This is a genomic window from Qipengyuania sp. SS22 (assembly GCF_025736935.1).
Classification (GTDB): Bacteria; Pseudomonadota; Alphaproteobacteria; order Sphingomonadales; family Sphingomonadaceae; genus Qipengyuania.
On the sequence record NZ_CP107048.1, the window covers coordinates 1,463,698 to 1,519,420 of the forward strand.

Annotated in this window: 54 protein-coding genes and 1 other RNA gene (2 of these 55 running past the window's edge); 29 read left to right on the top strand and 26 right to left on the bottom strand. The window is 64.9% G+C overall.

Going from position 1 to position 55,723, the window contains the following annotated elements:
* Positions 1–574, top strand: partial view of an SDR family NAD(P)-dependent oxidoreductase gene (locus N6L26_RS07175; protein WP_263604935.1) — the 3' portion only. The gene continues 356 nt to the left of window position 1, outside the view; the window shows 574 of its 930 coding nt (coding positions 357–930); its start codon lies off the left edge, out of view; the stop codon is at positions 572–574.
* A gap of 67 nt (positions 575–641) precedes the next feature.
* Here N6L26_RS07175 and N6L26_RS07180 read toward each other — a convergent pair whose 3' ends face one another.
* From N6L26_RS07180 to N6L26_RS07195, 4 genes are read right to left on the bottom strand one after another with little or no spacing between them, the layout of a single operon-like run.
* On the bottom strand, positions 642–992 hold the full coding sequence (locus N6L26_RS07180) for a DUF2794 domain-containing protein (protein WP_263604936.1): 351 nt from the start codon (positions 990–992) through the stop codon (positions 642–644).
* Positions 992–1,681, bottom strand: coding sequence for a serine O-acetyltransferase EpsC (gene epsC, locus N6L26_RS07185; RefSeq protein ID WP_263604937.1), 690 nt, complete (start codon positions 1,679–1,681; stop codon positions 992–994). The genes N6L26_RS07180 and epsC overlap by 1 nt, the downstream gene beginning before the upstream one ends.
* A gap of 27 nt (positions 1,682–1,708) precedes the next feature.
* Positions 1,709–2,323, bottom strand: a complete 615-nt coding sequence (locus N6L26_RS07190) for an ATPase (RefSeq protein ID WP_263604938.1) — start codon at positions 2,321–2,323, stop codon at positions 1,709–1,711.
* 10 nt (positions 2,324–2,333) lie between these two features.
* Entirely contained in the window at positions 2,334–3,608 is a 1,275-nt protein-coding gene (locus N6L26_RS07195) for a heavy-metal-associated domain-containing protein (RefSeq protein ID WP_263604939.1), read from the bottom strand.
* Positions 3,609–3,677: 69 nt separating this feature from the next.
* On the opposite strand from N6L26_RS07195, the gene purM reads away from it, so the two are divergent.
* Genes purM through N6L26_RS07210 form a run of 3 tightly spaced genes read left to right on the top strand, consistent with a single transcriptional unit; the run spans position 3,678 to position 6,947 of the window.
* Positions 3,678–4,787 (top strand): phosphoribosylformylglycinamidine cyclo-ligase, encoded by a 1,110-nt coding sequence (gene purM / locus N6L26_RS07200; RefSeq protein ID WP_263604940.1) that lies wholly within the window; start codon positions 3,678–3,680, stop codon positions 4,785–4,787.
* The gene (gene purN, locus N6L26_RS07205; protein ID WP_263604941.1) at positions 4,780–5,745 is read left to right on the top strand and encodes a phosphoribosylglycinamide formyltransferase; all 966 of its coding nucleotides are present in this window, start codon (positions 4,780–4,782) and stop codon (positions 5,743–5,745) included. Before purM ends, purN begins: the two co-directional genes overlap by 8 nt.
* Positions 5,746–5,750: 5 nt before the next feature.
* The gene (locus N6L26_RS07210) at positions 5,751–6,947 is read left to right on the top strand and encodes a sulfotransferase family protein (RefSeq protein ID WP_263604942.1); all 1,197 of its coding nucleotides are present in this window, start codon (positions 5,751–5,753) and stop codon (positions 6,945–6,947) included.
* 6 nt (positions 6,948–6,953) lie between these two features.
* On the opposite strand, the gene N6L26_RS07215 is transcribed toward N6L26_RS07210, so the two are convergent.
* From N6L26_RS07215 to N6L26_RS07240, 6 genes are all read right to left on the bottom strand, one after another.
* Positions 6,954–7,379, bottom strand: a complete 426-nt coding sequence (locus N6L26_RS07215) for a nuclear transport factor 2 family protein (protein ID WP_263604943.1) — start codon at positions 7,377–7,379, stop codon at positions 6,954–6,956.
* Between the two features lie 83 nt (positions 7,380–7,462).
* Positions 7,463–7,885 carry a nucleoside-diphosphate kinase gene (ndk, locus tag N6L26_RS07220; RefSeq protein ID WP_253523298.1) on the bottom strand — a complete coding sequence of 141 codons (423 nt, stop codon included), beginning with the start codon at positions 7,883–7,885 and terminating at the stop codon, positions 7,463–7,465.
* An 83-nt stretch (positions 7,886–7,968) separates the two neighbouring features.
* Positions 7,969–8,499 (bottom strand): hypothetical protein, encoded by a 531-nt coding sequence (locus N6L26_RS07225; RefSeq protein ID WP_263604944.1) that lies wholly within the window; start codon positions 8,497–8,499, stop codon positions 7,969–7,971.
* Between the two features lie 34 nt (positions 8,500–8,533).
* Positions 8,534–8,983: a DNA polymerase III subunit chi gene (locus tag N6L26_RS07230; RefSeq protein ID WP_263604945.1), complete on the bottom strand. Its 450-nt coding sequence runs from the start codon at positions 8,981–8,983 to the stop codon at positions 8,534–8,536.
* On the bottom strand, positions 8,980–9,171 hold the full coding sequence (locus tag N6L26_RS07235; RefSeq protein ID WP_412071316.1) for a DUF2256 domain-containing protein: 192 nt from the start codon (positions 9,169–9,171) through the stop codon (positions 8,980–8,982). Before N6L26_RS07235 ends, N6L26_RS07230 begins: the two co-directional genes overlap by 4 nt.
* 8 nt (positions 9,172–9,179) lie before the next feature.
* Positions 9,180–10,640, bottom strand: a complete 1,461-nt coding sequence (locus tag N6L26_RS07240; protein WP_263604946.1) for a leucyl aminopeptidase — start codon at positions 10,638–10,640, stop codon at positions 9,180–9,182.
* A gap of 99 nt (positions 10,641–10,739) precedes the next feature.
* Here N6L26_RS07240 and N6L26_RS07245 point away from each other — a divergent pair, with 99 nt between their 5' ends.
* From N6L26_RS07245 to rsmA, 4 genes are all read left to right on the top strand, one after another.
* Entirely contained in the window at positions 10,740–13,136 is a 2,397-nt protein-coding gene (locus N6L26_RS07245) for an LPS-assembly protein LptD (RefSeq protein WP_263604947.1), read from the top strand.
* Between the two features lie 142 nt (positions 13,137–13,278).
* Positions 13,279–14,613, top strand: coding sequence for a peptidylprolyl isomerase (locus N6L26_RS07250; RefSeq protein WP_263604948.1), 1,335 nt, complete (start codon positions 13,279–13,281; stop codon positions 14,611–14,613).
* An 8-nt stretch (positions 14,614–14,621) separates the two neighbouring features.
* Positions 14,622–15,620 (top strand): 4-hydroxythreonine-4-phosphate dehydrogenase PdxA, encoded by a 999-nt coding sequence (gene pdxA, locus N6L26_RS07255; protein ID WP_263604949.1) that lies wholly within the window; start codon positions 14,622–14,624, stop codon positions 15,618–15,620.
* A gap of 61 nt (positions 15,621–15,681) precedes the next feature.
* Positions 15,682–16,509, top strand: a complete 828-nt coding sequence (gene rsmA / locus N6L26_RS07260) for a 16S rRNA (adenine(1518)-N(6)/adenine(1519)-N(6))-dimethyltransferase RsmA (RefSeq protein ID WP_263604950.1) — start codon at positions 15,682–15,684, stop codon at positions 16,507–16,509.
* Between the two features lie 76 nt (positions 16,510–16,585).
* Here rsmA and N6L26_RS07265 read toward each other — a convergent pair whose 3' ends face one another.
* Positions 16,586–18,691: a malate synthase G gene (locus N6L26_RS07265; RefSeq protein ID WP_263604951.1), complete on the bottom strand. Its 2,106-nt coding sequence runs from the start codon at positions 18,689–18,691 to the stop codon at positions 16,586–16,588.
* A gap of 144 nt (positions 18,692–18,835) precedes the next feature.
* On the opposite strand from N6L26_RS07265, the gene N6L26_RS07270 reads away from it, so the two are divergent.
* The 4 genes from N6L26_RS07270 to N6L26_RS07285 all read left to right on the top strand — a co-directional run bounded on the left by N6L26_RS07270 (position 18,836) and on the right by N6L26_RS07285 (position 22,691).
* Positions 18,836–20,032, top strand: coding sequence for a hydrolase (locus N6L26_RS07270; RefSeq protein ID WP_412071317.1), 1,197 nt, complete (start codon positions 18,836–18,838; stop codon positions 20,030–20,032).
* Positions 20,029–21,045, top strand: a complete 1,017-nt coding sequence (locus N6L26_RS07275) for an arginine N-succinyltransferase (protein ID WP_263604953.1) — start codon at positions 20,029–20,031, stop codon at positions 21,043–21,045. The genes N6L26_RS07270 and N6L26_RS07275 overlap by 4 nt, the downstream gene beginning before the upstream one ends.
* A complete protein-coding gene (locus N6L26_RS07280) occupies positions 21,042–22,295 on the top strand; it encodes an N-succinylarginine dihydrolase (RefSeq protein ID WP_263604954.1) in 1,254 nt (417 codons plus the stop codon). The genes N6L26_RS07275 and N6L26_RS07280 overlap by 4 nt, the downstream gene beginning before the upstream one ends.
* A 144-nt stretch (positions 22,296–22,439) precedes the next feature.
* On the top strand, positions 22,440–22,691 hold the full coding sequence (locus N6L26_RS07285; RefSeq protein WP_263607270.1) for a hypothetical protein: 252 nt from the start codon (positions 22,440–22,442) through the stop codon (positions 22,689–22,691).
* Positions 22,692–22,756: 65 nt separating this feature from the next.
* Here the strand turns inward: N6L26_RS07285 and ssrA are convergent.
* Positions 22,757–23,100: a transfer-messenger RNA gene (gene ssrA, locus N6L26_RS07290) on the bottom strand.
* Between the two features lie 75 nt (positions 23,101–23,175).
* On the bottom strand, positions 23,176–23,604 hold the full coding sequence (mscL, locus tag N6L26_RS07295) for a large conductance mechanosensitive channel protein MscL (protein ID WP_263604955.1): 429 nt from the start codon (positions 23,602–23,604) through the stop codon (positions 23,176–23,178).
* 138 nt (positions 23,605–23,742) lie between these two features.
* Here mscL and N6L26_RS07300 point away from each other — a divergent pair, with 138 nt between their 5' ends.
* From N6L26_RS07300 to N6L26_RS07320, 5 genes are read left to right on the top strand one after another with little or no spacing between them, the layout of a single operon-like run.
* A complete protein-coding gene (locus N6L26_RS07300; protein WP_263604956.1) occupies positions 23,743–24,366 on the top strand; it encodes a LemA family protein in 624 nt (207 codons plus the stop codon).
* A gap of 11 nt (positions 24,367–24,377) precedes the next feature.
* Entirely contained in the window at positions 24,378–25,229 is an 852-nt protein-coding gene (locus tag N6L26_RS07305; protein WP_263604957.1) for a TPM domain-containing protein, read from the top strand.
* Positions 25,229–25,903, top strand: coding sequence for a TPM domain-containing protein (locus N6L26_RS07310; protein WP_263604958.1), 675 nt, complete (start codon positions 25,229–25,231; stop codon positions 25,901–25,903). The genes N6L26_RS07305 and N6L26_RS07310 overlap by 1 nt, the downstream gene beginning before the upstream one ends.
* A 2-nt stretch (positions 25,904–25,905) precedes the next feature.
* A complete protein-coding gene (locus N6L26_RS07315; protein ID WP_263604959.1) occupies positions 25,906–26,451 on the top strand; it encodes an NUDIX hydrolase in 546 nt (181 codons plus the stop codon).
* Positions 26,452–26,454: 3 nt separating this feature from the next.
* Positions 26,455–27,249, top strand: a complete 795-nt coding sequence (locus tag N6L26_RS07320) for an SDR family oxidoreductase (protein WP_263604960.1) — start codon at positions 26,455–26,457, stop codon at positions 27,247–27,249.
* 120 nt (positions 27,250–27,369) lie between these two features.
* Here N6L26_RS07320 and N6L26_RS07325 read toward each other — a convergent pair whose 3' ends face one another.
* From N6L26_RS07325 to N6L26_RS07335, 3 genes are read right to left on the bottom strand one after another with little or no spacing between them, the layout of a single operon-like run.
* A complete protein-coding gene (locus N6L26_RS07325; protein WP_263604961.1) occupies positions 27,370–27,591 on the bottom strand; it encodes a PspC domain-containing protein in 222 nt (73 codons plus the stop codon).
* Positions 27,588–27,704: an enoyl-CoA hydratase gene (locus tag N6L26_RS07330; protein ID WP_253523250.1), complete on the bottom strand. Its 117-nt coding sequence runs from the start codon at positions 27,702–27,704 to the stop codon at positions 27,588–27,590. Before N6L26_RS07330 ends, N6L26_RS07325 begins: the two co-directional genes overlap by 4 nt.
* Positions 27,705–27,745: 41 nt before the next feature.
* Complete coding sequence (locus N6L26_RS07335; RefSeq protein ID WP_253523248.1) at positions 27,746–27,865, bottom strand: recombination protein F; 120 nt, start codon at positions 27,863–27,865, stop codon at positions 27,746–27,748.
* Between the two features lie 229 nt (positions 27,866–28,094).
* On the opposite strand from N6L26_RS07335, the gene recF reads away from it, so the two are divergent.
* Positions 28,095–29,174 carry a DNA replication/repair protein RecF gene (gene recF / locus N6L26_RS07340; protein ID WP_263604962.1) on the top strand — a complete coding sequence of 360 codons (1,080 nt, stop codon included), beginning with the start codon at positions 28,095–28,097 and terminating at the stop codon, positions 29,172–29,174.
* Here recF and N6L26_RS07345 read toward each other — a convergent pair.
* Positions 29,171–29,875 carry an arylesterase gene (locus N6L26_RS07345; protein WP_263604963.1) on the bottom strand — a complete coding sequence of 235 codons (705 nt, stop codon included), beginning with the start codon at positions 29,873–29,875 and terminating at the stop codon, positions 29,171–29,173. The genes recF and N6L26_RS07345 overlap by 4 nt on opposite strands.
* A 47-nt stretch (positions 29,876–29,922) precedes the next feature.
* Between N6L26_RS07345 and N6L26_RS07350 the strand changes: the two genes are divergently transcribed.
* Positions 29,923–30,612, top strand: coding sequence for an ABC transporter ATP-binding protein (locus N6L26_RS07350; protein WP_263604964.1), 690 nt, complete (start codon positions 29,923–29,925; stop codon positions 30,610–30,612).
* On the top strand, positions 30,609–33,116 hold the full coding sequence (locus tag N6L26_RS07355; protein ID WP_263604965.1) for an ABC transporter permease: 2,508 nt from the start codon (positions 30,609–30,611) through the stop codon (positions 33,114–33,116). The genes N6L26_RS07350 and N6L26_RS07355 overlap by 4 nt, the downstream gene beginning before the upstream one ends.
* A 255-nt stretch (positions 33,117–33,371) precedes the next feature.
* On the opposite strand, the gene N6L26_RS07360 is transcribed toward N6L26_RS07355, so the two are convergent.
* Positions 33,372–36,059, bottom strand: coding sequence for a TonB-dependent receptor (locus N6L26_RS07360; RefSeq protein WP_263604966.1), 2,688 nt, complete (start codon positions 36,057–36,059; stop codon positions 33,372–33,374).
* A 258-nt stretch (positions 36,060–36,317) separates the two neighbouring features.
* Here N6L26_RS07360 and typA point away from each other — a divergent pair, with 258 nt between their 5' ends.
* From typA to N6L26_RS07375, 3 genes are all read left to right on the top strand, one after another.
* Positions 36,318–38,135, top strand: coding sequence for a translational GTPase TypA (gene typA / locus N6L26_RS07365; protein ID WP_263604967.1), 1,818 nt, complete (start codon positions 36,318–36,320; stop codon positions 38,133–38,135).
* Positions 38,136–38,411: 276 nt separating this feature from the next.
* Complete coding sequence (locus N6L26_RS07370) at positions 38,412–39,599, top strand: hypothetical protein (RefSeq protein ID WP_263604968.1); 1,188 nt, start codon at positions 38,412–38,414, stop codon at positions 39,597–39,599.
* The gene (locus N6L26_RS07375) at positions 39,596–41,104 is read left to right on the top strand and encodes an N-acetylmuramoyl-L-alanine amidase (RefSeq protein ID WP_263604969.1); all 1,509 of its coding nucleotides are present in this window, start codon (positions 39,596–39,598) and stop codon (positions 41,102–41,104) included. Before N6L26_RS07370 ends, N6L26_RS07375 begins: the two co-directional genes overlap by 4 nt.
* Positions 41,105–41,214: 110 nt before the next feature.
* Here the strand turns inward: N6L26_RS07375 and N6L26_RS07380 are convergent, their stop codons facing one another.
* The gene (locus N6L26_RS07380) at positions 41,215–42,060 is read right to left on the bottom strand and encodes an outer membrane protein (protein WP_263604970.1); all 846 of its coding nucleotides are present in this window, start codon (positions 42,058–42,060) and stop codon (positions 41,215–41,217) included.
* Between the two features lie 202 nt (positions 42,061–42,262).
* Here N6L26_RS07380 and putP point away from each other — a divergent pair, with 202 nt between their 5' ends.
* From putP to N6L26_RS07400, 4 genes are all read left to right on the top strand, one after another.
* The gene (gene putP, locus N6L26_RS07385) at positions 42,263–43,744 is read left to right on the top strand and encodes a sodium/proline symporter PutP (RefSeq protein ID WP_263604971.1); all 1,482 of its coding nucleotides are present in this window, start codon (positions 42,263–42,265) and stop codon (positions 43,742–43,744) included.
* A 40-nt stretch (positions 43,745–43,784) separates the two neighbouring features.
* On the top strand, positions 43,785–45,581 hold the full coding sequence (gene ggt, locus N6L26_RS07390) for a gamma-glutamyltransferase (protein ID WP_263604972.1): 1,797 nt from the start codon (positions 43,785–43,787) through the stop codon (positions 45,579–45,581).
* Positions 45,582–45,591: 10 nt separating this feature from the next.
* Positions 45,592–45,963: a VOC family protein gene (locus tag N6L26_RS07395; RefSeq protein WP_263604973.1), complete on the top strand. Its 372-nt coding sequence runs from the start codon at positions 45,592–45,594 to the stop codon at positions 45,961–45,963.
* Between the two features lie 81 nt (positions 45,964–46,044).
* A complete protein-coding gene (locus N6L26_RS07400) occupies positions 46,045–46,713 on the top strand; it encodes an extensin family protein (RefSeq protein WP_263604974.1) in 669 nt (222 codons plus the stop codon).
* 12 nt (positions 46,714–46,725) lie between these two features.
* Here N6L26_RS07400 and N6L26_RS07405 read toward each other — a convergent pair whose 3' ends face one another.
* The 7 genes from N6L26_RS07405 to N6L26_RS07435 form a co-directional block, all read right to left on the bottom strand.
* Complete coding sequence (locus N6L26_RS07405) at positions 46,726–47,232, bottom strand: response regulator transcription factor (protein WP_263604975.1); 507 nt, start codon at positions 47,230–47,232, stop codon at positions 46,726–46,728.
* A 246-nt stretch (positions 47,233–47,478) separates the two neighbouring features.
* Positions 47,479–48,228 carry a proteasome-type protease gene (locus tag N6L26_RS07410; protein WP_263604976.1) on the bottom strand — a complete coding sequence of 250 codons (750 nt, stop codon included), beginning with the start codon at positions 48,226–48,228 and terminating at the stop codon, positions 47,479–47,481.
* A gap of 22 nt (positions 48,229–48,250) precedes the next feature.
* Positions 48,251–49,066, bottom strand: coding sequence for a transglutaminase family protein (locus N6L26_RS07415; protein ID WP_263604977.1), 816 nt, complete (start codon positions 49,064–49,066; stop codon positions 48,251–48,253).
* Positions 49,066–50,010 carry an alpha-E domain-containing protein gene (locus tag N6L26_RS07420; protein ID WP_263604978.1) on the bottom strand — a complete coding sequence of 315 codons (945 nt, stop codon included), beginning with the start codon at positions 50,008–50,010 and terminating at the stop codon, positions 49,066–49,068. Before N6L26_RS07420 ends, N6L26_RS07415 begins: the two co-directional genes overlap by 1 nt.
* Entirely contained in the window at positions 50,010–51,437 is a 1,428-nt protein-coding gene (locus N6L26_RS07425; RefSeq protein ID WP_263604979.1) for a circularly permuted type 2 ATP-grasp protein, read from the bottom strand. The genes N6L26_RS07420 and N6L26_RS07425 overlap by 1 nt, the downstream gene beginning before the upstream one ends.
* 57 nt (positions 51,438–51,494) lie before the next feature.
* Entirely contained in the window at positions 51,495–52,262 is a 768-nt protein-coding gene (locus tag N6L26_RS07430) for an alpha/beta hydrolase (protein WP_263604980.1), read from the bottom strand.
* A gap of 55 nt (positions 52,263–52,317) precedes the next feature.
* Positions 52,318–52,860: a DUF3617 domain-containing protein gene (locus N6L26_RS07435; RefSeq protein WP_263604981.1), complete on the bottom strand. Its 543-nt coding sequence runs from the start codon at positions 52,858–52,860 to the stop codon at positions 52,318–52,320.
* A gap of 97 nt (positions 52,861–52,957) precedes the next feature.
* Here N6L26_RS07435 and uvrB point away from each other — a divergent pair, with 97 nt between their 5' ends.
* A complete protein-coding gene (uvrB, locus tag N6L26_RS07440) occupies positions 52,958–55,153 on the top strand; it encodes an excinuclease ABC subunit UvrB (RefSeq protein WP_263604982.1) in 2,196 nt (731 codons plus the stop codon).
* A gap of 69 nt (positions 55,154–55,222) precedes the next feature.
* A protein-coding gene (locus N6L26_RS07445; protein ID WP_263604983.1) for a S10 family peptidase crosses the window boundary here: on the top strand, positions 55,223–55,723 show its beginning. It continues 1,008 nt past the right edge of the window; 501 of the gene's 1,509 nt are visible here — the first part of the coding sequence; the start codon lies at positions 55,223–55,225; its stop codon lies off the right edge, out of view.

Genomic DNA, 55,723 nt, shown 5'->3' on the forward strand with positions numbered 1-55,723 from the left:
CGTCGACGTGCACCTCAACGGCTCGGCCAACGTCAGCAAGGCCGTGTGGGAAACCATGCGCGAGCAGGCCTATGGCCGCATCCTGATGACTGCCAGCTCGACCGGCCTGTTCGGCAATTTCGGCCAGGCCAATTACGGCGCGGCCAAGCTCGGCCTCGCCGGCCTGACCAAGACGCTCCAGCTCGAAGGCGCGAAGTACAACATCAAGGTCAACACGATCTCGCCGGTGGCGGGCACGCGCATGACCGAAGACCTCTTCCCCGAAGAAGCCTTCAAGCTGTTCGATCCGGTGAACGTGGTTCCGGCCGCGCTGTTCCTCGTCAGCGAAGACGCCCCGACCAATGCCATCGTCGGCGCGGGCGCCGGCGGCTTCCACTCGGCCTGGACCGTCATGAACGATGCAGTCTGGCTGAAGGACGAAGACCGCACGGTCGAAGGCTTTGCCGCCAACTGGGACAAGATCAGCGACTTCTCCAACCTCAAGGCCCCGCAGTCGGGCAGCGAGCAGTCGGGCGCAATCCTGACCGCGATGCAGAAGGTTACCGGCACCGGCCCGGGCAGCGCGCGCGGCTGATCTTTCCGGTCAAGTTAAAGAGAAGGGCTCGTGCTGCGGCACGGGCCCTTTTTCGTACCCGGGGGTCTTAGTTGTCGATCGCCTTGAGCAACCGTCGTTCGACGGGGGCGATGACGCCCGGCAGTTCGTGCCCGCGCTTGAGCACTTGGCCGTGTTCGCCGACCAGAGTCCACATGCCCTGCTTGTTGCGCAGTGCGGGGCGTTTCTCGATCCGGGCCTGCGGGCGTTCGGCGGCGCGGCGGAAAGCGGCGAAAACCGCGGCGTCGCGCGTGAAATCCATCGCGTAATCGCGCCATTGCCCCGCTGCGACCATCCGCCCGTAAAGGTCGAGGATGCGGGTCAGTTCCTCGCGGGTAAAGCCGATCTGCTGGGGTTGCCGCCCGGGAAACGCGACCACCGTGTCGCCAAGGAAGTTCATCAATCCTCGGTACCGCTGCGGCGGGCAGGTTCAGCGTGGGCGCGCAGCGCGTCGATCTCGGCGCGCAGCGCCCTCATCTCGGTCTCGAGCTTCTCGATGCAATCGCGGCGCGGCTCGCATGGATCGTCGCAGGGCGTGCCATAGGGGATGAATTCCTTCACCCATTCCTCTGCCGGCACCAGTGTGCTGCGCGCCTTGAGACCGATCATCGTGGCGCCCTCGGGCACTTCGTCGGTGACCACCGCATTGGCGCCGATGCGCGCGCGGCGGCCGACAGTGATCGGACCGATCACCTGCGCGCCCGAGCCGATGATCACCTCGTCCGAAATCGTCGGGTGACGCTTGCCGCCCTTGCCATTGGTCGGATTGGTCCCGCCCAGCGTGACACATTGGTAGATGGTGACATTGTCGCCGATCTCGGCGGTTTCACCGATCACCGAAAAGCCGTGATCGATAAACAGATGCTTGCCGATCGACGCGCCCGGATGGATGTCGATCGCGGTAACCATCCGGCTCCAGTGATTGACCAGCCGGGCAAGGAAAAACAGCTCGGCTTCGAACAGCCAATGCGCAACGCGGTGGTAGAATACCGCCCAGACGCCGGGATAGGTGAGCACTTCCCACCGGCTGCGGGGGGCAGGATCGCGTGCCTTCACGCTGTCGAGATAGGCGACAAGCCGTTCGAACATGGACACTATTCTCCCACCGGGTGGCGATTAAAGCAAGCGGCCCTGGTCCGGACCCTGCACCGCCTCCAACGCGTCACGCCATACAGATAGGGTTGCCGGAACCTGCCGTTCAAGGCTCAGTCGGTCGATTTCGGCGACGATTTTCTCTATCGCCGCGTAGCTGCGCTCCATCCGCGGGACCAGATAGGCAGGTGCGCCCTCGCCCAGCACGAGCCCCCGCTGCCCGGCATGCGAGAGCATGAGGTCGGTCGCCAGCGCATCGTCGGGCGGGCCGATTTCGAGCTGCAGGGCGGCGCCCATGCGGCTGCGCAAGTCGGGCAGCCCGATCTCCCACGTCTCGCCATCGACGACCAGCAACAGCGGGAAGCCGTCCTCCTGCGCGCGGTTCCAGCGGTGGAAAATCTCGGTTTCGGCAAGCCTCTGAACGCCGTCGATTACGCCCGCGGAATGACGCGCCGCGAACCAGCGCGCGAATAGCGACTTGCCCGAACGCGGCGGCCCGTGAAGGATCGCGGTGCGAAACGGCCAGTTGGCGGGCGTGCCAAGCGCTTCGGCAACCGCGCGGTTGCCCGATCCGATCACGATAGAGGACGGCTCACCTGCACCGGCGGGAATCAACGGGAGAGCGATCTGCGACGTCACCGCGCGCGGCTCAGCGACTGATGGCGAGCGCGTTGCTGCCCTGGCGAACGGTAAAGCCGCGTGCGCGCAGCGCCTCGGCCAACTGCGCGATCGACCCGGCATAGCTCACCGTCATCACCGAGGTTCCGCCGATCGCCGTGCTGCGGATGCCCGTGCTGCGCACCCCCGGGGTGCCGCGCACGGCGGACACCGCACCATCGAAGGCGGCGGCATCGGGAGTGGCCACCTGTACGGTGTAGAGCGCGACCGATCCTTCGGGCGGCGGGGTCTCGATCGGCGCGGCGGTGATCGCATCGCCGCTTTCGGTGGTCGGCTGCGAGGCGGCGGCAGCCGCGGCCTGGTCGCGCGCGCGCATCGCCCGGCCCAGTTCGAGCAGGCGCTGGAGCGCGGGGTCGAGCTCGGGCGTGCCGATATCGAGCGTGGGATCGGGCCGCAGCTTGCCATCGGCGAGCGCCAGTTCGAAAATGCGGTCGAAACGCACTACTGCGCGTTCGAGCATGGCGGGCAGTTCGGCCGGCGAAGCGGCGGTCATGTCGAACCCGTCGAGATATTCGTTGTCGGGCCCGAACCGTGCGGTGAAGGTGCCTTCGACCGGGCCGCCGGGATAGGTGTAGCGCAGGTTTGCGATCGGCACGATGACATCGGCCGCGCCGAACTGGTCGAGCGCATTGCGCCACCAGGTGCGGCTGCGGCGGCCGGTCTGTCCATAGGTCAGCAGCAGCGAATCGCCGCCCGCGCCCGCCGGGCGGACATAGTCGATCCGGCTCTGTCCCGCCTGGTATTCAGCCCAGGCGCGCTGCCATGGATTGCGCCGTTCATAGACCAACTGCGTGCCCGCAGAGACCGTCACCGGCAGCAGCAGCATGGGGGCCGAGCGCCGCGCTTCGCCTTCGGAGCCGAGATAGCGCGAGGCACGCTGGCGATCGAACACTACGCCGAGCGTGGCGATATAGCGTTTCGGTCCCAGCTGCTCGCGTTCGATGACGATGGCGGACACGAGGCCCGCGATCTGCGAATCGCTCAACTGCGGCCCGTCGAGTCGCTCCCACGCTTTGCGCTGCGCCTCTTCCCACGCCTGCGCGCGCGCTGCCGAACCGTTGTCGGCGCGGACATCGACCTCGATCCCCGAGACCTGGATGTCACTGCTCGAGGCAACCGGGGCGATCCCGCGTTCGCCGCCGACCTGCGCCCACACCGCCGCGCCCAGCGCGCATAGCGCGGCGAGGGCCAACGCCAGGATGGCAGAGCGGCGCAAGGCGGGTTGGAGGGGGATGGTTTGGCTCATGGGGAAAACAGGGCGCCTTTTGCCGAAAGGATTATGGAAATCCAAGCGCGAATGCGTAAGGCGGGTAGGATGAGTGACGAACCGCGCAGCAACAGGCCTTCCTACACCTACGAACAGGCGGGTGTTTCGATCGAAGCGGGCAATGCGCTCGTCAAGGCGATCGGTCCGCTGGTGAAGGCGACGCTGCGCCCGGGCGCCGATGGCGAAATCGGCGGCTTCGGCGGATTTTTCGATCCCAAGGCGGCGGGCTACAAGGATCCGCTGCTGGTGGCGGGCAATGATGGCGTGGGCACCAAGCTCAAGCTGGCAATCGACAGCGACCGCCATGACACAGTGGGCGTCGACCTGGTCGCCATGTGCGTCAACGACCTGATCGTCCAGGGCGCCGAACCGCTGTTCTTCCTCGACTATTTCGCCACCGGCAAGCTGGAGAACGGCGTTGCCGAACGCGTAATCGCGGGCATCGCCGAGGGCTGCAAACAGGCCGGCTGCGCGCTGATCGGCGGCGAGACGGCCGAAATGCCGGGCATGTATGCCGCGGGCGATTACGATCTGGCGGGCTTTTGCGTCGGGGCGGTCGAACGCGGCGAGCAATTGACCGGCGAACGCGTCGCGCCGGGGCATGTGCTGCTCGGCCTCGCCAGTTCGGGCGTCCATTCGAACGGCTATTCGCTTGTCCGCCGACTGGCTGCCGACAAATGCTGGAACCTCGACCGCCCCGCGATGTTCGACCGCGATCGCCTGCTGATCGACGCGCTGATCGAACCGACGCGAATCTATGTGAAGAGCCTGCTGCCGGTCGTCCGCGACGGGTTGGTGGACGCGTTGGCACATATCACCGGCGGCGGCCTGCTCGAGAATATCCCGCGTGTGCTGCCCGATGGCGCGCATGCCGAAGTCGACGCCGATGGGTGGGAACAGCCCGGCCTGATGGCGTTCCTACAGGCGCAGGGCAATATCGAGCCCGCCGAAATGGCGCGGACCTTCAATTGCGGCGTCGGCATGGTGCTGGCGGTCGAGCCCGCCAATGCCGAACTGGTCCGCAGCCGGCTGGAAGATGCGGGCGAGACGGTGCTCGCGGTGGGCCGGATCGAGGCGGGCGACAAGGGCTGCACCGTGCGCGGATCGGCCGGAACCTGGGCCGCGCGCGAGGAATGGTCGGCGACGCATAATGCCTGACGCGACCAAGGTCGCGGTCTTCGTGTCCGGCAAGGGCACCAATATGGCCGCGCTGCTCTATGCCAGCCGCCTGCCCCACGCTGCCTACGAGATTGTGCTGGTCGCGGCCAACGATCCGCAGGCCGAGGGGCTGCAACTGGCCGCAGCCGAGAGCGTGGCAACGTTTGCGCTTTCACACCGGGGCATGGCACGCGACGACCATGACGCGGCGATGGAACAGGCGGCGCGCGATGCCGGGGCCGACTATATCGTGCTGGCTGGATATATGCGAATCCTGACGCCCGGCTTCGTCGCGCGGTGGGAGGGGCGCATGCTCAACATCCATCCCTCGCTGCTGCCCAGATATCCCGGGCTCGACACGCATGCCAAGGCCATCGCGGCAGGCGATAGTCACGCCGGGGCGAGCGTCCATCTGGTGAGTGACGAGCTCGATGCCGGCGAGTTGCTTGGACAGCTGGCGGTCGCGATCTGGCCGGGCGATACGCCCGAGAAGCTCGCCAACCGCGTGCGTGTGGCCGAACACCAGCTCTATCCTCAAGTCCTCAGCGAGTACGTTTCGCGCGGGAATGATCCGCAATGGCTGCTCGAGCGCGTGCGCGAACGCGCGCTGGCGCTGCCGCAAACGCATGAGCGCGAGAGCCATGGCGCGCCGGGTTTCCGCGTGGGGACGGAGAAATCGGGCAAGTTCTTCGCCTATTTCTCCGACCAGCATCACGGCACGCCGCATATCTCGCTGCTGGTCAAATGCTCGGGGCTGGATGAGCTGGAGAACTTGGTCGAGGCGCAGCCGCAGGCCTATCACAAGCCCGCCTATTACGGCGCGAGCGGGTGGATCGGCGTGATCCTCAACCGTCCGGGAGTCGATTGGGACACTGTCGCCGACTGGTTGCAGCGCAGTTGGCGGGCGGTCGCGCCGAAAGGCGCCACCCGCCTGATCGACGCGGCGGACGAGTTTTAGCTGCGGTGGGCATCCCGCCCCGCCCGCATCCGCTGGCCCGCGCGAAAGCAGCCGATTGGGCCGGGCGCGCGGTGCAGGCGCTGTGGGACAAGGGCCTGACCCCCAAACCGCCGCTGGAACCGGACTTCCTGTGGGAGGTCGGCAGCCGCGGGTTCGATCCGCAAGACGAAACGTCGCTGCGCAGCGCTGCAGAGGTCGAGGATTTCCGCGCGCGGCTGGACCAGTTGTGTGCCAGCCTGCGCGAGGACGCCGCGCTCAATGCGATGGGTCATGCGATGGCCTATGGCCAGCTGACCTCGGCCATCCGCAAGCGCCACGCGCTGGGGCGCGTCTGGCGCGAAGCCCCGCAGTTGGCGCAGACGCCCATCGCGCCGCCGATCATCGTGGTCGGCCAGATGCGCGCGGGCACCACCCGGATGCACCGCCTGCTGGCGGCCGATCCGCGGCATGCGGGCACGCGGTTCTGTAACAGCCATAACCCGGTGCCGGTCACTCCCGACTGGCGCCCTCTCAAGGCCGGTGCGGCCTTGGCGATCGCGCGCCGCATCAATCCATGGCTCGACGCGCTGCACCCCTTCGGCGCAACGCGGATCGACGAAGAAATCGGCTGGCTGGCGGGCGCGCTGTCACCCGCGACGTTCGAAGCACAGTGGCATATTCCCCGCTTCGTCGGCTGGAGCGAAGCGCGCGACCCCGCGCCCGTCTATGCCGAGTTCGCGCGTATCCTGCGGATGGACGCGGCGACGATGGACGATGCGGACCAGCCGCGCGTGCTCAAATGTCCGCAATTTTCGGAAGACCTGCCCGCGCTGCTGGCGCAATTCCCCGAGGCGCGGCTGGTGGTGACCCGGCGCGACAGCGCGGAGGTGCTCGACAGCTCTGTGTCGCTCGTCGCCAGCCAGATGGCAGTCCAGTCCGACCATGGCGATCTAGCGCGGATCGAGCGCGAATGGCAGCGCAAGCTGCGGCTGCGCGAACAACGGCTGGAGACCGCGCTGGCGGATTTTCAGGGCGCGGTCGCATGGGTCGATTTCGAGCGACTCAATGCCGATTGGCCGGGCGAGATTGCCCAGACCTATGCCGCGCTCGACCTGCCGCTGACCGATGCTGCGCTGGCCGCGATGCACCGCGAACAAAGCCGCGCGGAACACGGCAGCCATACTGCGCACAAGACCCAGCTCGCCCAGTTCGCGGCGAGTTGAAGCAGCTTAGCTGGCGCGGCGTCCCTGGCGCTGGGCAGCGAACAGCGGTCCGGTCATGCGGTCAGGCGGCCGCGTAATCTCGACCCGCGTAATCTGCGCTCCGTCGAAATATATCCGCCACATCACCGGCCCGTCGATTTCGGGCATCGAGCTGTCGATATGGCCGCGCACCAGCACTTCGTCGCCCGAATGGTCAAGCGTATCGACCTGGATCTGCGGACGGTCGGCCTGTTCGCGAAAAGCGCGGTCGGCATCGATGATCGCGGGAAGGCCTTGCAGCTTCAATCCATTGCCATCGACCAGCACCGCATCCGGGGCCAGAACCCGCGAAACAGCCTCGTAGTCGAGCGAATTCAGCCCGGCGATCACATCGCATACGGCATTCGCCCGAGCCTTGCGGTTGAGGCGTTTCTTGAACAGGAAGTGCAGCATAACGGGGACAATCCTATAACGGATTGCCCCCGCTTCAACTATCAAAAGTTATGCCCGCGGAATTAACCGCTTAAGGCAGGAATTCAGCCTACGAGCTCGGCTTCGTCGAAGAAGAAGTCGATTTCGATCTTGGCATTTTCGTCGCTGTCCGAACCGTGGACCGAATTGGCTTCGATCGATTCCGCATAGGTCTTGCGGATCGTGCCTTCGTCGGCATCGGCCGGGTTGGTCGCGCCCATCACGTCGCGGTTGCGCTTCACGGCGTCTTCGCCTTCGAGCACCTGCACGACGACCGGGCCCGAGATCATGAAATCGACCAGTTCACCGAAGAAGGGGCGTTCCTTGTGGACCGCGTAAAAGCCTTCGGCCTGTTCGCGGGTCATCTGGATGCGCTTCGAAGCGACGACGCGCAGGCCGGCTTCTTCCAGCATCTTGGTGACTGCACCGGTCAGGTTGCGGCGGGTGGCATCGGGCTTGATGATCGAAAAGGTGCGGGTAACCGCCATGGTGATTTCCTTGCGTGGATTTTTATACGGGGAGAGGAGGTCTCGCGCGCGCCCCTAGCGCCGCGCGCCCGCACGGGCAAGATTCATTCGAGGCCGTGCCCGATCGACAGCTGGGCTTCGGTGACCTCGTCCTGACGCGTGGCGGTGAAGGAAAAACTGGTCCCATCTGCGCCCTCGCCGCCGATCATCGTTACCGGGCCGCTTTCCAGCGAGGTGGCCACATCGATCCCCACTGCTTCGGCCTGCGTGCGGTAATAGGACACCATTTCCTGCGGCGTGGCATCGCTTTCCAGATTAAGCAGCACCAGCAGCCCATCGGCCTGTTCCACCCGCGTGTTGTTGGTGACGCTGGCGCCGGGATAGACTGCAAAGCCTGCGGGAAGCGCGACCGGCACCTTTTCGCCCGAGCGCATCGTCGTGGTGGTGCCATCGCCATCGGTATGGCGCGCGCTGGTTTCACCGGTCCGGGCATCGATATCGTAGGAGCCGCGCGGCTGGGCGCCGTCACCCGCCGACGCGCCCTCGGGGTCATCCGCATCGCCGCCACAACCGCCTAGCGCGAGCGCGGCAGCACTGAAAGCGGCAAGGCGGGCGGCATGCGGGCTGCGGGTCATACCCAATCGACCCACGAAGCGCCGAAGGGTTCCGTCAGCGCCCTTCGCGCCAGGCACCGTTTTCGTCCTGCTTGTTGATGCGGTTGTCGATCTGATCGTCTTGCGCGAAGCGCCGCCACAGTTCGGCAGCGGCATCGCGCTGCGTGCCGTCGAACAAGAGCAGCACGCGGTCGAACCCCAGCGCGTCGTCGCGCCACTGGCCATCGGCGATCAGCGCCATGCGCGCATCATTGGGTGCGGCGCAATCCGCCGACAGCAGGATCGGCTGGTGTGCCTCATGCGGTCCGCCGGCCATGCCATTGGCGAGGAAAGTCCCCCCGCCCTGCTCCCAAAGCAGCTTGCCGAGCTGGCCACGCTGCGCCTCGTCGCCGCTTACTACCAACAGGCGCTCGCCCGCCTGCAACACCTTGCGCGCCAGCTTGGCGGTGGTGACATCGACCGGATCGCGGCTGAGCTGGTAGAAATCGACGCGGGTGGCGGTCATTCCTGGCCTGCCGCTTCGCTGCCTGCCGCCGGCTTGTTCCGGCGGCATTTGTCCGAGCAGTATTTCACCCCGTCCCAGTCACGCGCCCATTTCTTGCGCCAGGTGAAATCGAAGCCGCAGGTCAGGCAGGTCTTGCTGGGCAGATCGCCCATCCGCCGCATCTTGCCACTGCCCTTGCCCTTGGCCACGACTGCCGTCAGCCCTCCAGCGTGTCGCGGACGAAGCGATCGATCAGGCGTACGCCATAGCCGGTTGCGCCCTTGCCCCAGGTGCGGCCGGGTTTGTCCGACCAGACCATTCCCGCAACATCGACATGCGCCCACGGCGTACCGTTGACGATGAAGCGCTGGAGGAACTGTGCTGCGGTGATCGAACCTGCGCCCTTGCCGCCGATGTTCTTCATGTCGGCGATCGGCGAATTGATCAGCTTGTCGTATGCGGGGCCGATCGGCATCCGCCAGTTGCGGTCGCCCGTGCTTTCGCCCGCGGCGTGGAGGTCCTGCGCAAGCTGGTCGTCATTGGAAAAGACGCCGGCGAATTCGTTACCCAGCGCAACGATGATCGCGCCGGTCAGCGTGGCGAAATCGATGATCCGCGCGGGCTGGAACTCTTCCTGCGTCCAGTGCAGTGCATCGGCCAGCACCAGCCGTCCTTCGGCATCGGTGTTGAGCACTTCGATGGTCTGACCGCTCATGCTGGTGACCACGTCGCCCGGACGCTGCGCCTTGCCGTCGGGCATGTTCTCGACGAGGCCCATCACGCCGACGACATTGACCTTGGCCTTGCGGCTGGCGAGCGTGAGCATTGCCCCGGCGACCGCACCGGCGCCGCCCATGTCCCATTTCATGTCTTCCATGCCCGGTCCCGGCTTGATCGAGATGCCGCCGGTATCGAAGGTCACGCCCTTGCCGACAAAGGCCGTCGGTGCCGCATCCGCCGCGCCGCCGTTCCAGCGGATCGCGAGGATGCGCGATTCGCGTTCGGAACCCAGACCGACGCCGAGCAGCGAGCCCATGCCGAGCCGTTCCATTTCGGCTTCATCGAGCACGACCAGTTCCACGCCGGTCCCGGCGAAGCGATTCTGGCACCGCGTCACGAAGCTTTCGGGGTAGAGGATATTGGCCGGTTCGGTGATGAGTTCGCGGGTGAATTCGACGCCGGTCGCGACATGCGCCATGTCGTCCCAGGCCGCCTTGGCGCCCTCGGGCGCGCCAACCACGATAATTTTGCCGAGCGTGATCTTCTGCTCGTCCTTCAGCTTGGTGCGGTAGATATCGTAGCGCCAGTTGCGCAGCCGCAGGCCGAGCAGGACGCACGCGGCCTCGTCACCCGACAGCCCGCTGTCGGTCAGGTCCAGCACCAGTTCCACCGCACCGCTCGCCTGGTATTTCGCTGCCAGCGCCGCGCCGGCCTTCTCGAGATTGGCGAGGCGTGCTTCGTCGTTCCGGTCACCGGCACCCGCCAGCGCCAGTTGCAGCACCTGACCATCGCGTTCGACGAAGCCTTCGAAGACCTGCCCAGCAGTGCCCTTGAAGCGCGCAGAGGCCATGCCTTCGACCAGCGATTTTTCGAGGCCGGCGGGAACCTTGCCCTTGTCGGTGACTTGCGCAACAAGGCGCACATCCTGCGGACGGGACTGGCTGAACTGAATTTGCATGCGATCTCCGGAATCTTTTCTGGTCGGGACGGCGCGGCCCGCGCGCGTCCTGCAAGGATGGCGATTGCGATTAGGCGTGGCCGGTGCGATAGGCAAGCCATGCTCCCGCCTGCCGAGCCAGCCCCGCACTTCTGCCGGGAGGCCCTCCGACCCGTGACTTTGACCGCAACCGCGCTGGTGCTGCTGGCGGCCACCCCGCTTGCCGCGCAGGATGCTGCCGACACCGTGGGCACGGTGGTCGATCCGCAAGGCGAGCCCGGCACGGCGCTGCCCGCCCAGCCGACTGTCGATACGGCCGAGGATGCCGATGCGCTGCTGACCGTGCCGGATCCCAATGTCGGGCTCGACGCTCCGCCTGCACCGACCGGCGACGATGGTGTGAACGCCGCAGGCAATCGCGAGATCGCGTTCGAATCCGATATTATCGAATATGGCGCCGACAGCCAGCAGGTCACCGCCAGCGGCAATGTTGTGCTGCGCAGCGGCGACCGCTCGCTCCGCGCCGATTCGGTGACCTGGAACCAGCAGACCGGAGTGATCACTGCCAGCGGGCGCGTGCGCTTCGTCGACGAGAACGGCAACCAGCTGTTTTCCGAACGCATCGAACTGACCGACGAGTTTGAAGCCGGCGCGATGGAGAACCTCCTGCTCGCGCTGCGGCAGGGTGGCCGTCTCGCCGCCAATCGCGGCATGCGCGAAAGCGATGGCACGGTCTCGCTCGAGGACGCTGCCTATAGCGGATGCTCGGTCGTTACGCCTGCCGGTTGCCCGCGTGATCCCAGCTGGCGGATCACCGCTCAGCGAGTGGTGTATAATCCCGACGATCGCCGGATCGAATTTTCGGGCGCCTTTCTCGAACTGTTCGGCGCGCGCATCCTGCCGTTGCCGGGGCTGACCATCCGTACCGATGGCGGCGCGGTTTCGGGCTTTCTCGTCCCCGACCTGCGTTTCTCCGAGAGCAATGGCGTCGAGGTATCGGGTAGCTATTACCTGCGTTTTGCCGACAATCGCGATCTCACGCTCACCACGCATATCTATACCGATGCGGCGCCAATGGTAGCGGGGCAATGGCGCCACCTTACCGACAGCGGCGCCTATCAGATAACCGGCTACGCCACCCATTCGCAGCGCATCTCCACGCTTACCGGCGTTTCGAACAGCGCCGAGGAATTTCGCGGCTATATCTTCGCCAACGGCAAATTCCAGATCGCGCCCGACTGGAGCGTGACCGGATCGATCCGCCGCACGACCGACCGCACCTTCCTGCGCCGCTACGACCTCAGCCGCGACGACCGGCTACGCTCGACGGTCGAGCTCGAGCGGGTCGGCAAGAACACCTATTTCTCGCTCGCCGGCTGGGCCACGCAGACGCTGCGGCTCGACCAGCCGCAGGGCGAGGTGCCGCTGGCGCTGCCCGTGCTCGACGCGCGCTGGCGCCCCGAGGACCAGATTCTCGGCGGGCAGCTCGAACTGCAGGCCAATACGCTCGCGATTACTCGCGACATGGGGCAGGACACGCAGCGCGCCCTTGCCCGCGCGCAATGGGATTTGCGGCGCGTCACCGGGCTGGGCCAGGTGGTCACGCTGACCGGCATGCTGCGCGGCGATGTCTATCATTCGGACGAGAACTACCTCACCAGCACCGCCAGCTATCGCGGCAATCTCGGCTGGGAATATCGCGGCGTGGCGCTGGGCGCGCTCGACGTGCAATGGCCCTTTGTCGGCGAGGCTTTCGGCGGGACGCAGGTGTTTACCCCGCGCGTGCAATTCGTCGCCACCCCTCCGATCAAGAACCTCGCCATCCCCAACGAGGATGCGCGCGCGATCGATCTGGAGGATTCCAATCTTTTCGCGCTCAACCGCTTCCCCGGCTACGATCGGGTCGAGGACGGTGCGCGGGTCACCTATGGTTTCGACTGGGCGCTGCGCATCCCCGACTGGGAACTGAAGACCAATGTCGGGCAATCCTACCGTCTCGACAGCGACCGCGACATCCTGCCGGTGGGGACCGGCCTGTCCGAGCGGTTTTCCGATTTCGTCGGCCGGACCGAGGTTCGGTACAAGGACTTCCTGAAGTTCACCCATCGCTTCCGTCTGGACAAGGACAATCTGGCGATCCGCCGGAACGAGATCGACGCCACCGTCGGGTCGCGCCGCACCTATGCCGAGATCGGCTACGTGCGGCTCGACCGCGACATCACGCAGGTCGAGGATTTGCAGGATCGCGAGGAATTGCGCGGCGCGGTGCGCGTGGCTTTCGCCAATTACTGGTCGGTGTTCGGGTCGGGCGTATTCAACCTGACCAATCGTGAAGAGGACCCGACGCTGTCCTCCGATGGCTTCGATCCGATCCGCACGCGCCTCGGCATTGCCTATCAGGACGATTGCCTCGAACTGGGCGTGACCTGGCGGCGCGACTACATCACTTCGGGCGATGCCGAGCGCGGCGATACCTTCCAATTCTATTTCAGCCTGAGAAATCTGGGCTTCCGCTAGGCTGTGCAATTGGCAGCTTGGACCAAACGCGCTATCCGGCGCGCGATTATCAGCTTTGGTTAAGCCGCAGCCCGCCAGGGCAGGCGGCATATTCGGGTATCGAGACGATGCCGCAAAACAGGTTCGACACGTGACTGCAAAGATGATTTCCCGACTGCTTTCGATCGCCGCCGCAACCGGTCTCGCCGCTGCGCCCATTGCGGGCCAGGCCCAGCAGACCATGGCGCAAGGCGATCTGCTCGGCCTGCCCAGCGACCTCAGCATGCTGCAGGACAGCGATCCCAACCGCCGCGTGGCCACTGCGGTGGTCAATGGCTTCGTGATCACCGAAACCGATATCGACCAGCGTGTTGCGTTGCTGCTCGCAGCCAACCAGCGCCCGGTCAGCGAGGAAGAGATGCTCCGCGTGCGGATGCAGGTGCTTCGCAATCTGATCGACGAAACGCTGCAGATCCAGGCTGCGATCGCGCAGGAACTCGATATTTCGCAGGCGGAGGTCGACCAGACCTATGCCCGTGTGGCAGCGCAGAACTTCAGCCAGGAACCGGGCAAGATGGACGAGTATCTCGCCTCGATCGGCTCCGCACCCCAGGCGCTCAAGCGGCAGATTACCGGCGAACTGGCGTGGAACGCGCTGCTGCGCCGTAATATCGCGCCCTTCGTCAATGTCTCGAGCGAGGAAGTCAACGAGCTGATCGAACGGCTTGAAGCTTCGCGCGGGACCGAGGAATACCGCCTTGGCGAGATTTACCTCTCGGCGACGCCCGAGACCGAAGCCGCGGTCGAGGACAATGCCAACAAGATCGTCGAGCAGCTGCGCCAAGGTGGCAGCTTCGTCGCCTATGCGCGCCAGTTCTCCGAAGCCTCGACCGCAGCGGTCGGCGGCGATCTCGGCTGGATCCAGCTTGCGCAGCTGCAGAACGCGCAGCTTGAAGCGGTTGCCGCGGAAATGAGCCCCGGCCAGCTGGTCGGCCCGATCCGCATTCCCGGCGGCTTCTCGGTCCTCTACCTGATCGACAAGCGACAGGTGCTGATGGCCGATCCGCGCGACGCAATGCTGAGCCTCAAGCAGATCCAGATCTCCTTCGATCCCGGCACCTCGCAGGCCGCCGCGCAGCAGCGCGTGGCTGCCTTTACCGAAGGTGTGCAGGGCATCCGCGGATGCGGCGATGCCGAAAATGCCGCGGCCCAGTTGGGCGCGAATGTGGTCACCAACGACCAGATCCGCGTGCGTTCGCTGCCCGAGGCACTGCAGAACATCGTTCTCCAGCTGCAGGTCGGCCAGTCGACCCCGCCGTTCGGCTCGTTCGAAGAAGGCGTGCGCGTACTGATGCTGTGCGGCCGCGACGATCCGCAGGTGGCCGCGGGTCCGAACTTCGACCAGATCATGGGCGAGCTTGAAGACGAACGCGTCGAAAAGCGCGCACAGCGTTACCTGCGCGACCTGCGCAACGACGCCTTCATCGAGTATAACTGACGCAGGCCGTGGCTCCCCTCGCCGTATCCCTTGGCGATCCGGCGGGGATCGGGCCCGAAATCATTGCCGAAAGCTGGGCGCGACGTTCCGAGAAGGGGCTCGCGCCCTTTTTCGTGGTCGGCGGCGCGCGCGTGCTCGAAGCTGCGGCACAGGCGCGCGGGCTTGAACTGACCGTCGAACGGATTGCCGAACCGGCGGACGCTGCGGCGGCCTTTGCCCGCGCATTGCCGGTCCTGGGTAGCGAGGATGGCGAGTACCGCCCCGGCGCCCCCGATGCCGATGGCGCGCGGCTGGCGCTGCATTCGCTGGTCGAAGCGACCGCGCTGGCGCGGGATGGGCGCGCGGGCGCGGTCGTCACCGCTCCCATCGCCAAGGGCGAACTGGCCAAGGTCGGGTTCGATTTTCCCGGCCAGACCGAATTCCTCGCCGCCGCCTGCGAGCTGGACCCCGACGACGCGGTAATGATGCTCGCCGGACCCAGCCTGCGCGCGGTTCCGCTGACCGTGCATTGCGCGCTGGCCGAGGTTGCGTCGCTGCTGACGCAGGACCTGATCGAACACCGCGCGCGCATCGTCCACGCCGCGCTGCGCCGCGATTTCGGGATTGCCGAGCCGCGGCTGGCGGTTTGCGGGCTCAATCCGCATGCAGGCGAAGACGGCCGTTTCGGCGACGAGGAAGTGCGGATCATCGAACCCGCCATCGCGGCGCTGCGCGCGGCAGGCCTGTCGGTCAGCGGGCCCCACCCCGCAGACGCACTGTTCACACCGCGCGCGCGCACAACCTACGATGCTGCGCTGGCGATGTATCACGACCAGGCACTGGTTCCGCTCAAGGCGCTCGATTTCGACGAAGGCGTCAATGTGACGCTCGGCCTGCCGCTGGTGCGCACCAGCCCCGATCACGGCACCGCCTTCGATATCGCCGGACAGCGCCTCGCCGATCCCGGCGCGATGATCGCAGCACTGAAAATGGCCGGCGACATGGCCGCACGGCGCGCCCGGGTTTAGCCACGGCTGAAACCTGAACCGGATCGCTTCGCTTCGCGCGCAATGACTGTATAGGACACCCGTGCCCTCACCCGACCTCCCACCCTTGCGCGAAGTCATCGCCCGCCACGGCCTCAGCGCATCGAAGGCGCTGGGCCAGAATTTCCTGTTCGACGAGCATTTGCTCGACCGGATCGCCGCGCTCCCCGGCGATCTGACCGATCGGCCCGTCCTCGAGGTCGGCCCCGGTCCGGGCGGGCTGACGCGCGCGCTGCTGCGCGCCGGGGCGCGGGTTACCGCGGTTGAAATGGACCCGCGCTGCCTGCCCGCGCTGGTCGAGCTGGAGGATGCCTTTCCCGGCCGATTGCGCGTGATCCAGGGCGACGCGCTCAAGCTCGACCATGGCGAACTGATGGGCGGCGAGCCCTTCGCCGTATTATCGAACCTGCCCTATAATGTCGGCACCGCGCTGTTCGTCCGCTGGCTCGGCGGCGAGGCGTGGCCGCCCGCATGGACCAGCCTGACGCTGATGTTCCAGCAGGAGGTCGCGCAGCGGATCGCCGCGCGGCCCGGCACCTCGGCTTATGGCCGGCTCGCGGTCCTCGCCCAGTGGCGCGCGCAGGCGAAGCTGGCGATGAAGGTCCACCGCAGCGCGTTTACCCCGCCGCCCAAGGTGATGAGCGCGATCGTCCACGTCGAACCGGGCACCATGCCCGAAGGCGTTTCCGCGCGGATGCTCGAACGCCTCACCGAAGCCGCCTTTGGCCAGCGCCGCAAGATGCTTCGCCAGAGCCTCAAGGGCGTCCCAGGCGCGGTCGCAGCCTTGGAGCAGCTGGGCATCGATTCGCAGCGCCGCGCCGAGACGCTGACGGTGGACGAGTTTACGCAGTTGGCACGCGCGCTGACCTAAGGGTCGCAATCGGGTCCAGCGAGGCGCGGAGCCTGCCCAATTGGGGCAGCGCCTCGCCTCGCCAAGCCTGTCCCGATCAGCCCTGCGCCTTCTTCTTCTGGCGCCACGCATGCAGCAGCGGTTCGGTATAGCCGCTGGGTTGTTCGACACCCTTGAAGATCAGGTCCTTCGCCGCGCTGAAGGCGGCGCCGTCCTCGTTCTCCAGCAGCGGCTGGTAGAAGGGATCGCCCGCGTTCTGCTCGTCCACCTTGGCGGCCATGCGGCGCAGGCTATCCATCACCTGGTCTTCGCCGATCACGCCGTGGAGCAGCCAGTTGGCGATGTGCTGGCTGGAAATGCGCAAGGTCGCGCGGTCTTCCATCAGCCCGACGTCGTTGATGTCGGGGACTTTGGAGCAACCGACACCCGCATCGATCCAGCGGACCACATAGCCCAGCAGGCCCTGACAATTGTTGTCGAGTTCCTCGCGGATGTCATCGTCGGACCAATTGGTGCCTTGCGCCAGCGGGATGGTGAGCAATTCGTCGAGCTTGGCCGCATCGGGCAGGCCCTTCTGGATCTCGAACACGTCCTCGCGGTGATAATGGATCGCGTGGAGCGTCGCTGCGGTCGGGCTCGGCACCCACGCGGTGTTGGCGCCGGCGCGAAGATGGCCGATCTTGTCGATCATCATCTGCCCCATCAAATCGGGCGCTGCCCACATGCCCTTGCCGATCTGCGCGCGGCCCGACAGGCCATGCGCGAGGCCGATCCCGACATTGCGCGCCTCGTAAGCCTTGAGCCAGGCGGAGTTCTTCATCTCGCCCTTGCGCATCATCGGACCGGCACGCATCGAGGTGTGGATCTCGTCGCCCGTGCGGTCGAGGAAGCCGGTGTTGATGAAGACGATACGGTCCTTCACCGCATGGATGCAGGCGGCGAGATTGGCCGAAGTGCGGCGTTCCTCGTCCATCACCCCGACCTTGATCGTGTGGCGCGGCAGGCCGAGCAGGTCTTCGACCGCATCGAACAGATCGTTGGTAAAGGCGCATTCTTCAGGCCCGTGCATCTTGGGCTTAACGATATAGATCGAGCCGCAGCGCGAATTGCCATATTGGCCCAGCCCCGCGACATCCTGCGCGCCGATGGCCGAAGTGACCACTGCATCGAGGATACCCTCGGGGATTTCCTGTCCGTCCCAGCGCATCGCCGGATTGGTCATCAGATGGCCGACATTGCGCACGAACATCAGGCTGCGTCCGGGCAGCGTATGCGCGGTTCCGTCCGCGTCCGCGAAGCTCTTGTCCCCCGCCAGCTTGCGGGTGAGCGTCTGGCCGCCCTTCTCGAAACTTTCCTGCAGGTCGCCGCGGATCACGCCGAGCCAGTTGCGATAGGCAAGCAGCTTGTCCTCGGCATCGACCGCCGCCACCGAATCCTCGCAATCGGCAATCGTGGTCAGCGCGGATTCGAGCACGATATCGGCGATGTTTGCGGGATCGCCGCTGCCCACCGGATGCGTGGCATCGAACACCACTTCGATATGCAGGCCGTTATGGCGGAAGAAGCACGAGGTCTCGTTCCAGCCGACGCATTGCGCCGGATCGGCCAGCGGGATGCCGTTGTCTTTCACATCGGCAAGATCGGCCCACTTCCTGCCATCCGCCAAGGGCACCGCCTCGTCCATGAAGCGCTTGGCTTCGGCGACCACGGCGGCGCCGCGCAGCTCGTCATAGCCGCCCGGCTGGGCTGGCGGCGCGTCGAGCGTATCGGTGCCGTAGAAAGCGTCGTAGAGGCTGCCCCAGCGCGCGTTGGCGGCGTTGAGCAGGAAGCGGGCATTGAGGATCGGCACCACCAGCTGCGGGCCGGCCATGGTGGCGATTTCGGGATCGACATTCTCGGTCCCGATGGTGAAATCGCCGGGTTCGGGGACGAGGTAGCCGATCTCATCGAGGAAGCTGCGATAGGCGGCGGCATCACGCGGCTGGCCGGCGCGCTCGACATGCCATGCGTCGATCTTGGTTTGCAGGTCGGCGCGCTTGGACAACAGCGCGGCATTGCGCGGCGCGAACCTGCCCAGCAGATCGGTGAAGCCCTGCCAGAAGGCATCGGCGTCGCGGCCCAGCGGGCCAAGCACTTCGGTATCGATGAAAGCGGCAAGCTGCGGATCGGCTTCGATTCCGGCGCGCGTCACATAATCGGTCATGGAACTCCTCGGGGGGTGTGAAAAACGGCAATGTCGGACCCGGGGAGGAGCGGCACAGTCTATGCCGCCGACCGTTGATCAATGCAAGGCGCGGGGTGGACTCGGCTAACCGCAGGATTAAGGACGTTACGCATGAAACCGGATATGCCCGCGCAAGCCCTGCTCGACACGATCAACGCCGATACGATGCTGGGACAGGTGCAGGACTGGACCGCCATCAATACCGGGACCGCCAATCTGGACGGGCTGGCCAGGATGGCGGGCGTGCTCGCCGATGCCTTCAGCACGCTCCCCGGCGAGATCGAGCTGGTCGAACCCGCGACGGTGACCGCGATCTCCGCCGAAGGGCATGAGTTTGAAAAGCCGCATGGCCGCCACATGGTGCTGCGCGTGCGCCCCGAGGCCGAGCGTCGCTTCGTTTTGACCGGGCATATGGACACCGTCTTCCCGGTCGATCACCCGTTCCAGAATACCGTCTGGCTCGACGACGAGACGATCAACGGTCCCGGCACCGCCGATATGAAGGGCGGGCTCAATGTCATCCTCCATTCGCTCATGACCTTCGAGGGGATCGATGGATCGCAGCGCGTGGGTTACGATGTGATGATCAATTCGGACGAGGAAACCGGCAGCCTCGCCAGCCGCGCGCTGATCGAGGATCTGGCGCGCGGGAAATATGCCGCGCTGACCTACGAACCCAGCGCGCTGCCCGACGGCACGCTGGCGCATGCGCGCGGCGGCACCGGCAATTATTCGATCACCTTCACGGGCAGGTCCGCGCATGCCGGACGCAACCCGCAGGGCGGACGCAATGCGATCGTCGCGGCGTCCGACCTGGTATTGCGGATCAAGGCGCTCGAAGCGGAAGACATCACCGTCAATCCGGCGAAGATCGAGGGCGGCAGCGCGAACAATGTGGTCCCCGATCTCGCCGTGCTGCGGTTCAATATCCGCCCCAAGTCGACTGACGCGATGGCACGGTTCGAGGGCGACCTCGAGGCGTTGATCACTAAGGTCGCCGCGCAGCACGACGTCGGGGTCCATCGCCATGGCGGCGTCACGCGGCCACCCAAGCCGGTCGACGCCAAGGCACAGCGCCTGTTCGACCTGGTCAAGGCCTGCGGCGCCGAGCTGGGCCAGGAGATCGGCTGGAAAAGCACCGGCGGCGTATGCGACGGCAACAATATCGCCGCCACCGGTGTGCCGGTGGTCGATACGCTGGGCGTACGCGGCGGGGCGATCCATTCCCCCGACGAATTCATGATCGTGCCGAGCCTGCGCGAACGTGCGGCGCTGTCCGCGCTGGTGCTCGCCAAGCTTTCCACCGGAGACCATCTGTGACCTTCCGCCTGCGCGCCGCGCATATCACCGACCTCGAACATCTCTACGAGATGGCCAAGCTGACCGGTGGCGGCTTCACCAATCTGCCCGCCGACCGCCAGGCGCTGACGCGCAAGCTCGAACGGGCCGAGGAAGCGTTTGGGCGGACCAATGACGATCTGGGCGACGACCAGTTCACGCTGGTGCTTGAAAATACCGACACCGGCCAGGTGCGCGGAACCTGCCAGCTGTTCAGCCAGGTCGGACAGCAATGGCCGTTCTACAGCTATCGGCTCAACACACTGACCCAGCACAGCCGCGAACTCGACCGCACGGTGCGCGCCGAACTGCTCAGCCTCGTCACCGATCTCGAAGGCTCTTCCGAAGTGGGCGGGCTGTTCCTCCACCCAGGCGAACGCGCCGGTGGGCTCGGCCTGCTGCTTGCGCGCAGCCGCTATCTCTTTGTCGCGATGCACCGCAGCCGCTTTGCTGATCGCATCATCGCCGAATTGCGCGGAGTGATCGACGACCGCGGCGGTTCGCCTTTCTGGGATGGCGTCGCGGGACGCTTCTTCGGGATGACCTTCCAGGAAGCCGACTATTTCAACGCCATCAATGGCAACCAGTTCATCGCCGACCTGATGCCCAAACACCCGGTCTATGTCGCCATGCTCGACGAAGAGGCCAAGAAGATCATCGGCGTGCCCCACCCCAGCGGCCGCGCCGCGATGCGCATGCTGGAAAACGAAGGCTTCGCCGCCGAGGGTTATGTCGATATCTTCGATGGCGGCCCGACGATGCTCGCGCGGACCGATCAGGTCCGCAGCATCCGCCAGGCGCAGCCGGGCAAGATCGCCGCGACCGATCTGGATATCGGCGAACGCGCGCTGATCGCCACGGGCACGCTCGACACTTTCCGCAGCGCCTATGGCATGCGCGAAATCGCCGAGGACGGGTCGGTATCGATCGATGCGATCTGCGCCGAAGCGCTTGGAGTTAGCGCGGGCGATGAAGTGTGGAGCGTGGCGCGATGAGCGGGCTGGTCGAAATCAATTTCGACGGGATCGTCGGCCCGACCCACAATTACGCAGGGCTCAGCCCCGGCAATATCGCCAGCGCGAGCCATCGCGGCGATGCCTCTTTCCCGCGCGCGGCGGCGCTGCAGGGCGTGGCCAAGATGCGCCGCAATATGGAGCGCGGACTGGCGCAGGGTTTCCTGCTGCCGCTGCCGCGCCCGAACCCCGTTCTGATGGAAGATCTGGCCATCGGCCCCGATACCGATCGCGCGCTGGTGGCTGCAGCGTGGTCGGCCAGCGCGATGTGGACCGCCAATGCCGCGACCGTCAGCCCCGCGCCCGATACGGCCGACGGGCGCTGCCATCTGACGCCCGCCAATCTCGTCACCATGGTCCACCGCGCGCAGGAATGGCGCGACACGCAGGCACAATTGAAGATCGCCTTTGGCGATACGCGGCATTTTGAAGTGCACGATGCCATTCCGCCCAGCTTCGGCGACGAAGGCGCGGCCAACCACATGCGGCTGTGCGAGAGCCACGACGCCCCCGGGGTCGAGGTGTTTGTCTATGGCCGACCCGGCGGACGATTTCCCGCGCGCCAGCACGAGCAGGCCAGTCGTGCGGTCGCGCGCCTCCACGGCCTCGACCCCGCGCGCTGCGTGTTCGTCGAGCAGAACCCTGCGGCCATTGCAGCGGGCGCATTCCATAATGATGTCGTCGCGGTGGCGAACCAGAACGTTCTGTTCACGCATGAACTCGCCTTCGCCGATCGCAAGGATGCCTATGAGGCGATCTTTGCCGCTTTCCCCCGCATCCATGTGGTCGAAGTCCCCGCGAGCGCGGTCAGCCTCGAGGAAGCGATCCGCACCTATCTGTTCAACGCCCAGCTGCTGACGCTGCCGAGCGGGGAGATGGCGCTGGTGGTCCCGAGCGAATGCCAGGACAGCGCAAGCGTCTGGTCATGGTGCGAAGGCATGCTCGCCTCGAACGGCCCGATCCGCCACGTCATTCCGGTCGATGTGCGCCAGTCGATGGCGAATGGCGGCGGTCCGGCCTGCCTGCGGCTGCGCGTGGTGGCCGATCCTGCCACGGTCGATGCGCGCTTCCTGCTGGACGACATGAAGGCGCAGCGAATCGAATCGGTCATCGCGGCTCACTGGCCCGCGCGGATCGAACCCGATCAGGTCGGCTCCGACGCGCTAGCCAAGGTCGTGATCGAGGCGCGAGAAGCGCTGCTTTCCGTGCTTTCGCTGGACGAACTCGCCTGAACCACGCGCCCGGGTTAAGACACTGGACCGCCGCGTCGGGCGCTTTTACACTCCTTGCGAAATTAACCACTGCATTCCGCAGCAACACGTCTGTGGCACGTGAATTGCAGGTGTAGAAGGTTAAGGGTGGAGACCAAGGCGATCGTGTTTCGGAAGGTGAAACGGCTGTTTGTGATCAAGACGCGTCTTGAGGCGTTTCTGATCATCTTCGCCCTTGCCCTCGGCGCGATGACGCGCGGCGCCCATTACACGGTCGAATATCCCGGATGGGGCGGTTATCTGCTGTTCACGGCCACGGCGGGCGCAGTGTTCCTCGGCGGCGCGAAAATCCTCGACGCGCTGCGCTACGAACGCGAGGCCGAGGCGGCCGCAGAGCGCGATCCGACTGCGGACTGAGGTCCGCCTGCTTGGCAAATTTGGAAGAAGGTGGGGGTTTCTGTTGCTAGCTACCCCCGGAGCCCCGGAATCCGCTTCTGTTGCCCGGTGGGTCCAACCGCGCTTTAGCTTTGTAAATTCAGGCCGTTAGGCCATCAAATTACGCTGCGAGAGCGAGTGCTTCGTTATCGTTGGCACTTGTGTGTTGTGAACATTTTTACGGGGTACTCAGCCCGAGCAAAACCACTGCCTTTCAGCACACGTCGATCCTAGTTCGGCCCCGTCATAATCCGCCATTTCAGCGGTTTGTGGTGGAGCCGCCGGGTACTGCCCCCGGGTCCGTTGTACCTATTACACAGCGCCATTTATCGCCATATCCCGCCGAAACGGGCAGGACCCATATAGGGCCTGCCCGCTTAATGTGAAGTGTATGCAGCCACATGCCCGCCAGATGCGGGACGGACCACGGCCCGTCCCCTGCACCGCTGGCGGGCGTCGCGCAGATTTACTTCTTCAGCGCGTCGCGGATTTCGGTCAGCAGCTCGATCTCGGTCGGACCGGCGGGTGCCGCTGCTTCCTTCTCCTCGGCCTCGGCCATGATCTTCTTGGCATAGCGGACCAGCAGGAAGATGATGAACGCCAGGATCACGAAATTGATGATCGCGGTGATGAAGGCGCCGTAACCGATCATCGCTGCGCCCGCTTCCTTGAGCGCGGCATAGTCGGTCAGCGATCCTTCATAACCTTCGGGCGTGGTCAGGAGGATGAAATAGCTGGAGAAATCGGCCCCGCCGAACAGCGCGCCGACTACCGGCATGATAACCTCGTCGGTTAGCGATGCGACAATCGTGCCGAAAGCACCGGCGATGATGACCGCCACGGCGAGATCGACGACGTTGCCCTTGGCGATAAAATCCTTGAAATCTTTTAACATGCAGCAGCCCCTGTTTACCATCGTAGTCGTCGGAGTTTCTGCCACCGACGCCGCCGGACGACAAGATCGTGTTAATCTTGAAAGGTGGGAAAGGTGTGCTATCTAGACAAGACACGTTTACCACAAGAGGGATTTTGCATGAACCGCTTGGCTGCTTTTCGCACCTCCATCGTCGCTGCCGCCGCGCTGGCCCTGTCGGCCTGCGGGATCAACTCGGTGCCCGCGGCCGAGGAGACCGCGAAGGCCAAATGGGCCGATGTCGAGGCCGCGTTCCAGGAACGCGCGAACCTCGTGCCCAATCTCGAGCAGATCGTGATGAGCTCGGCTGAGCAGGAGCGCGATACGCTCGAAGCGGTGGTGCAGGCGCGCGCTTCGGCCACCCGCCCCGAAATCCAGATCGATGGCGACGATCTCGGCGATGCCGAGAAGATGACGCAGTATCAGGAAGCGCAGAACACCTTCGGCGGCGCGCTGTCGCGCCTGATGGCCAATGTCGAAGCCTATCCCGAACTGCGCAGCCAGGAAAACTTCGGCCGCTTCATGACGCAGATCGAAGGCCAGGAGAACCGCATCCGCGTCGCGATCCGCGACTATAACGAGGCGGTCCGCCAGTATAACACCACGATCCGCACCTTCCCCGACACAATCGGCGCGAACATCATCCACGGCGCCGAACCGATGGTCCCCTACCAGGCAGTCACCGAAGGCGCCGAAACCGCGCCCGAGCTGAACATGCGCTCGGATAGCGACGCCGCGAACTGAGCGGCGCTGCGATGCGCACACTCATTCTTCGCCTGATCCTGCCGCTGGCGGCGGGGCTCGGCCTCCTCGGAGGTCTTGCCCTGCCCGCCGCCGCACAGACTTTTCCCGAGCGCGGGACCGCGCCCGTGGTCGATGCCGCGAATATCATCGACGCGGCTACCGAAGCCGCGCTGACCGAGAAGCTCGATGCGTTCGAGGAGCGTAACCAGCGGCAATTCGTGATCCTCACGCTGCCCGATCTCGAAGGCTACGACATTGCCGACTACAGCTATCGGTTGGGGCGCGAATGGGCGCTGGGCGATGCCGAGCGCAATGACGGCATCATCCTCGTGGTCGCCCCCAACGAACGCAAGATGCGGGTCGAGGTCGGCTATGGGCTCGAAGGCGTCATCCCCGACGGGCTGGCCTTCGAATATGTCGAGGGGATGAAGCCCTATTTCCGCGAGGGCGACTATTCGGGCGGGATCGCCTGGGGGGCCGAGGAGATCATCACCCAGCTCGAACTGCCGCCCGAAGAAGCCGCGCGCATCGCACAGGAACGCACGGCAGATCGCGGCAGCGAAGGCGGCTTTCCCGTGGGCGCGCTGATCTGGCTCGGCTTCATATTCTTCTTTTTCATCCTGCCGATGTTCCGTGGCGGACGCAGCCGGCGCTATCGCCGCGGCGGCGTAGGCGGGGTCGTGGGCGACATCATCCTGTGGGAAGCCGGCAAGGCGATTGCCCGCGGCGTCGGCGGCGACGACTGGGGCGGTGGTGGCGGCGGCTGGGGCGGCGGTGGCGGCTTCGGCGGCGGTGGTTTCGGCGGCGGCTTTTCCGGCGGTGGTGGCAGTTTCGGGGGCGGTGGCGCCTCGGGGGGGTGGTAATGGGCTATCTTTCGCAAGCCGATCACACGATCGTATCCGGTGCTGTAGCGCAGGCCGAACTCACCACCAGCGGCGAAATCGTCACCGTGCTGGCCGACCGGAGCGACGGGTACAACGACGTCGTGCTGGTCTGGGCGGCGGCGCTCGCCTTTTCAGCGATGAGCCTGTTTGCGGTGATCCCCCAGCCTTTCATGGATCTGTGGGATGCGCTGGTCGGCGGCTGGACGCATGAATGGACCACCGGCGAACTGGCCAGCATGACGATTGCGCTGGGGCTGGTCGCCTTCGTGATCGGCTGGCTGCTGGTGAGCTGGGGCCCGCTGCGCTTCATGCTGACGCCGGGCCCGGTGAAGACCGCGCGCACGCATGCCCGCGCGATCAAGCATTTCAAGGTCGGCGCCGAACGGCGCACGCATGGCCGCACCGGCGTGCTGCTCTACCTCTCGATGCGCGAACACCGCGCGGAAATCGTCGCCGACCAGCCGATCGCCGAAATCGTCCCGGCGGAAGTCTGGGGCGCGGCGATGGCGGACATGCTGGCCGAGATCAAACAGGGCCATATCGCCGAAGGGCTGGCCGCCGGTGTCCGCGATGTCGGCGAGGTGCTGTCCGAGCATTTCCCCCGCGCCGAGGACGACGAGAACGAATTGCCCGATCGCCTGATCGAGGTCTGACCATGCCCGTCCCCGACCATGATGCAGACGAACAGATCGTCTGGCAGGGCAAGTACATCACCGCCAAGAAACGCGGGCGCTGGGAATATGTCGGCCGCCCGCGCAATATCCGCGCGGCGGTGATCCTGGCGGTCGACGAACACGACCACGTCCTGCTGGTCGAACAATACCGCGTCCCGCTGGGCTGCCCCTGCATCGAACTGCCCGCCGGGCTGATCGGCGACGGGGACGATTTCGCCGACGAGGACCCTCTGGTCGCGGCCGGGCGCGAGCTCGAGGAAGAAACCGGCTATCGCGCCGCCATTCTCGAAGACCAGGGCTGTTTCTGGTCCTCGCCCGGGATGGTCAGCGAAAGCTTCACCCTCGTCCGCGCGCGCCAGCTGACGAAAATCGGCGAAGGCGGCGGCGTGGCGGGCGAGAACATCACCGTGCACCGTGTCGCGCTGGCCGACATCCAGAGCTTTATCGCCGCCAAGCGCGCCGATGGTTGCGGGATCGACGTGCGCATGCTCTTGCTGCTGGGACAGGGATTACTGGCAGGAGAGTGAGAGATGGCGAAGGAACGCGAGCCGCGGTGCGCGGGTAAGCTGGCACTGATAACGGGTGCGGCACAGGGTCTGGGGCGCGCGCATGCCACCCGGCTGGCCGAAGAAGGCGCGCGCGTGCTGTGCACCGATATCAATGGCGACGGCGCAGCCGAAACGGCAAAGCTGATCAACGACCAGCTGGGTGCCGGCACCGCCTTTGCGGTCCAGCACGACGTCACCGATCCGCAGGCCTGGGAAGCCGCAGTAGATGCAGCGCGCGACCAGATGGGCGGACTCAACGTGCTGGTCAACAACGCCGGGATCGGTGTGGCAGGCAATATCGAGACCTGCGATTTCGACGACTGGAAGCGCTGCTTTGCGATCAATGTCGATTCGATCTTTCACGGGTGCCAGAAGGCGCTGCCGCTGATGCGCGAGCACGCGCCGGGGTCGATCGTGAACATTTCGAGCATTGCGGGCCTCATCGCCAGCGACACCATGCCCGCCTATAATGCCAGCAAGGCCTCGGTGTGGATGCTGAGCAAGTCGATCGCGCTGCATTGCGCCAAGAAGAACATGCAAATCCGCTGCAATTCGATCCACCCGACCTTCGTCGATACGCCGATCCTCGACGGGACGGCGCAGAACCACAATATCGAAAAGGGTGTCCTGCTCGAAAAGCTGGCGCGGCAGATCCCGCTCAAGTTCGTCGGCGAACCCAATGATATCGCCAATGCGGTGGTCTATCTGGCGAGCGATGAAAGCCGCTTCATGACCGGCGCGGAGCTCAAGCTCGACGGCGGCATCTCGGCGATGTGATCCTGTCGGTGATATGATCTATGGCCGGAATCAAGAGAGGGGCCGTTTGGCCCCTCCCGGTTTTCTCAATTTTGAGCCACGACCGGCACGAAAACCGGGTCGGTTGGCGCGAGGCCGTGGTCAGTCGGCGATCAGCCCGATCGCGAGGTAGATCAGGATGAAGCTGCCGAAACCGAGCAGTGTGCCTGCGACGAACCCGATACGAACCCAGGTAACGTCGATACCGAAGTAGCGGGCAATGCCGGAGCAGACGCCCATCAGCTTGCCGCCAGTGCGATCGAGCGCGAAGCTCTTGCTGGGACGGACGGCACGGTCTTCATCGCGGTGCTTCAGCTGGCTCATACGATCACTCCATTGGGCGAGGCCGGGAGGATAGCCGTGGCGAAGGCCACTGCCGAGAGTACGAGCGAGAAGGCAGCTGCGAAGAGCTTGTTGCCGTTTTCCGAGTTGAACATAATTCCTTTCCTTTCGATGCGAGTGGGTGTGATCGGGACGATCAGGCGATGAAACCGGCGGGGCTGGCGGGGACGATCGCAGCGGCCATGAAGACGGCCGAGATGCTGAGAGCGAAGATGGCGGCGAGAGCGCGGTTGCTGGCGTTTTCGAAGGTGTTCATTGTGGTTCTCCTTGATCCTTGGTTTGTTTGGCCCCGGGTCATCCGGGATATCCCAATGATTGCAACGGGTGTGCCAAACTCGAAAAACCGCAGATTTCCGCCATTTCTTGCTGAACAGCCCGGCCCCGCCCTGTTCATCAATCCGAAAGGTTGGGAAATTTCCCCAACTGTTGGATATTCGCCTTTCGAGTAGCGGGGTCCGCGCGCCCGCGCTATCGCCAGCCGACCCATGGCGCTCGACCGCATCTCACTTATCGATTTTCGCAACCACGCCGCGACCGAGCTGGGCGAGACCGCGCAGTTCAACCTGCTGGTGGGCGAAAACGGAGCGGGCAAGACCAATATACTCGAGGCGCTCTCGCTGCTTGCGCCCGGACGCGGCCTGCGCCGTGCCGCGCTTGGCGACATGATGCGCAAGGGCAGCGGCGCAGGCTTCCGCGTCGGCGCCGACCTGCGGCAGGAGGATGGGCCGGTGCGCCTCGGCACCTATGCCGACAGCGCCAATCCGGGCCGCCGCCGGGTCCGGATCAATGGTGCAGAAAGCAGCGCTACGGGGCTTGGCGAATGGCTCGCGGTGACCTGGCTGACACCTGCGATGGATGGCCTGTTCACCGGTCCGGCAGGCGATCGGCGGCGCTATATGGACCGGCTGGCGCTGGCGCTCGATCCCGCGCACGCCGGCCATGCCGCGCGCTATGAAGCCGCCTTGCGCGAACGCAACCGCCTGCTGGCCGACCGGCGCGAGCCCGAAAGCGGCTGGCTCGATGCGATCGAGGCGCAGATGGTCCCGCATGGCGCGGCGCTGATGCGCGGGCGCGCGCGGCTGGTCGAAACGCTGGCGGTGCGGCTTGCCGAAATGCCTGCCGAACCCTTCGCGCGCCCCGCCCTTACCTATGCGCCGGGCGCCCCCGACCATGCCGACGGCCTGTCGCAGGCGCTGTTCGACAATCGTGCGCGCGACCGCGCGGCGCAGCGCACGCTGGCGGGGCCGCATCGCGACGAGCTGGAAGTGGTCCATGCCGCCAAGCGTGTGCCCGCCGCACAAAGCTCGACCGGCGAACAAAAGGCCATGCTGGTGGCGATCACCCTCGCCCATGCCGGGCTGGCCGCGCAGGGACGCGCGGGGCTGCTGCTGCTCGACGAGGTCGCCGCGCATCTCGACCCGGTCCGTCGTGCGGCGCTGTTCGAACAATTGCGTGGCAGCGGCGCGCAGGTGTGGATGACGGGCACCGAAGCCGCCCCCTTCAGTACCATCGCGGAAGAAGCCGCAGTGTGGCGTGTCGGCGCGGGCGCGGTCGAACGCGTCTAGGAAGCGGGTGGGAGCGCGCTTTCGACATCATCGACCGTATCATCGACCAGCGCCGTAATCCCCGCGGCGGTCGGGTGGATGCGATCGGGCAGGAACATGCTGCGGTCTTCGAAGATGCTGTCGAGCCAGAACGGCACCAGCGCGGCATCATATTGCTGCGCCAGATCGCCATAGAGGCTGTCGAACTGCTGCTGGTATTCGCTGCCGTAATTGGGCGGCGAGCGCATCCCCATCAGCAGCACCGGTATGCCGCGCGTGCGCAGCTCCTCGAGCATGGCGGCGAAATTGGCGCGGGTCTGCTCGGGCTGGATCCCGCGCAGCATATCGTTGCCGCCCAGTTCGAGGATAACCAGATCGGGCGTAGTTGCCTGCGCATCGAGCGTGAAGGCGAGCCGCTGGCGCCCGGCCGCGCTGGTATCGCCCGACACGCCGGCGTCGACCACCCGCGCATTGATACCGCGTTGGCGCAGGCCCGCCTCGAGCTGCTCGGGATAGCCCTGCTGTTCCTCCAGCCCGTACCCGGCGAACAGGCTGTCGCCGAATGCGAGGATGCGGCGTTCGGGGCCCTCGACCACTGCATCGGATGCAGCGGCGGGTACCTCGGAAGGCGCGCCTCCGGGTGCTTCGGCTACCTCTTCCGCATTGCCGCAGGCGGCCAGCCCGAGGGCGAGGAGCATGATCGACAAAGGCCCGAGACGCATCGGCGAGATTCCTTGTGCAACACTGGGCCGCATGCCATCGCAGCAAGGTGACCAACTCTCAAGCCGCGATTTCCGCCCGCAACCTCACCCTCACCCTCGGCACCAGCGAAGCGCCGGTTGAGATCCTGCGCGGGATCGACCTCGATATCGCACGCGGATCGACCGTGGCGCTGCTCGGCCCCTCGGGCTCGGGCAAAAGCTCGCTGATGGCGGTGCTGTCGGGCCTCGAACGCGCCAGCGGCGGCACGCTCCTGGTGGCGGGCGAGGATTTCGCCGCGATGGACGAGGACGCGCTGGCGCATGCCCGCCGCGGACGGATCGGGATCGTACTGCAGGCCTTCCACCTGCTGCCGACCATGACCGCGGTCGAAAACGTCGCTACGCCGATGGAACTGGCGGGCGAACCCGATGCGCAGGCACGCGCGCGCGCCGAACTCGAAGCGGTCGGCCTCGGCCACCGGCTCGACCATTACCCGCAGCAGCTTTCGGGCGGCGAGCAGCAGCGCGTGGCAATCGCCCGCGCCACCGCCGCGCGGCCCGATTTGATCTTCGCCGACGAACCGACCGGCAATCTCGACGTCGCCACGGGACATGAAATCGTCGAACTGCTGTTCGCGCGGCGCGCCGAAACAGGGGCCACGCTGCTGGTCATCACGCACGATCCCGAACTCGCCGAACATTGCGAGCGCGTGCTGCAACTCGCCGACGGACGCATTGCCAGCGACACCGCCGCATGAGCTGGGCGACCGCCTGGCGCATCGCGCGGCGCGATCTCAATGCACGGTTCAAAGGCTTGCGGCTGCTGCTGGTCTGCCTGTTCCTGGGCACCGGCGCGCTTGCCGCAATCGGGTCGCTGACGGCCGCGATCGAGGGCGAGATCGAGGCCAATGGCCGCGAATATCTGGGCGGCGACCTCCAGGTCGAATTGTGGCAGCGCTCGCTCGACGAAGCGGAACGCGCCGCGCTCGAGGACTATGGCGAGGTGTCTGCGGGCACGCGGATGCAGGCGATGGCGCGCTATGACGACCAGGCCGCCCCGATCGAACTGAAGGCGGTCGACGCAGCCTACCCGCTCTATGGCACGCTGACGCTGGCCGATGGGCGTGCAGTCGGCGCCCCCGCGTCTGGCGAGGCATGGCTGTCGCAGGGCGCCGCCGACCGGCTTGGCGTGGCTCCGGGTGACAGCATCGCTATCGGGACCGAGACGCTTGGCGTAGGCGGAATCATTGCCGACGAGCCCGACCGGCTGGGCGAAGGCTTCCAGCTGGGGCCGACCATCATCGTCGCCGAGGAATTGCCCGCGCGCGCAGGGCTGATCGCGCCCGGTTCGATGTACCAGTCGAAAACCCGCGTCCGCTTCACGCAGGCGCGCGATGCCGCGGATGTCGAGCAGGCGCTGGAAGACCGCTTCCCCGAAGCCGGGTTCGATATCGACACCGCCGACCGCGCCGCACCGGGGACCGACCGCTTCGTCGACCGGATGAGCGAATTCCTCACGCTGGTCGGCCTTGCCGCGCTGGTTATTGCGGGCATCGGTATCGGCGGCGGGGTGACCTCCTATCTCGATGCGCGGCGGCAGGGCATCGCCACGCTCAAGATCCTTGGCGCGTCGAGCGGCGATATCGCGCGTATTTATGCGCTGCAGATCGTCGCTGCCACGCTGGTCGGGAGCCTTGCTGGGATCGCCGTGGGCGTCGCCGCAGTGCCGCTGCTCGCGCGCGCACTCGAAGGGTTGCTGCCCGTGTCGAGCGGAGTGGTGATCGATCCCGGCGCGCTGCTGCTCGCGCTGGCCTATGGCATGCTGGTGGCGCTGGTCTTCGCCGCGCCGCCGCTGCTGCGCGCACGCCATTTCCCCGCCATGGCACTGATGCGCGCACGCGTGGCGCCGCTCGCCCGCGATCCGCAGGCCTTGTTGCTGGTCGGCAGCGGGCTGGCCGCGATCGTCGCGCTGGCGCTGCTGACCGCGGAGAACCCGCTGCTGTCGGGCGGCTTCCTTGCCGGGGCGGCTGCCGTTCTGGGGCTGCTCGCACTGCTGGGTTGGGGTATCCGCAAGATCGCCGCATCGCTCCCGCGCCCGCAAAGCCCGGTCGCGCGCAATGCGCTGGCCAACCTCCACCGGCCCGGTTCATCGACCGGCGCGCTGGTCACCGCGCTCGGCTTCGGCCTTGCCGCCTTCGTGCTGCTGGCCGCCGTGCAGAGCGCGATCGATGGCAATATCGCCAAGCGCGTACCCGACCGCGCGCCTGACTATTTCGTGCTCGATATTCCGCGCGACCAGGTGGGCGAGTTCGAGACACTGGTGCGCGAGGCCTATCCCGACGCCAACTGGCGCACGGTTCCCGCGCTGCGCGGCGCAGTGCTCGCCTTTGGCCCCGAGGGGGCGATGACCCGTACATCCACGCTGGAGGACATTCCCGATGGGGCCTGGGCACTACGCGGCGAGCGCGGGCTGACCTATGCCGACGATCTGCCCGAGGGCAATGAACTGACCGAGGGCGATTGGTGGGGACCGTTCTACGACGGTGAGCCGCTGGTCTCGATCGATGCCGATTTCGCCGAGGCTGCCGGGCTGGAGGTTGGCGACATGCTGACCTTCGGCATCCTCGGGGTCGAACGCACCGCGCGTATCGCCAATTTGCGCCGGATCGACTGGGAAAGCCTGGGCTTCAACTATGTCTTCGTGCTCAGCCCCAACGCGATCAGCGATGCGCCGCACAACCTGGCTGCGACCGTCGAACTGAGCCCCGGCACGCCCACGGGACCGCTGCTCCAGGCACTGGTCGCGGCGCTGCCCTCAGCCTCGGTCATCGAAGTCGGCGGGGTGCTCGAACAGGCGCGTACGATCCTCGAACAGGTCGGGCTGGCCACGCTCGCCGCGGCCAGCGTCGCGGTCCTGGCGGGGCTGGCAGTGCTGCTGGGCGCGATTGCCGCCGCGCGCGCCGCGCGGACTTACGATACCGTCGTCCTGCGCGTGCTGGGTGCCGACCGGCGGCAGATCCTGCTGATGCAGCTCATCGAATACAGCGCGCTTGCCGCCGCGCTCGCACTGGTCGCGCTGGGCATCGGCAGCCTGGCTGCATGGCTCGTGGTCACGCAATTGTTCGAATTCGACTGGCTGCCTAACTGGAGCGTGGTGCTCGGCGTGCTGGGTCTTGGCATTGGCGTGGTGCTGGCCTTCGCGCTGGGCGCCTCGCTGCCGCTGCTGCGAGCCAAACCTGCACAGGCGCTACGCGCGCTCTAGGCGGCGGCGCTGACCCGTAGCGTAGAAGCGGCAATCTGCGTCCCGGGATCGATGCCGACGGCACGCGTCCCGCATCCCGCGCACCCATAGTGCTATAGAACGCGGCGGATTGTGGATCGGCGGCAATGCTCAGGGTTTGTCCGCCGCAGTGCGAATGGTAGCAGCTACGCCATGATCTGCGCCGAGCCACGCGCTTGAGGCAAACGAAAAGGGGGCCCGCAGGCCCCCTTCCCCTTGTCCAGATATCGGCCTCGATCAGAAGCGGAACCTTGCAGCTACACCGTAGGTGCGCGGCTGGTTCGGATAGCCCGAGAGCGCCTGGCCCTGCGCCACTGCCGGGAAGACCGTGGTCAGATAGCGGTCGTCGAGCAGGTTGCGGCCCCACACGCTCAGTTCCAGCCCCATGTCGAAGGCATAGGTGAACGAGGCGTTGAGGCTGTTGACCTCGCGCTTGAAGGCAGCGGCCGCGGCGCGGGCCGGACCGAAGTCGCGTTCACCGGTGGCCGGATCGACCACGATGTAGTTGGTCAGGCCGTCGACCACCTGCACCGGCGATGCATAGGAGAAATCACCCCGCAGGATGACCCTGTCACCGCGCGAGTTGATTTCCTTGTTGTACTGCGCGCCGAAGACGGCGGACAGTTCGGGCACGCCCGCAACCGGTTTACCCGAAAGATCACCCACGGGCGAAGCGACGAAGTTGTCGTACTGCGCATCGAGATAGGTCATCGCGACGCTCAGCGTCAGCGCATCGCTGGCGTAGAACTGGCCGTCGAATTCGACCCCGAAGGTTTCCTGCTTGCCGGCATTTGACAGGATGAAGGACGTACCCGTGAAGGTATTCGCCTGGAAATCCTCGATCGACTGCTGGAAGAAGGTCAGGTTCGCGGCAGCACGGCTCCAGTTACCCTTGATGCCGAATTCGTAGACTTCCGAATTCTCGGCATTGGCGAAGCGGGTGCCCGGACGCAGGTTGGTGACCGCGAGGCCCTGCGCCTGCAGCGCGGCGAAATCGGCCGGGAGCGGACGGCTGTCACGCGACAGGTTGAAGCTCGGTGCCTTGTAGCCGGTCGCCCAGCTGGCATAGACGTTGAGCGTCGGCGTGACTTCGTAGGCCAGACGGACGTTCCAGCTCCAGTCGTCATCATTGGTCGAGCAGTCCTCGACCGCGTTCGGGCAGTTCTGCATCGGCGGCAGGAACTGGAACGGGGTGAGCGCCAGCAGCGGGTTCACCGCGGGGTTGGCTTCATTGGCATCGGCGAAAGCCTGAACGCCTGCGGAAACCTGGCCGAAGGCGGCCGGGTTGGCACCGGCAAAGGCGCCGATTTCAGCCTGGCTGGCCGGACGGCCGAGGCCCAGCAGCGTACCGACCTGAGTGGCGAGGCCCTGCGCGAAGATCGCGGTGTTGCCCGAGGCAATCAGATCGACATTCGAGAACACATCGGTGCTCGTCGAGTTGGTGACGATCTGCTTCTTGTCCTTGGTGTAGTTTGCACCAAGCGTGAGGACGAGGCGATCGGTGATCTCGAAATCGACATTGCCGAAGATCGAGAACGCTTCGTTGTCCTGGACGATGTTGTTGAAGAAGCCCTGGCCTTCAGCAAAGAACTGGCCGGTGTAATCGGTACCGTTCAGCGCCGAGAGCGTGGCTTCGAGCGTGTTGACATTCTGCGTGCCCCCGGTCGCACCCTGCAGCAGCAGGTCGGCGAAGGGGCGGAAGCCCGGACCGTAAACGATCTGGTCCGACGTATCGACACGTTCGTCGAAGTAGTAGCCGCCGATCAGGAAGTTGAACGGGCCGTCGAAATCCGAGGCAATCCGCAGTTCCTGGGTGAAGGTTTCGATATCCGCATCACCGATATTCGCCCCGCTCACCGCCGGGAGGCTGGTGAAGTCGACGTCCTGGTCGGCGCCGAGCTTGGTCTTGCGATAGGCGGTGATCGAGGTCAGCCCCAGCGCGCCGAAGTCGTAATCGATCTGGCCCGAGATGCCGTAGTTCTCGACGTTGTTGATCGGATCGACATCGGTGAACACGACATCGCCATCGGGATTGTTGCGGAAATCGTTGACCTGGCCGCCGAGCAGCTGGATCGCACCGATCTCGGGCGAGGAAGCTACATTCAGCACACCGCAGCAGCGCTCTTCGATCTTGTCGTAATCGCCGATTACGCGGACGCGCAGCGGGCCGCCATTGTCGAACAGCAGCTGGCCGCGGGTGAACCAGCGGTCGCGGTCGTTGATGTCGTCGCCATTGACGCCATTGGTCAGGTAGCCGTCACGCTTGTTGATGCCCCCGCCCGCGCTGAAAGCGACCGAATCGCTGATCGGGCCGGTGACGAAACCCTTGACGACCATCGCGTCGTAATTGCCGTAGCTGGCTTCGACCATGCCGCCGAAATCGAACTGCGGTTCCTTGGTGACGATCGAGATCACGCCGGCGCTGGCGTTCTTGCCGAACAGGGTCGACTGCGGGCCGCGCAGAACTTCGACGCGCTGGATGTCGGGAAGATCGGAAATCTGCGACACCGCGCGGCTGCGATAGACGCCGTCGACGAACATCGCGACCGAGGGCTCGAGGCCGATGTTGTTGCCATCGGTGCCGAAGCCGCGGACCGAATAGCTGGTCGCGAACGAGCTCTGGTTCTGGCTGACGCGCAGCGAGGGGACCAGCGTGGCGAGATCGGCAACGTCGCGAATCTGGGCCTGCTCGATGGCTTCGGAAGTGGTCACGCTGACCGCTACGGGGGTTTCCTGCAGCGTCTGCTCGCGCTTGGTCGCGGTGACGATGATCACATTGCCGCTGGCGGGAGCGGCGATATCGGTATCGTCGGCGTCGGTGTCGACATCCTGCGCCTGGGCGGCGGCGGGCAGAACCAGCGCGGCAGCGCCGGCCAGCAGGGCGGTACGAACGGACGCGTGGCGGCCGAAAGTATTGAATTTCATGAAATGTCCTCTTCTCTCAAGACGTCTTTTTGGTCTGCTGCGCAGTCCCCAAATAACGCAAGCGAGCGGCGAATTACCAGACTCGCATGGGCTCTCAAGCGTTTAGCCGACGAGTGACGCAGCGGGACCGGCGACTGTGCCTTTCGCGTTACACCGCAACGTCTTGTCGCAGTGCAGCATCTAAGCTAGGGGCGCGCCCGAAACGCATCGTGCCTCTCGTGCGTTAACGCTACGGCACGCTAACAGAAAGCACATTCCATGTCCCGCGACCTGCGCAACGTGGCGATCATCGCCCACGTCGACCACGGCAAGACAACTCTCGTCGACCAACTTTTTCGTCAATCCGGCACCTTCCGCGAAAACCAGCGCGTCGAAGAACGCGCGATGGATTCGAACGACCTGGAAAAGGAACGCGGGATCACGATTCTCGCCAAGTGCACCAGCGTCGAATGGAACGGCACGCGCATCAATATCGTCGATACGCCGGGCCACGCCGACTTCGGCGCCGAGGTGGAACGCATCCTCTCGATGGTCGATGGTGTGATCCTGCTGGTCGACAGCGCCGAAGGCCCGATGCCGCAGACCAAGTTCGTCACCGGCAAGGCGCTCGGCCTCGGCCTGCGCCCGATCGTCGTCGTCAACAAGATCGACCGCGGCGATGCGCGCCCGCAGGCGGTGCTCGACGAAGTGTTCGACCTCTTTGCCAGCCTCGATGCGAATGACGACCAGCTCGACTTCCCCAGCCTGTGGGCCTCAGGCCGCGACGGTTACGCCAGCGAAGACGAGCATGCGCGCGAAGGCAATCTGGATGCGCTGTTTAAGCTGATCGTCGATCACGTCCCTGCCCCCGGCCTCGACACCGAAGCGCCGTTCAGCTTCCTCGCGACGCTCCTCGACCGCGACAATTTCATGGGCCGCGTGCTCACCGGCCGCGTCCAGTCGGGCACGGTCAACATCAACGATCCGATCCACGCGCTCGACGCGCAGGGCACTGTCATCGAAGTCGGCCGCGCGACCAAGCTGCTGAGCTTCGACGGCCTCGACCGCGTGCCGGTCGAAAGCGCCGAGGCGGGTGATATCATCGCCATTGCCGGGCTTGAGAAGGCGACCGTTTCGAACACTATCGCCGATCCCCAGATCAAGACGCCGATCGAAGCGCAGCCCATCGATCCGCCGACGCTCGCCATGCGTTTTGCGGTCAACGACAGTCCGCTGGCAGGCCGCGAAGGCAGCAAGGTCACCAGCCGCATGATCCGCGACCGCTTGTACCGCGAAGCGGAAACCAACGTCGCTATCCGCATCACCGAAAGCGACGACAAGGACAGCTTCGAAGTGGCCGGGCGCGGCGAATTGCAGCTGGGCGTGCTCATCGAAACGATGCGCCGCGAAGGCTTCGAGCTTGGCATCAGCCGTCCGCGCGTGCTGTTCCGTGAAGAAAACGACCAGCGGATGGAGCCGTTCGAAACGGTTGTCATCGACGTCGATGACGAGCACTCGGGTACGGTTGTCGAGAAGATGCAGCGCCGCAAGGCCGAGCTTACCGAAATGCGCCCCTCGGGCCAGGGCAAGACCCGGATCACCTTCTCCGCCCCTTCGCGCGGCCTGATCGGCTATCACGGCGAATTCCTGTCCGACACGCGCGGCACGGGCATCATGAACCGCATCTACGAGAAGTACGACACCTATCGCGGCAAGATCGAAGGCCGCCAGAACGGCGTGCTGATCTCGATGGTGTCCGGCGAAGCCGTACCCTACGCGCTCAACATGCTGGAAGAACGCGGCGAGCTGTTCATCGGCGGCGGCGCGAAGATCTACGAAGGCATCATCATCGGCGAAAACGCCAAGCCGGACGACCTCGAGGTCAACCCGATGAAGTCGAAGCAGCTGACCAACTTCCGTTCGACCGGCAAGGACGATTCGATCCGCCTCACTCCGCCGCGCGTCATGACGCTGGAACAGGCCATCGCCTATATCGACGACGACGAGATGGTCGAAGTGACGCCCGAGAACATCCGCCTGCGCAAGGCGATCCTCGATCCGCACGAGCGCAAGCGGGCGAAGCGTTCGGCCGGGTAATCACCCGCCGATACCTGAGACAATACGTAAGGGGCCGGATGATTTCCGGCCCCTTTTTCGTGCCGCGCCGGGCGGCGAAAGACCCGCGCACCAAAATATACAATCAATCCTCGCCCGCGCGGCATAGTGATGAGCCAACGCAGAACCAGACATAAGAAAACCACCGGATCGCTCACCTACGGCAAGCAAGCCCTGCAAACCTGCAGTGCTCGCCGCCGTTATCGATTGGGGGATCGAAACCATGGTTGTCTGCCCGTTATTCATACGGCTCGCACGGTGAACGTCGCCGATCTCAAAGCCGGCGATCTCGATTCTGCAGGCCATCCCGTCCTGCATTTCTATTCGCGCAAGCCCCCCGAATATGCGGTCTACCAGACCAGGGAACGCGCGATGGTTCACTTCGCCGACGCGCCCGATGTTTCCGATGAACAACGCAAGGTGCTGGCGCAGCTCGCCCCCCTGCGCGGCGAAACCAACGCGCTGATCGACGACTGGCGCGAGAAGCCCGATCGATACCAGACTCTGGGATTTATTCCGCGCAAGAATGGCGCACGCATCCGCCAGCGTGCCGCACGCTACGATCGCCGGATCGGCGATGCGCTCATCGTCGCGCTGGAAGGCGATCTGACCGGCGCAGGTGCCGTGCTGCAGGAGATAAAGGACGACGTCATCGAGGAACGCGTCGGATGGTCGCGCTTCGAATATCTGCTCGTCGCCATCACCATCGCGTTTGCATTCATCCTGTTCAGCATCCTGTTTGCCGTGCTGACCATCCCGGATGTCGATAATGCTGCCGCGGCCGTCCGCACGCTGGCGGCTGACACGGCTACCGACGCCCCCGCTGCGCGCGCCGGTCGGTGTGATGCTACGCTCGACCCACGATGCTTCGCCGACGCCACCAATCTGTGGCGCGGCGCCATGGCTGGCGCCTTGGGAAGCTTCTTCTCGATCGCCCTCGCCATCCGCGGACGCACCGTTCTGCCCGACCTCAACAAGGTCAACAACTGGATGGATGCCGGCCTGCGTGTCGCGATCGGCATCATCGCGGGGACCGTGCTGGTCGCGCTGGTGGTGTCGGACTTCGTCAATTTGCGGATTGGCAACGCTCAGTCAGGCGAACTCAACGAGCTTTACATCGGCATCGTCGGCTTTGTCGGCGGGTTTGCCGAACGCCTGGTCCCCGACCTGCTGGCGCGGGCTGCCGTGCAGGAGGGCGAAAAGCCCGTGCTGCGCAAACCCGAACCCGATCTCGACGCGGCCGCGGCACCCGCCGCCACTGCGGTCGGGGCGGCATCGGACGATGATACCCATGAAGACGATGTCGCACACGACGACGAGATCGAAGACGGCTGCGTCGAGGATCTCGACATCGGCGAGGACGACCTCACCCGCGACGAGCACCTGCCCGCTGCATCGGGCGGCGTCGCCCAGCCCGCCGATGGACCCGAGAGGATGAAGGGATGAGCTATTCTTTGACATGGCTGCCCGAAGTGCTCGAGCGCGCGGGCCTCAAAGTCGCCGAGACACCCGACTGGCGCACACGCGGGCGCGGCCACATGGGCCGGGTCCGCGGGGTGCTGTGCCACCATACCGCCACCCGTGCGGGCGGAAACATGCCCACGCTCGACATGCTGATACATGGGCGGCCGAACCTCAGGGGCCCGCTGTGCCACCTCGGCCTGGGACGCGACGGGACCTACTACGTCGTGGCCGCGGGTCGTGCCAATCATGCCGGACCCGGCGCTTGGGAAGGGCTCAGGAATACCGGCAATACGCATCTGATCGGTATCGAGGGCGAGAACGGCGGACGCCCGCATGATGACTGGCCCGAGATCCAGATGGATGCCTATCGCCGCGGCGTCGCCGCCATTCTCGCTCATGTGGGCGCCAAGGCGAACATGTGCCTGGGACACAAGGAATGGGCACCGGGGCGCAAGCCCGATCCGTTGTTCGACATGTCGCAGTTCCGCTCGCAGGTTGCCGAAATCCTCGCCGGCAAGTCGCCCCCGCCGCCAATCGCGGCAAGCGACGACCAAGACCGCCCAACCCTGCGCCGCGGAATGCGCTCGGACGCGGTCAAGACGGTCCAGGCTCTGCTCGGTCTGCAAGCCGATGGCATTTTCGGCCCGCAGACCGAAGCGGCGATCCGCGCATGGCAGCGCACCAACGGGCTGGTGCCCGACGGCATCGTGGGCCCGCGCAGTTGGGAAATGCTCGATCTCCAGCGCAACGCCCCTGACAAGCCCCCGCAGACACCGCCCGCCAAGGACGGCAACAAGGCGGGCGACACGGCGATCATCGACCAGATCGATGTCGGTCTGCTCAAGCTCGCCTTCTCCGAGAACACGCCGCAAGAGCTCGCCAAATGGGTCGAGCCGATCAAGACCGTGTGCCTGCGCTACGGCATCGACACGCGGCGGGAGATTTGCAGCTTCCTCGCCAATATCGCGGTGGAAAGCCGCGGCCTTACCCGCATGACCGAAAGCCTCAATTACAGCGTCGACGGCTTGCTGAGGACCTTCGGCCGCCACCGGATAAGCGAGGCGGACGCACGGCGGCTCGGGCGTAAGCGCGGCGAACGCGGCCTCTCGCTCGCGCGGCAGGAGGAGCTGGCCAATCTGCTCTATGGCGGCGAGTGGGGACGCCGCAATCTGGGCAATACTGAGCCCGGCGACGGCTGGCGGTTTCGCGGCTATGGGCCCAAGCAGATCACCGGCCGCCACAATTGCACCGAGTTCGGCAAATCCATCGGCATGGCGATCGAGAAAATTCCCGATTACCTGCGTACGCGCGAAGGGGGCTGCATGGGCGCAGGCTGGTACTGGAAGTCGCGCAATCTCGACAAGTTCGCCGCAACCCCCGGCCTCGAGGACGATCGCCGCGCAATCAATGGCGGGCTGCACGGGCTCGATGTGGTGCAGGAACGGTTCGACCGGTTGATGCGCGAACTGGAGCGGCGCGGGGTCTGATCTGGCTGCGGGTTACGGACAGATGCGAGCCGAGCTGCGCAAACCGCAGTCCCGATACAAAAAGGGCGGCCACCATGTGACCGCCCTTTCCGTTACAGGATATCCGACGATCAGAAGCGGAAGTTGAGCGTCGTGCGGATCGAATGGATGTTCAGGTTCGGATCCGAGGGGCGCAGCGCGGTTTCACCCGAATCGAGCAGGAACGGATTGGTTGCGGGGGCGGTACCGGCACCCACCAGCACATAGGCATCGTCGTCATCATAGCGCGAATAGAGATATTCGAGGCCGAACGAGATGTTGTCGGTGAGATAGATCTCGCCGCCCGCGCCGATCTGGCCACCCAGCTGCCAATCGTCATCATCCGTCATGGTGAAGGAATTGGCGGTGTTGGTGGTGACGAAATCGTGGTCGATATCGGCATAGGCAACGCCGCCCGTCACGTAGAGCAGGCCACGGCCACTGCCGGGCGAGACGCCGAGACGGCCACGCAGCGCGACCGATTTATCCAGTCCGCGCACGAAGGTGTAGCTGGCCGGAGTCGTGCTGAAGCCGTTCGAATAATCTTCCGATTCCGACAGCGCGCCTTCGACCAACAGGCCGGCCACTACCGGACCGTCGCCGATGCGCTGGTCGAAGCCGATGCGAACGCCATAACCGAAGCGCGACTTGTCGTCGCTGCAACCGTCACTGGCTTCCGGGCCATTGGCGGCACCGTTGCAATAACCGGGGCCGAAAGCATTGGCGCCGGTCCTCGTGATGACGCCATCGCCGTATTCACCGTCGCCATCGGTGTCGAAGACGATGCCTTCACTACGTTCGTCGTCGATCGCGTCGAGCCCGAAGTGCCCGCCGACGTAGAAGCCGTCGAAGAAGCGGGGTTCAGCATCCTGCGCGAAGGCAGGCTGAGCGAAAGCGCCCGCGAAAATCGCGGTGGCCAAAAATGTCGATTTTTTCATTGGAAATCCTGTTGGTTACGTGGACCCTGTTGCCGGGTTAGACGTTCGCGGAGGCAAGGCGTTCCGGGGGTCCTGCGCGAAGAAACGCAGCTGTCGCATATTTGTCACAGCGGCTACTCCGGGAAGCCCGCTGAATGCCGCCTGAGAGGAGGTTCCGGGCCGCGGTGGTCAGCGCGATATGCATCTGTTAGATGCCTCGCCCATGCAGACCGGCACATATATTTCACTCGCCTTATATTTTGTTCTGATGATCGCGATCGGCCTGTGGGCGTGGAAGCGCTCGACCGATACCAGCGAGGGTTACCTGCTCGCCGGGCGCAACCTTCCACCCGCGGTTGCCGCGCTCAGCGCAGGTGCTTCGGACATGAGCGGCTGGCTGCTGCTCGGCCTGCCCGGCGCGCTCTATGCCAGCGGGCTGGTCGAAGCGTGGATCGGGATCGGGCTGTTCATCGGTGCCTTGGCCAATTGGTTCATCGTCGCCCCGCGGTTGCGCGCGCAGACCGAGAGCTATGGCAATGCGCTGACGATCCCCGAATTCCTCGCCAACCGCTTCCCCGACAAGGCGGTTGCGCTGCGGGTGATTTCGGCGCTGATCGTGGTGGTGTTCTTCGCGGTCTATACCGCTGCGGGCCTCGTCGGCGGCGGCAAGCTGTTCGAAACCAGCTTTGCCGGCCTGTTCGGCGGTACCGGCATGAGCGATTACATGGTCGGCATCTGGATCACCGCGCTGGTGGTGCTCGCCTATACAATGGTCGGCGGCTTCCTCGCGGTCAGCCTGACCGATTTCGTCCAGGGCCTGATCATGGTCGTCGCGCTGGCGGTGATGCCGCTGGTGGTGATGTTCGGCGAAGGCGGCAGCGCGGGCGGATCGCTGACCGACGTACCCGTCGAAGGCTTCCTCAGTCTCACGCAGGGGCTCACCCTGCTCGGCTTTGTCAGCGCGGTGACCTGGGGGCTCGGCTATTTCGGCCAGCCGCATATCATCGTGCGCTTCATGGCGATCGACACGGTCGAGAAGGTCCGTCCGGCGCGCAATATCGGCATGACGTGGATGGGCGTCGCGCTGCTCGGTTCGATCGGTATCGGTATTGCCGGCCGCGCCTTTGCCGAACGCAACGGCATCGTCGTGGACGACCCCGAGACGATTTTCATCGTGCTCGCCAACCTGTTGTTCCACCCGCTGATCACCGGCTTCCTGCTCGCCGCGTTGCTCGCCGCGATCATGTCGACGATCAGTTCGCAACTGCTGGTTGCCTCGAGCTCGCTGACCGAGGATTTCTACAAGCTGTTCTTCCGCCGCCATGCCTCGGAGCGCGAGAGCGTGAATGTCGGGCGGATCTGCGTCGCGCTGGTGGCGATTGCCGCGATCGTGATCGCGAGCAATCCCGATAGCCAGGTGCTCGGCCTCGTATCCAACGCGTGGGCAGGATTCGGCGCGGCCTTCGGTCCGCTGATTATCCTCGCGCTGACGTGGAACAGGATGACCGGCGCGGGCGCGGTGGCGGGCCTGGTCACCGGTGCCGCGGTTGTCGTCGCATGGATTGCGCTGGGCTGGAATGCGGCGCTGCCGGGCATGGACCAGGGCCTTTACGAGATCGTCCCCGGCTTCATCGCTGCCTGGCTCGCCATCTGGCTGGTCAGCAAGGCGACCGCCGGAACCGCAGAGCGCCCCTTGCCAGCCTGACGCGCAGTCGTCACACCGTCTCCCGATTGAGGAGACGAACATGCGAACACTACTGGCGGGCGTAGCCGCCCTCGCCCTGACTGCCACGCCTGCCACTGCGCAGGAGACGGCCGAACAGCCCGCGATCCAACAGCAGATCGGCGCCGGCGGGCGGCCCGTGGGCGCAAACTGGGCGCGCAGCCCGGTGATCGCGCAGCACGGCATGGCCGCCACTGCGCACCCGCTCGCCACGCAGATCGCGCTCGACGTGCTCAAGGACGGCGGCAGTGCGGTCGATGCGGCCATCGCGGCCAATGCCGCGCTCGGGCTGATGGAGCCCACCGGCAATGGCATCGGCGGCGACCTGTTCGCGATTATCTACGACCCCGCGACCGGCAAATTGCACGGCATCAATGGATCGGGCCGCAGCCCGCAGGGCCAGACGCTCGACCAGCTGGTCGACAAGCTCGATGGGGCGGATGCCCTACCGCCCTATGGCCCGCTGCCGATCACCGTGCCGGGCACGGTCGATGCGTGGTTCGCCATGCACGAACGCTTCGGCAAGCGGACCATGGCGGCAAACCTGGCGCCGACCATCAGCTACGCGCGCGAAGGTCATCCGATCGCACCGGTCATCGGCATGTATCTCGCCCGCTCGCTCAAGGCCTATTCGGCACGCGAGAGCGAGTTCGATTTCGCCAATGCACGCAAGGTGTGGTTCGCCGATGGCACCGCGCCCGCAGTAGGCGAAATCTTCCGCAATCCGGACCTCGCCGATACGCTGGAGGCCATCGCCCGCGACGGGCGCGATGCCTACTACGATGGCGATCTGACCGATGTGATCGTCGATTACCTGCAGGCGCAGGGCAGCGCCTTCACGCGCGAGGATTTTACCGCGCACCGCAGCGAATGGGTCGAGCCCGCCTGCGCCGGCTATAAAGACGGGTACGAGCTGTGCGAACTGCCGCCCAATTCGCAGGGCTTTGCCGCGCTGCAGATGGTCAATATTCTCAAGAATATCGACCTGTCGCAATGGGAGCGCGGTAGCGCGCAAGCGCTGCACTACATGGTCGAAGCCAAGCGGCTCGCCTATGCCGATGTCGCACGCTTCTATGCCGATCCCGATTTTTCGCGCTTGCCGAAGGAACTGCTCGGCGAGGAATATGGCGCCGAACGTTTCAAGCTGATCGATCCGGCAAAAGCGACGCCCGAATTCCAGCCCGGTGAAATCGAAGTCGCGCCCAAGCTCGAAGGTGAAGGCGATACCACCTATCTCACCGTGGTTGACGGCGACGGCATGATGGTCAGCCTCATCCAGTCGAATTATCGCGGTATGGGCGGCGGGCTGGTCGCGCCGGGGACGGGCTTCATGTTCCAGGACCGGGGCGAGCTGTTCAGCCTCGATCCGGCGCATCCCAATGCCTATGAACCCGGCAAGCGGCCCTTCCACACGATCATTCCCGCGTTCGTCAAAAAGGACGGCCAGCCCTATATGACGCTGGGCCTGATGGGCGGCGGCATGCAACCGCAGGGCCATGTGCAGGTGCTGGTCAATATCGTCGACTATGGCATGAACCTGCAGGAAGCAGGCGATGCCGCGCGCTTCAACCATGATGGCGGGCCGCAGCCGACCGAGACACTGGAAGGCCCCGCCGCCGATCCGCTGGGGACATTGTTCGTCGAACCCGGCATCCCTGCAGAAACCATCGCCACGCTGCGCAGCATGGGCCACAAGGTCGAAGTGGTCGACAACGGCATCATGTTCGGCGGCTACCAGGCCATTGCGCGCGATCCCGAGACAGGCGTGCTGACGGGCGCCACCGAAATGCGCAAGGATGGGCAGGCCAGCGGCTATTGAGGAGAGCGACATGGCAAAGGTAACCGGACTGGGCGGGGTCTTTTACGTGGTGAAGGACCCTGCCGCCACGCGCGCCTGGTACCGCGACGTGTTGGGCATTGGCGGCGAATACGGGCCGCAGCTGGAGTGGTCCGAAGAAACGGGCGAAAAACCCTATTCGCTCATCAGCCACTTCAAGGACGATGAGTACATCAAGCCCGGCACCGGCGGCTTCATGATCAATCTGCGGGTCGACGATTGCGACGCGATGGTTGCGCAATTGAAGGACAAGGGCGTGGAGGTGCTTGGCCATGTCGACGAAGGCTATGGCAAGTTCGCCTGGATACTCGATCCCGACGGGGTCAAGATCGAGCTGTGGGAACAGCTTGCCGCACCCGAATAGGCGGCGCCTCTCGTCGGAAAACTGCGGCTTCCGACATATCGTTAGCGAAGAATTAAGGATGATCGGGAGATAAGCGCGGGTATGCGACCGCATCCCGCCTTCTCTCTGCTGTTTCTCCTCAGCCTGGCAGGATGTGGCGTGGTACCCGGCTCCAAGCCCGCAGAAAGAGTCGCGCGTCAGGCGGGGTCCGTCCCCGTCAGCACTGCGCGACCCGAAACGCGCCAGTGCAATGCCGAACTGGGTCAGAGCGGCTCGCGCTTCGCTCCGCTGCCCGACAAATTCTACGGCTCCGGCTGTTCGACCACCAACAGCGTCCGGCTCGAACGCGTCGGCGGGGATCACAGCGAATTCGCCGTGACCAACCTTGGTGCGGTTGCCTGCCCGCTGGCAAACAGCTTTGCCGGCTGGGCGCGCTACGGAGTCGATCGCGCCGCGCAGCAGATCCTCGGCAGCCCGCTCCAGCGGATCGAAACCATGGGCAGCTTCGCCTGCCGCAATGTCGCCGGAAGCGGTCGCCGCAGCGCGCATGCGCGCGCGGAGGCGATCGACGTGGCCGCTTTCGTCCTTGCCGACGGCCGCCGGATCTCGGTTCAGTCGGGGTGGAACGCCTCACGCGACGAGCGCGAGTTTCTGCGCGTCATTCACCGCAGCGCCTGCAAGCGGTTCGGCACCGTGCTCGGCCCCGATTACAACCGGGCGCATCACGACCATTTCCATCTCGAATATGGCGATGGGAACTACTGCCGCTAAACTTCGGACGCCCTACATTGCGAAGGGCGTATCCTCGTCGAGCTTTGCTTCCAGCCGCAGGCGGACCGCCTGCGCGGAATGATCCGTTCCCAGCTTCGACATCAGGTTTGCGCGGTGGATTTCCACCGTGCGTGGGCTGATCCCCAATTCACGACCGATCATCTTGTTGCTGCAGCCCTCGGCCAGCCAGTCGAGCACCTCGCGTTCGCGCGGGGACAGCGTGGCGATCTTGTTGCGCGCCTCGACCATTTTCCGGCGCGCCTGGACATGCGCATCGACATCCTTGCCGATCCGGCCAAGCGCTTCGGCCAGCCGTTCGGGTTTCAGCGGCAGCGCGACATAATCCAGCGCACCCGCTTTCACCGCATCGACGATGCAGGCCGGCCGGGGTTCACGCGCGGTGGCGATTACCGGCAACCACACGCCTTTCTGAGCCAGCTCGTTCAGGACCGACGCGACCCCGCCATCGGTGGGATCGTCGCGCGCCAGGATCACACCCTGCTCGGGTGGTCGCTGCAAGAATTCGGCCGCGTTAGTATAGGTTTCACAGTGATGGCCAAGTCCAAAACCCAAATGGGCTTGTTCTGCCCGGCCACGACTTGAGCCTCCTACAATATGGAGAATTTGGCGCTCTTTCATTTGGAGTACCTTACCTCTATGACAAAGCCCCCGCCACAAAATATTAGTTAATATAACCGGTCTTATACGAATGCCGACCTAACTACGAACAGTTCTCAATAGCAATTTGTATATTCGCGACAGAACCTAGTCTTCGCTTCTGTAGAAACTATAGTCGGGCAGCGAGTGGAACGCGCTTTTCAGCGCATCGCCCCAACTCGACGAAATTGCCTGGAAATATGGATCGTCATGATTGACCCGGTGTTCGTGCTTGGGTTCGAAGACATCGCGTTCGATGACCTGCAGGTCGAGCGGCAACCCGACCGAAAGGTTCGCCTTGAGCGTCGAATCGAAGCTGACCATCAGCAATTTGACCGCATCTTCGAGGCTCATCGTACGGTCGTAACCGCGGATGATGATCGGGCGCCCGTATTTGGTCTCGCCGATCTGGAAGAAGGGCGTGTCGTGGCTGGCCTCGATGAAGTTGCCTTCGGGATAGACCATGAACAGGCGCGGCTCCATGCCCGCGATCTGGCCCGCGACGATGATCGAGGCGGTGAACCGGCCCCGCCCCTTTACCCCGTTGGCCTCCTGCCGGTCGGCGATGATGCTCCGCAGCAGCTTGCCGATTTCGGTCACGACCTGGAACATCGTGGGCGATTGCAGGATGATGTTGTCGCGCTCGTCGGGTTCTTTCATCCGTTCTTCGAGCTGGCTGATCACCGCCTGCGTACTGGCGAGGTTGCCCGCGGTCATCACCGTGATGATCCGCTCGCCCGGCACGTTCCAGGTGAACATCTTGCGAAACACGGAAATGTTGTCGACGCCTGAATTGGTGCGCGTATCGCTCATCAAGACGAGGCCGGTGTCGAGCACCATTCCCACACAATAAGTCATCGTAATCGTCCTCTCGGCAGTTCTATTGCTGCACTTGCTGTTGTTCGACCGCGACATCGACTTCGAGTACGGTCGAGGTAGTCCCGAAACTGATCCCGGTAACCGGCGCGGCATCGCGGTAATCGCGCCCCGTAGCGACGCGCACGTATCTCGCGTCGGGACTTATCCCGTTCGAGATGTCGAAGCCGACCCAGCCCAGTTCCGCAACATAGGCTTCCGCCCAGGCATGGCCTGCTTCCTGATCCACCCGGTCGTTCATCATCAGGTAGCCGCTGACATAACGCGCCGGGATTCCCAGCGAACGGGCAATACCGATAAAGATATGCGCGTGGTCCTGGCAGACGCCATTGGCCGCCGCGAAAGCTTCTTCGGCGATGGTCCGTGAATGGGTGGTGCCGGTCTTGTATTCGACCCGATCGAGAATGCCCGCCGACAGGCGGTGGAGCATATCGAGCCGGCTTTCGCCGTCCCGGTCCATTTCCGCAGCCAGCTTGCGCATGCCCGGGCCGGGCTGTGTCTGATCGGTCTGGCCGAGGAAGCTCCACAGGGGCAGGTGCCCCGCGTGCCGCCCGATGACGCCCGCATGGTCATGCGTATCGACGGTCCCGCGACAGGTCACGGTGACATCGCGCGCGCCGGTTTCGACCGCGACCAGCGTCACCGTATTATGATGCTGGTCTTCATAGGTGAGTTCGGGATACGCATTATCGTATTCCATATCCCACTCGAGGATTTCCTGCCCCTGCGTCTCCTTGGGCGTCAGGCGCAGGCGCTGGAGACCGTGGATCACCGGAGTGTCGAAGCGATAGCGGGTGGTATGGCGGATCGAGAGGCGCATCAGGCAAGGAACCGATAGTCTTTGGCGATCGCAACCCCGATCGCGGCGTTGGAGGCCATGAAATCGACGAGGAACTCGTGCAGGCCCTGGTCGAAGACGTCCTCGATAGTAAGATCGGCGATCCGCGTATCGGCGTCGCGCATCAGCGTGTTGCTGGCGCCTTCCTGGCCGTGCAGCCGCGCCAGCGCGGCGAGATTGGCGCGCAATTCGGAATGGCAGAAGGCCAGGCTGCGCGGGAAGCAATCGTCGAGGATCAAGAATTCGCAGATCCCGCGCGCATCGATCTGGCCCGCATTGAGCCAGCGGTAGGCACGGTCGCCCGAGACCGAGCGTAGCACCTGGTCCCACTGCCCCGTATCGAGGCTCGACCCGACATAGGAGAGCGAGGGCAGCAGCAGATAGTATTTGATATCGAGGATGCGCGCGATGCTGTCGCCGCGTTCGATGAAGGTGCCGGCCTGCGCGAAGTGATACCCTTCGTCGCGCAGCATCGAGCCTTCCATCGCGCCATGCGCCAGCGTGCCGGCGCGCCGGATCGTCGCCACCGTGTCGAGCACGCGGTTCTCGCCGACCGGACGGGACAGTTGCTCCTGCGTCTCCAACCAGTTCTCGTTGATCGCTTCCCACAATTCGCCGCTGATGGCGTTCCGCGCGAGCCGGGCGTTCTGGCGCACCTGGCCGAACATCGCGAGGATCGAGGAAGCGTTGTCCTTGTCGCGCAGGATATAATTCCACGCCTGCACGCCGGTATAGCTGGCATGCTTGGCCTCGTAGCCCGCACGCTGCCCGGCGGTGGAAATGACCGAGCGCCATTCCTCTTCCGCCGTGACCAGATCGCGGGTCAGCGCCATGCGCAGCCCCGCATCGAGCAGGCGCGCGGTGTTCTCCGCCCGCTCGAGATAGCGGAACATCCAGAACAGGCCATTGGCGGTCCGGCCGAGCATCAGTCCTTGAGCACCCAGGTATCCTTGGTGCCGCCGCCCTGGCTCGAATTGACCACCAGCGAATCCTTCTTGAGCGCAACGCGCGTCAGCCCGCCGGGGGTAATGTCGATCTTGTTGGGTGAAACCAGCACGAACGGGCGCAGGTCGACATGCCGCGGGGCGAGGCCCTTCTTGGTGAAGATCGGACAGGTCGACAGCGCCAGTGTCGGCTGCGCGATGTAGTTCTCGGGCCGCGCGACAAGCTTCTTGCGGAACGCCTCGAGCTCCTTCTTCGAGGCGGCCGGGCCGATCAGCATGCCGTAGCCGCCCGATCCGTGGACTTCCTTGACCACCAGCTCGGCGAGATTGTCGAGCACGTATTTGCACGATTCCTCATCGGCGCAGCGATGCGTCTCGACATTGGGCAGCAGCGGTTTTTCGCCGGTATAGAACTCGACGATCTCGGGCATGAAGGAATAGATCGCCTTGTCGTCGGCCACGCCTGTGCCCGGTGCATTGGCGATGGTCAGGCGGCCCGCGCGATAGACATCCATCAGCCCCGGCACGCCAAGCACGCTGTCTTCGTTGAAGCTCAGCGGATCGAGGAATTCGTCGTCGACGCGGCGATAGATCACATCGACCGGGTGATAGCCGCGCGTGGTGCGCATCGCCACGCGGCCGTCGATGACGCGCAAATCGCTGCCCTCGACCAGCTCCGCACCCATCTGGTCGGCGAGGAAAGCGTGTTCGAAATAGGCGGAGTTGTAGATCCCCGGAGTCAGCACCGCGACGGTCGGCTTGCCGCGCGTGCATTCGGGCGCACAGGCGGCCAGGCTCTTGGCCAGCCGGCGCGGATAATCCGAAACCTGTTCGACCGGGACACGCATGAACAGTTCGGGGAACATGCTCATCATGGTTTCGCGGTTCTCGAGCATATAGCTCACGCCAGACGGAGTTCGCGCATTGTCTTCGAGCACGTAGAATTCGTCGGCCCCGGTGCGGACGAGGTCGATCCCGACGATATGCGTGTAGATCCCGCCGGGCGGCGTGAAGCCCACCATGTTCGGCAGCCAGGCGTTGTTGTTGCGGAACAGGCGTTCGGGAATGCGGCCCGCGCGGATGATCTCCTGCCGGTGGTAGAGATCGTGCATGAAGGCGTTGAGCGCGGACACGCGCTGTTCGATCCCGCGGGACAGCTTGCGCCATTCGGCGGCGGTAATCACGCGCGGTACCATGTCGAACGGGATCAGCCGTTCCTCGGCCTCGCCGTCGCCATAGACGTTGAAGGTGATGCCGGTTTTGCGGAAATTGGTCTCGGCCTCGGCGTGTTTACGCCGCATGAGGCCGTTGTCCTGCCCGTTGAACCAGTCGCAATAGCCTGAGTAGGCCGGACGTACCCCGCCATCGGCCTGGTACATTTCATCGAAGTAAGCGGTGTCGCCGGTCATAATCCCCCAGGGGCGCCCGGCACCTCGCGCGCCATGCTCCTACAAGAGAATACGCATTTAACCGCGATCCAGTTCCGAAAGCACCGCTTCGACCGCCTCATGGGTCAGCACAAAACCCATGTGCGAACAGCGCAATGCGCGCGCGCGGTCTCGCTCGCCAGGCTTGCCGCAGGCGGCGCGGGGATGGACGATGCCATCGCGCGGGCTCCACATGGCGACCGTTTCGACCGGCGGCTTTTCATGCACCACGGCGTCGATTTCGGGTTCGTCGACACGGTGGCCGGCGATCGCCTGGTAGGCCCGCCAACCATTGTTCGCACGCGGGCTGCCCGAAAAGGGGGACCCCATGGTGATGACCTTGGCGACCTTGTCGGGATGCGCCTTGGCCAGCTCGCGCGCCATCACTCCGCCCAGGCTCCAGCCGACCAGATGGACCGGCTCACCCGAGCGCTGGTAGATATCGACCAGCCGCTGCTCGACCTTGCGGAAGCTTTTCTCGGTAGCACCCAGATTGTAGCCGAGGCCCCATTTCTTGGTGTTGTGGCCAGCCTGCTCGAACTTGCGCGCCATCCACCGCATGCGAATGGGATGCGCGCCGAAACCGGGCAGCAGCATGACGGTTTTGGGACTAGCGGCGGGCGCGATTTCCAGCGGGCGACCGACCAGCCGCCGCAGCGGCTCGATCGGCCAGAGCAATTCGCGCAGCAGCAATTGCCAGCGCGGACCGCTGATCTCCTCGGGGCACGGCTCGGCCGCGAGCGCCCAGCGGCGGGCCAGTTCCTCGCGGTCGATAAGACGCGTGTCTTTGAAGGGTAACGTTGCCATCGCCCTGTAATAATGCGCGGTGGACCGATTGGCTCCCGAATTGATGCCCGGTCGTTTAAGCGTCGCAGTCGCCGATCCGCTCCTGCGCACTCGTCATGGTCATCGTCATCGTCCGGCCGTCGGGACCTTCGGCATCGACGGTCATGGTCATGTCCGATGACGTCTCGTTGCCCGTGCCCTTCATGGTCATCCGGGCCATGCCCTGCCCTTCGGCCTTGCAGTTCATGATCGCATCGATCTGGCCGCCGGCGGCATCGAATTTCTCGAACGTGCAGTCGTCATTATCCTGCGCCTGCCGCGCCATTTCCTCGAAGCCCTTGTCGGCTTCTTCCTGCGTGAGACAATATTCGTGAACCTGCGGTCCCTGATCGAACATGCCGCGCATCATGTCCTGCACCTGCTGCGGCGCGTCGGGGATGTCGATATCGACGAACTCGACCGTGGCACGGTACTGGCCGGGCTGCGGCCGAACCATGTCGGCCGATTGCGCGGCAGCTTCGGCCATCGAGATCTCGCCATCGCCGTCGGCATCGGTGGACGCGCCCCCACAGGCGGCAAGGGTCAGGCTGGCGGCGGCAATCAGGGCGGTATGGCGCATGGAAATTTCTCCGAATAGATGTCCACGACGCTAGCAGCCGGGGCGTGTCAGGCAAGCACCGTTGCACGCGCCGGTGCCGTTCCCCATATGTGCGCACATGAGCGAACTGATCATTCGGAGAGGATTGGACGAGCCGGACACCACTGGCGAGTTCGTCCCCCACAAGCCTGCGCGCCCCGAAAAATCGATGGGCGGCAAGGCCTTCAAGCTGGTCAGCGACTACACCCCCTCGGGTGACCAACCGACTGCAATCGCCGAATTGAGCGGCGCGGCGAAGGACGGCGACCAGACGCAGGTGCTGCTGGGAGTGACCGGTTCGGGCAAGACCTTCACCATGGCCAAGGTGATCGAGGAATTGCAGCGCCCCGCGCTGATCCTCGCGCCGAACAAGATCCTTGCCGCGCAGCTGTACGGCGAGTTCAAGAGCTTCTTCCCCGAGAACGCAGTCGAATATTTCGTCAGCTATTACGACTATTACCAACCCGAAGCCTACGTCCCGCGCAGCGACACCTATATCGAGAAGGAAAGTAGCGTAAACGAGGCGATCGACCGGATGCGCCACTCGGCCACGCGCGCGCTACTCGAACGCGACGACGTGATCATCGTGGCATCAGTCTCGTGCCTCTACGGGATCGGCTCGGTCGAAACCTATTCGGCGATGATCTTCGACATCAAGAAGGGCGAAGCGGTCGACCAGCGCGAGCTGATTCGCAAACTCGTCGCGCTGCAATACAAGCGCAACGACGCCGGTTTCGCGCGCGGGAACTTCCGCGTCCGCGGCGACAGCCTGGAAATCTTCCCGAGTCATTACGAGGACATGGCCTGGCGGATCAGCTTCTTCGGCGACGATATCGAAGAAATCAGCGAATTCGATCCGCTCACCGGCAAGAAGGGCGCCAGCCTCGACAAGGTGCGCGTCTATGCCAATTCGCACTATGTGACGCCCGGCCCGACGATGAAACAGGCCGCCGAAGCGATCAAGTTCGAGCTGACCGAGCGGCTCAAGGAACTGCACGAGGAGGGCCGCCTGCTCGAAGCGCAGCGGCTCGAACAGCGCACCAATTTCGACCTCGAGATGATCGCCGCCACCGGCAGCTGCGCAGGGATCGAGAATTACAGCCGCTTCCTCACCGGGCGCCTGCCTGGCGAACCGCCGCCGACATTGTTCGAATACCTGCCCGAAAACGCGCTGCTGTTCGTCGACGAAAGCCACCAGACCGTGCCGCAGATCGGGGCGATGTCGAAAGGCGACCACCGCCGCAAGATCACGCTGGCCGAGCATGGCTTCCGCCTGCCCTCATGCATCGACAACCGCCCGCTGCGCTTCAACGAATGGGATGCGATGCGCCCGCAGACCTTCGCGGTCTCCGCCACGCCGGGCACGTGGGAAATGGAACAGACCGGCGGCGTCTTCGCCGAACAGGTCATTCGCCCCACCGGGCTGATCGACCCGCCTGTGGGCATCCGCCCGGTCGAGGACCAGGTCCAGGACTGCATCGAGGAATGCAAGAAGACCGCCGCCAAGGGCTATCGCACGCTGGTAACCACGCTGACCAAGCGAATGGCGGAGGATCTCACGGAATTCATGCACGAAGCGGGCGTCAAGGTCCGCTACATGCACTCCGACGTCGAGACGCTCGAACGTATCGAGCTGATCCGCGACCTGCGGCTGGGCGTTTATGACGTGCTGGTGGGGATCAACCTGCTGCGCGAAGGGCTCGACATTCCCGAATGCGGGCTGGTCTGCATCCTCGATGCCGACAAGGAAGGCTTCCTGCGCAGCGAAACCAGCCTGATCCAGACGATCGGCCGTGCGGCGCGCAATGTCGATGGCCACGTGATCCTCTATGCCGACCGCATCACCGGCAGCATGGAACGTGCGATGGCGGAAACCGACCGCCGCCGCGAGAAGCAGAAGGACTATAACGAGGAACACGGCATCACGCCGCAGACGATCCGCCGCCAGATCGCCGATATCGTCGCGCATACCGCGTCGCAGGACGGGGTCACGGTGGATACGGGCGACGACGAGCGCAACAATCTCGTCGGGCACAATCTGCGCGCCTATATCGAAGACCTCGAGAAACGCATGCGCACAGCCGCCGCCGATCTCGAATTCGAGGAAGCCGGTCGCCTGCGCGACGAAATCCGCCAGCTGGAGAACGACGAACTCGGCCTCGGCGATAGCGAGAAGAAAGCGCCGCGCGTGGGCCGCAGCGATGCCGGGCGCCCGGGAACGCGCAAGACCCGCTACGGCAAGACACGCTACAAGCGGATGGGCGGCAAACCGTGATCGACGGGCGTATTTGACCTCGCTCGCCCGGTGGGGTCATAGGATGGCCGCAAAGGGGGACTGAACCGCATGACATCGAGCCGTATTCTCGCCAGCATCTGTGCCGCCAGCACCATACTGATGGTGCCGTACGCCGCGATTGCGCAGGCCGACAAAGCAGCCGCGACCGACAAGGCGGGCGATATCGAATCGCAGGTGCGTACGCGGACCATGACCGGCACCTTCGGCGGACAGCGGATCTCCTACCGCGCGACCATGGCCGAAACGGTGCTCAAGTCGGACAGCGGCAAGCCCGAAGCGGTGGTGGTCACCACCAGCTATGTGAAGGACCCGCGCGATGCCTCGCGCCCCGTCTTCTTTCTGTTCAACGGCGGGCCCGGATCGGGTTCGGTGTGGCTGCAAATGGGTGCCTTCGGGCCCAAGCGGGTCGCGATCCCCTCCGACGCGCGCGACGATGGTGCCCCGCCCTATCCGCTGCTCGACAATCCCGACAGCCTGCTCGATGTCGCCGACCTCGTCTTCATCGACCCGCCGGGCACGGGTTTCAGCTATCTGACCAAGGATACCAAT

What these genes read in the sequence shown, in the direction of transcription:
- N6L26_RS07225 (WP_263604944.1), bottom strand. Translation starts at nt 8,499, where the DNA reads ATGACCCGCAGCCCGCATGCCGCCCGCCTTGCCGCTTTCAGTGCTGCC.
- putP (WP_263604971.1), top strand. Translation starts at nt 42,263, where the DNA reads ATGCAGACCGGCACATATATTTCACTCGCCTTATATTTTGTTCTGATG.
- N6L26_RS07345 (WP_263604963.1), bottom strand. Translation starts at nt 29,875, where the DNA reads ATGCGTCTCGGGCCTTTGTCGATCATGCTCCTCGCCCTCGGGCTGGCC.
- N6L26_RS07280 (WP_263604954.1), top strand. Translation starts at nt 21,042, where the DNA reads ATGAGCGGGCTGGTCGAAATCAATTTCGACGGGATCGTCGGCCCGACC.
- N6L26_RS07240 (WP_263604946.1), bottom strand. Translation starts at nt 10,640, where the DNA reads ATGCAAATTCAGTTCAGCCAGTCCCGTCCGCAGGATGTGCGCCTTGTT.
- N6L26_RS07245 (WP_263604947.1), top strand. Translation starts at nt 10,740, where the DNA reads ATGCTCCCGCCTGCCGAGCCAGCCCCGCACTTCTGCCGGGAGGCCCTC.
- N6L26_RS07335 (WP_253523248.1), bottom strand. Translation starts at nt 27,865, where the DNA reads ATGAACACCTTCGAAAACGCCAGCAACCGCGCTCTCGCCGCCATCTTC.
- N6L26_RS07435 (WP_263604981.1), bottom strand. Translation starts at nt 52,860, where the DNA reads ATGCGCCATACCGCCCTGATTGCCGCCGCCAGCCTGACCCTTGCCGCC.
- N6L26_RS07415 (WP_263604977.1), bottom strand. Translation starts at nt 49,066, where the DNA reads ATGCGCCTCTCGATCCGCCATACCACCCGCTATCGCTTCGACACTCCG.
- N6L26_RS07330 (WP_253523250.1), bottom strand. Translation starts at nt 27,704, where the DNA reads ATGTTCAACTCGGAAAACGGCAACAAGCTCTTCGCAGCTGCCTTCTCG.
- N6L26_RS07395 (WP_263604973.1), top strand. Translation starts at nt 45,592, where the DNA reads ATGGCAAAGGTAACCGGACTGGGCGGGGTCTTTTACGTGGTGAAGGAC.
- N6L26_RS07380 (WP_263604970.1), bottom strand. Translation starts at nt 42,060, where the DNA reads ATGAAAAAATCGACATTTTTGGCCACCGCGATTTTCGCGGGCGCTTTC.
- N6L26_RS07420 (WP_263604978.1), bottom strand. Translation starts at nt 50,010, where the DNA reads ATGCTCGGCCGGACCGCCAATGGCCTGTTCTGGATGTTCCGCTATCTC.
- N6L26_RS07375 (WP_263604969.1), top strand. Translation starts at nt 39,596, where the DNA reads ATGAGCTATTCTTTGACATGGCTGCCCGAAGTGCTCGAGCGCGCGGGC.
- N6L26_RS07305 (WP_263604957.1), top strand. Translation starts at nt 24,378, where the DNA reads ATGCGCACACTCATTCTTCGCCTGATCCTGCCGCTGGCGGCGGGGCTC.
- N6L26_RS07300 (WP_263604956.1), top strand. Translation starts at nt 23,743, where the DNA reads ATGAACCGCTTGGCTGCTTTTCGCACCTCCATCGTCGCTGCCGCCGCG.
- uvrB (WP_263604982.1), top strand. Translation starts at nt 52,958, where the DNA reads ATGAGCGAACTGATCATTCGGAGAGGATTGGACGAGCCGGACACCACT.
- N6L26_RS07410 (WP_263604976.1), bottom strand. Translation starts at nt 48,228, where the DNA reads ATGACTTATTGTGTGGGAATGGTGCTCGACACCGGCCTCGTCTTGATG.
- ndk (WP_253523298.1), bottom strand. Translation starts at nt 7,885, where the DNA reads ATGGCGGTTACCCGCACCTTTTCGATCATCAAGCCCGATGCCACCCGC.
- N6L26_RS07250 (WP_263604948.1), top strand. Translation starts at nt 13,279, where the DNA reads ATGATTTCCCGACTGCTTTCGATCGCCGCCGCAACCGGTCTCGCCGCT.
- N6L26_RS07230 (WP_263604945.1), bottom strand. Translation starts at nt 8,983, where the DNA reads ATGACCGCCACCCGCGTCGATTTCTACCAGCTCAGCCGCGATCCGGTC.
- N6L26_RS07400 (WP_263604974.1), top strand. Translation starts at nt 46,045, where the DNA reads ATGCGACCGCATCCCGCCTTCTCTCTGCTGTTTCTCCTCAGCCTGGCA.
- epsC (WP_263604937.1), bottom strand. Translation starts at nt 1,681, where the DNA reads ATGTTCGAACGGCTTGTCGCCTATCTCGACAGCGTGAAGGCACGCGAT.
- N6L26_RS07325 (WP_263604961.1), bottom strand. Translation starts at nt 27,591, where the DNA reads ATGAGCCAGCTGAAGCACCGCGATGAAGACCGTGCCGTCCGTCCCAGC.
- N6L26_RS07270 (WP_412071317.1), top strand. Translation starts at nt 18,836, where the DNA reads ATGCCCGCGCAAGCCCTGCTCGACACGATCAACGCCGATACGATGCTG.
- N6L26_RS07180 (WP_263604936.1), bottom strand. Translation starts at nt 992, where the DNA reads ATGAACTTCCTTGGCGACACGGTGGTCGCGTTTCCCGGGCGGCAACCC.
- N6L26_RS07425 (WP_263604979.1), bottom strand. Translation starts at nt 51,437, where the DNA reads ATGACCGGCGACACCGCTTACTTCGATGAAATGTACCAGGCCGATGGC.
- N6L26_RS07430 (WP_263604980.1), bottom strand. Translation starts at nt 52,262, where the DNA reads ATGGCAACGTTACCCTTCAAAGACACGCGTCTTATCGACCGCGAGGAA.
- recF (WP_263604962.1), top strand. Translation starts at nt 28,095, where the DNA reads ATGGCGCTCGACCGCATCTCACTTATCGATTTTCGCAACCACGCCGCG.
- N6L26_RS07355 (WP_263604965.1), top strand. Translation starts at nt 30,609, where the DNA reads ATGAGCTGGGCGACCGCCTGGCGCATCGCGCGGCGCGATCTCAATGCA.
- N6L26_RS07215 (WP_263604943.1), bottom strand. Translation starts at nt 7,379, where the DNA reads ATGCTGCACTTCCTGTTCAAGAAACGCCTCAACCGCAAGGCTCGGGCG.
- purN (WP_263604941.1), top strand. Translation starts at nt 4,780, where the DNA reads ATGCCTGACGCGACCAAGGTCGCGGTCTTCGTGTCCGGCAAGGGCACC.
- ggt (WP_263604972.1), top strand. Translation starts at nt 43,785, where the DNA reads ATGCGAACACTACTGGCGGGCGTAGCCGCCCTCGCCCTGACTGCCACG.
- mscL (WP_263604955.1), bottom strand. Translation starts at nt 23,604, where the DNA reads ATGTTAAAAGATTTCAAGGATTTTATCGCCAAGGGCAACGTCGTCGAT.
- N6L26_RS07265 (WP_263604951.1), bottom strand. Translation starts at nt 18,691, where the DNA reads ATGACCGATTATGTGACGCGCGCCGGAATCGAAGCCGATCCGCAGCTT.
- typA (WP_263604967.1), top strand. Translation starts at nt 36,318, where the DNA reads ATGTCCCGCGACCTGCGCAACGTGGCGATCATCGCCCACGTCGACCAC.
- N6L26_RS07360 (WP_263604966.1), bottom strand. Translation starts at nt 36,059, where the DNA reads ATGAAATTCAATACTTTCGGCCGCCACGCGTCCGTTCGTACCGCCCTG.
- N6L26_RS07195 (WP_263604939.1), bottom strand. Translation starts at nt 3,608, where the DNA reads ATGAGCCAAACCATCCCCCTCCAACCCGCCTTGCGCCGCTCTGCCATC.
- N6L26_RS07310 (WP_263604958.1), top strand. Translation starts at nt 25,229, where the DNA reads ATGGGCTATCTTTCGCAAGCCGATCACACGATCGTATCCGGTGCTGTA.
- purM (WP_263604940.1), top strand. Translation starts at nt 3,678, where the DNA reads ATGAGTGACGAACCGCGCAGCAACAGGCCTTCCTACACCTACGAACAG.
- N6L26_RS07320 (WP_263604960.1), top strand. Translation starts at nt 26,455, where the DNA reads ATGGCGAAGGAACGCGAGCCGCGGTGCGCGGGTAAGCTGGCACTGATA.
- N6L26_RS07315 (WP_263604959.1), top strand. Translation starts at nt 25,906, where the DNA reads ATGCCCGTCCCCGACCATGATGCAGACGAACAGATCGTCTGGCAGGGC.